Source organism: Niveibacterium sp. 24ML, assembly GCF_026586805.1.
Taxonomy (GTDB): Bacteria; Pseudomonadota; Gammaproteobacteria; order Burkholderiales; family Rhodocyclaceae; genus Niveibacterium.
This window is the reverse complement of sequence record NZ_JAPFHA010000004.1, coordinates 55,613-111,293: the sequence shown is the minus strand read 5'-3', so window position 1 is coordinate 111,293 and position 55,681 is coordinate 55,613. Positions and strand designations below refer to the sequence as shown.

Below are 55,681 nucleotides of genomic sequence, written 5' to 3'. Positions count from 1 at the left end.
CGAAGTCCCGGAACCGGTGCGCGCGCTCGAGCGCGCCGATGTGCGGGCTTTCTCGATCGACGACGCCACCACCACCGAGATCGACGATGCGTTTTCGGTGACGCCGCGCGACGGCGGCGGCTGGCGCGTCGGCATCCATATCGCCGCGCCGGGCATCGGCATGCCGCAGGGATCACCGCTCGACGCGGTGGCGCGCAAGCGTTTGTCCACGGTGTACATGCCCGGCGACAAGATCACGATGATGCCGGACGACGCGGTGAGCCGGTACACGCTGAGCGAGGGTCGCGACTGCCCGGCGGTTTCGCTGTACCTGGACGTCAATGCCGATCTTTCGATCGCCGGCCATTCAAGCCGCGTCGAGATCGTGCCGGTGGCCGCGAACCTGCGCCACCACGACATTGAACCGGTCTTCAACGAAGACACCCTGGCGGGCGAATTGCCCGACTTCCCCTGGCGCGACGAACTCAAGCTGCTGTGGGAACTGGCCACCGTGCTCGAAGCCGGCCGCGGCAAACCCTCGGCCAACCAGAACGCGTTCGACTTCAACTTCTACGTCGACTGGTCGGTTGAAACCGCCGACGGCCCCGGCCTGGTCGACATCCAGCGCCGCAAGCGCGGTTCGCCGCTCGACAAGCTGGTTGCCGAGTTGATGATCGCGGCCAACAGCACCTGGGGCCGCGTGCTCGCGGATGCCGGCATCCCGGCCATCTACCGTGCGCAAACCGGCGGCCGAGTCCGCATGACCACGGCCGCCGCGCCGCACGACGGCCTGGGGGTCGATTGCTACGCGTGGTCCAGCTCGCCGCTGCGCCGCTATGTCGACCTGGTCAACCAGCGCCAGTTGATCGCGCACCTGTGTGGTGAAACCGCCCCCTTCGCCAAAGGATCGGCCGAGTTGGCGGCGGCGATGAACGACTTCGAGCTGGCCTATGCCGCCTACGCCGACTATCAACGCCAGATGGAACGTTACTGGTGCCTGCGCTGGCTGCGTCAGCAAGGGCCCGACTTCCAGCCCGAAGGCCATGTCTGGCGCGAGAACCTGGTGCGGCTCGATGCAATCCCGCTGGTGATCAAGGTGCATTCGCTGCCGGATCTGCCGGCCGGCAGCCATGTGAGGTTGGCGATCGAGCGCTATGACGACCTCGCGCCCGATCTGGCAGTGCGGTACCTGGAGACCCTTGCGCCGGATGCCAATGTCCTGCCCGGCGACGAGGAAGACGCCGTTTGAGCCTCACATCACGCTAAACTCGCGCTCCGATGTCAAACGCACAAGTCCCTCGCAAGCCGGCCGCCACACCGCAGCCCGGCGCCACCGCCGCCAAAGGCCCTGAGAAGGCCGCGGGCACCGGGGCTCGCCCGGCCGCCAAAGCTGCGTCAGGCAAACCCGCGCCGCCCGCCAGGGCCGAGGCCAAGCCCGCCAGCGCTGACAAGGCGGCCGCGAAGCCCCCCACGAAACCGCCAGCAAAGCCCGCCGCCAACGCGACCAAAGCGGCCACGGCGCCGGCAGGCAAGCCCGCAGCCAGTCCCGCGGACGCAAGGCCGCAAGCCAGTGCCAAGACAGGCGCCCCGGCCAAGCGCCGCCGCTTGAAGCTGCCACCCGCCACCCGCCGCATCGGTAGCGAGAACATCTTCTGGGGCGCGGTCGCCGTGTCGATCGTGCTGCATGCGGCCCTGCTTGCGCTGCAGTTCAGCATGCCTGACGCAAAGCTCCAGCGGCAGCGCGACAAGGGGCTAGACATCGTGCTGGTGAACGCCAAGCACGCGCGCGCACCGAAAGACCCGCAGGCGCTGGCGCAAGCCAACCTGGATGGCGGCGGCAACAGCAAGCAGAAGGCCATGCCGACCACCCCGGTGCCGCCGCAGGACCAGAGCAAGGAAGGCGACACCCTGCTTGAAGCGCAACGCCGGGTCGAACAACTGGAAGAGCGCCAGCGCGAGTTGCTGGCCCGCAACAAGGGGCTGTCGCAGACGCAGGTCGCCCAGGCAAAGCCGAAAGAAAGCCCTAACGCGCCTCGCTCCAGCGGGCTTGACCTGGTGGAAAGCGCGCGCGCGATTGCCAAGCAAGAGGCCGCGATCGACAAACAACTGCAGGAGTATGCGCAGCGTCCGCGCAAGGCTTTTGTCGGTGCGCGAACCACCGAATATCGTTTTGCCCAGTATGTTGAAGACTGGCGCCAGAAGATCGAGCGTGTTGGCACGCTCAACTTCCCGCAGGATCGCAAGGGCAAGATCTACGGGAACTTGATGGTGGCCGTGGAGATCCGGTCTGACGGCACGATTGCGAGCGCCGAGGTCAAACGCTCGTCCGGCAATCGCACGCTGGACGATGCCGCAATGCGCATCCTGCAGCTTTCATCGCCGTTTGCACCCTTCCCGCCCAATCTGAAGAAAGACGTCGATGTGCTGGTGATTGCCCGCACCTGGAACTTCTCGAAAGAAGGCGACGCGCTCGAAGCGCGCGACAGCAAGTAAACCCGCCCCCGGAGCGCGCCATGGACCGTTACGCCGTTTTTGGCAACCCGATTGCCCACAGCAAATCGCCCTTCATCCACGCACGCTTCGCGGCACTGACCGGCCAGCCGCTCAGCTACGAAGCGCTGCTGGCGCCACGCGAAGGCTTCGCGGGCGCAGTGGCCGCCTTCCGCGCCGCCGGCGGGAGGGGCGCCAACGTGACCGTGCCGTTCAAGCTGGAAGCCTTCGCGCTGGCCGATCGGCGATCGGCGCGGGCCGCTGCCGCCGGAGCAGCAAACACCCTGATTTTTGATGCGCACGGCATCACCGCCGACAACACCGACGGCGTTGGCCTGGTGCGCGACCTGCAGCAGCTCGGCTGCCCGCTCGAAGGCCGCCGCGTGCTGTTGCTGGGCGCTGGCGGTGCGGCCCGCGGCGCTTTGCTGCCGCTGCTGGCCGAAGCGCCTTCGGCACTCACCATAGCCAACCGCACGCCCGAGAAAGCCGCGGCGCTGGCCACCGAGTTCCAGCCCGAAGGGCGCGCCTGCGCGCTCTTTGCGTGCGGCTTCGAGGCCCTGAGCGGCAGCACTTTCGACCTGGTGATCAACGCAACATCGTCTTCACTGTCAGACGACGCGCCGCCGCTTCCGGCCGGGGTGTATGCGCCCGGCGCGTGGGCCTACGACATGATGTACGGACGCGAGGAAACCCGCTTCATGCTCGCGGCCCGCGAACTGGGCGCCGAACACCTGGCCGACGGGCTGGGCATGCTGGTCGAGCAGGCGGCGGAATCCTTCTTCATCTGGCGCGGGGTGCGCCCCGACACCCGCACCGTGCGCGCCGAGTTGCGTGCGGCCTTGCAGCAAGCCTCATGAACGCCTGGAAGTGGTTCAAGCGTGGCCTGCTCACGCTGCTTTTGCTCTTGATTGCCTACCAGTTGTGGCTGTTCGGCCATGTGCTCTGGTGGACCCGCTTCAACCCCGGCGAAACGAGCTTCATGGCGCTGCGACTGAGCGAACTGCGCGAGAAAGACCCCGCAGCACAGCTCAAACACCAGTGGGTGCCGTACGAGCAGATCTCGACGAACCTCAAGCGCGCCGTGATCGCCGCCGAGGACGACGGTTTCGTTGACCACGACGGCTTTGACTGGGACGCAATTCAGAAAGCGCTGGAAAAGAACGAAAAGCTGGCCAAGCGCGGCAAGCCGATCCGCGGTGGATCGACCATCAGCCAGCAACTGGCGAAGAACCTTTTCCTGAGCCCGACCCGCAGCTACGTGCGCAAGGCGGAAGAAGCGGTGATCACCGTGATGATCGAAACGCTCTGGAGCAAGCGGCGGATTCTGGAGGTGTATCTGAACGTGGTCGAATGGGGCAACGGCATCTTTGGCGCCGAGGCCGCCGCGCGCCGCTACTACAAGGTTTCTGCCGCGCAACTGGGCGCAAGCCAGTCGGCGCGCCTTGCGGTGATGCTGCCCAACCCGCGCAAATACGAAAAGAGCTTCGGCCCGCGCCTCGCCAGCCACGCCGCACGCGTGGAAAGCCGCATGCGCTGGTCTGAAGTGCCCTGACCGGGGCGGCCAGCCCCCTGACGGCACGGCAGGGCTGCACGCAGCCAAGGTCACGCGGCGCCTTTGCCCGGGGCTCAGCCGAAGATCGGCAAGCTGCGGGTCGATTTGATTTCCTTGAGCGAGAAGCTGGAGTAGATCTCCTTCACGCCGGGCAAGGCGCGCAGCACGTCACGGGCAAACACGCCAAAGCTCTCCAGATCGCGCGCCACGACCTCGAGCAGGAAGTCGTAGCGGCCTGAGACATTGTGGCAGGCGATCACTTCCGGGATCTGCGCGATGCGCGCTTCGAAGTCGCGGCTGAGCGCCTGGGCATGGCTTTCGAGCATGATGCTGACAAAGGCGGTAACGCCGTAGCCGAGCTTGCGTGCATCCAGCACCGCCCGGTAGGTCTGGATGTAGGCCTCGTCCTCAAGCCGCCGCACACGCCGCCAGCACGGCGACTGACTCAGGTTCACCCGCTCGCCCAGTTCGGCGGTGGTCAGGCGTGCATCGTCCTGCAATTCGGCCAGGATGCGCCGATCGGTCGCATCAAGCCCGGCATCGTCTGATCTATTCATCCCCGTGCCCGCATAAGGTCAATCCATGCGCACTCTAGCCAAATACGCGCATGAATTGCAAAGAAACGCCGGCGGCTTGTGACTAGGATTCGCGTATCCAAAGATAGATCGAAAGTAAGGCGTCGCCATGGCCAAGCCCCCGCAACAGACCGGATTTGCAACCCGCGCGATCCACCACGGCTACGATCCGATGAGTCACCAAGGCGCGCTGGTGCCGCCGATTTACCACACCAGCACCTTCGCGTTTCCGAGCGTCGAACACGGCGCCGCCTGCTTTGCCGGCGAGGCGCAGGGCTACCTCTACACACGCATCGCGAATCCGACGCTCGCGCTGCTCGAAACGCGCATCGCCGCCCTTGAAGGCGGAGAGGCCGGCGTCGCCTTCGCCTCCGGCATGGGGGCCATCACGGCCACCTTATGGACGCTGCTCTCACCCGGCGACGAGATCCTCGTCGACACCACGCTCTACGGTTGCACCTTCTCCTTCCTGCATCACGGCCTCGCCAGGTTCGGCGTCGTCGTGCGCCATTGCGACATGACCAGCCCGGTGGCGGTGCAAGGCGCGCTGACCCCGCAGACCAAGGTGGTCTATTTCGAGACGCCCGCCAACCCGAACATGCGCTTGGTGGATATCCGCCAGGTTTCCATGCTGGCGCGCGCGAAGGGCGCAATCACCGTGGTCGACAACACCTACTGCACGCCCTACCTGCAACGCCCGCTGGAGTTGGGAGCGGATATCGTGCTGCACTCGGCAACCAAGTACCTCAGCGGACACGGGGATGTCACCGCCGGGCTGGTCGTCTGCGATGCGCCCACCGCCGAACGCATCCGCCTCGTCGGGCTCAAGGACATGACCGGTGCCGTGCTCTCGCCGCTGGACGCGAACCTCGTGCTGCGGGGGCTCAAGACCCTTGCGCTGCGGATGGAACGCCACTGCGACAACGCCAAGGCCATCGCGGCCCTGCTCGCCCACCATCCACTGGTCGAACGCCTGCACTACCCCGACCACCCGACGCACCCGCAGCGGGTGCTCGCGCTGCGTCAGATGAGGCGCGCCGGCGGCATGATCGCGTTTGAGCTCAAGGGCGGCATCGAGACCGGCCGACGCTTCATGAACGCGCTCAAGCTCGTCACCCGCGCAGTCAGCCTCGGCGACCCGGAAACCCTGGCACAGCACCCGGCCAGCATGACCCATTCCACCTACACGCCGGAAGAGCGCGCCGCCCACGGCATCCCGGAAGGGCTGGTGCGCGTCTCCGCCGGCCTTGAGGACCCCGAAGACCTGCTGGCGGATTTCGAGCAGGCCCTCACCACTGCCAGCGAAGCTTCAGCGCAAGCGGCCGCCTGAAGCTGGCCTGACGCTGAAATGAAAACGGGCACCCCAAGGGGTGCCCGTTTTCTTGCTGTCCATTCGCGGCGCGGGGGCGCCGCTGTGGATCAGTAGTGGTAAGCCGACTCGCCGTGCGAGGCGATGTCCAGACCTTCGCGCTCTTCGTCTTCAGCCACACGCAGGCCGATGAAGAGATCGACCAGTTTGTAGGCGATGACGGACACGACACCCGACCAGAGGATTGCGACCACGACGCCCCAGACCTGGCTGGTCACCTGGGCGGTCATCGAGAACTCGCCAACCTTGTTCGCAACGTAGTCATAGACACCCGCGCCGCCGAGTGCCGGGTCAGCAAACACACCGGTCAGGATCGCACCGAGGATGCCGCCGATACCATGCACGCCGAACACGTCGAGCGCGTCGTCTGCACCGAGCATCTTCTTGAGACCATTGACACCCCAGAGGCAGACCAGGCCGGCAGCGAGGCCGATGAAGATGGCGCCCATGATGCCGACGAAGCCACATGCCGGGGTGATCGCAACCAGACCCGCCACCGCGCCGGAAGCAGCACCGAGCATCGAGGGCTTGCCCTTGATCAGCCATTCGGCGACCAGCCAAGCCAGCGTTGCTGCAGCGGTTGCGACCATCGTGTTGGCGAATGCCATGCCAGCGATACCGTTGGCTTCAAGGTTGGAGCCAGCGTTGAAGCCGAACCAGCCCACCCACAGCAGCGACGCGCCGATCATCGTCATCGTCAGGCTGTGCGGTGCCATGGCTTCGCGGCCGTAACCGATCCGCTTGCCAACCATGAAGGCACCGACCAGGCCAGCGATACCGGCGTTGATGTGCACCACGGTGCCACCAGCGAAGTCCAGCGCACCCTTCTGGAACAGCCAACCAGCGGTTGCAGCGGCCTTTTCGCCTGCAGCAGCGTCGGTGTAGGCATCCGGACCCGCCCAGTACCACACCATGTGCGCCATCGGCAGGTAGGCAAAGGTGAACCAGAGGATGACGAACAACAGCACGGCCGAGAACTTCATGCGCTCTGCGAACGCACCGACGATCAGCGCCGGGGTGATGGCGGCGAAGGTAGCCTGGAACATCACATAGACGATCTCGGGGATATACACACCCTTGCTGAAGGTGGCGGCCACTGAGTCAGCTGTGATGCCCTTGAGGAAGAGCTTGTCGAAGCCACCAATGAACGCATTGCCTTCGGTGAAGGCGAGGCTGTAGCCATACACGGCCCACAGCACCACGCACAGCGCGAAGACGACGAACACCTGCATCAGCACCGAAAGCATGTTCTTCGAGCGGACCAGGCCACCGTAGAACAGCGCGAGACCAGGGATCACCATCAGCGTGACCAGCACGGTGGAGATGAGCATCCAGGAGGTATCGCCCTTGTTCGGTGCAGGCAGCGGTGCTGCGGCGGGTGCGGCTTCCGCTGCCGCCGGTGCCGCGGCAGCGGGGGCGTCGGCTGCTGCCGGCGCGGCATCGGCCGGCTTGGCTTCGGCGGCGGGCGCATCAGCGGCCGGCTTGGCCGTTTCGGTTGCAACCGGGCCGGTTGCTTCGTTGGTCTGGTCTGCAGACCAGGCCGGTGCAGCGACGCCAACGGCCAGCGCCGTCAGCAGCATCGCAAGCATCTTCTTCATTTTTGACTCTCCCTTTTCTGCTTTAGAGCGCTTCGCCACCGGTTTCACCGGTGCGGATGCGGATCGCCTGCTCGAGATCGAACACAAAGATCTTCCCGTCACCAATCTTGCCGGTGCTGGCAGCCTTCTCGACGGCCTCGATCACCTGGTCAAGCAATTCGTCGGCAATGGCGATTTCGATCTTCACCTTGGGCAGGAAGTCGACGACGTACTCTGCTCCACGGTACAACTCGGTATGACCCTTCTGACGGCCAAAGCCCTTGACTTCGGTGACGGTGATGCCTTGCACGCCAATGGCGCTGAGGGCCTCGCGCACCTCGTCAAGCTTGAAGGGCTTGATGATGGCGGTGACGAATTTCATGTTGGCTCCTTGGGTGGGATGCAGCGCCCCGACTAAGGGCGCTGCCTGCTAAACCGATTTCAGAGTGCCTTGCTGATCGTGAAGAGGACGCGGCCTTCGCCCAGATCCTTGTCGAACGGGTTGTGATAGAACTCGCCGACGTCGCCCTTGGCGTTGGTGCCGCTGTAGAACAGGCCGAAGGTCAGGCCCACTGCATCTGCCGTGCCACCGATCTTGTAGTCGGTGTAAGAGGCATCATCGAAGTCCTTGACGGCCTGGTAGCCGACGTGGCCGATCAGGTTGTAGCCCGGTGCAACCGGATAGGTTGCGGTCAGGTCAAGGTAGTAGCTACCGTTGGTCTTTTCGCCTTCCGGGGTCTTGGTGCCGAACAGGTTCGTAAAAGCGTAGGACGCCTTGAACGAGAGGAACGAATAGCTCGCGCCAACGTAGCCTTCGAAGGTGTTCGGGCTGGTGTAGCCGTCCGGGTAGGTGCCCGGGTAGTAGTAGTAGAGGCCGCCGATGTCGTAGCCGAAGTCACCCACCGTGCCCTTGTAGCCGCCGTAGAAATCGAGTTCAACCGGGGCGCTCACGCTGCCGGCGCCTGCGTCAGACAGCCAGCTGATGTTCGAACCCCAGGTGCCGAGGTAGACGCCGCTCTCGTGTGCGAAGTCAAAACCACCCTGGACGGCAGGCTTATGGTTGGTTTGCGAGATGCCGCGATAGATGTACTCGGAGGCGAGGGCAACGTTGCCGGTCAGCGTGTAAGGCGCCTTGGCCTCTTCAGCAATGGCGGAGCCGGAAGCGGCGAGACCAGCAAACAGTGCGGTGGCGATCAGGGTATTGCGCATTTCATTCTCCGTCTTGGGATGTGAATTCGGACGAGCACCCCAATGCAGAAACCGTGCCACCAAGTCGACACACGCTTGAAACAATGGCTTTGGACTGAAACCCGGTGCGGAAAAATACCGCGCCGCACTGTTTTGTTTCCGCTGCCGCACACGAACGCACCAAACATGTGCATCTGGCGCAGCGGGGCAGAATCGCACGTTTCCGGTGCATGAAAACGTGCGTGCTAAACTGGGCTGCTCCCTCTCAAACCCTTATGGAGTCAAGCCATGGAGCCGCCCAAGTTCGTCGACGAAATCCAGAAGAAGATGGCCGAGCTGCTCGAAAGCAGCCCCGCCAAAGATATTGAACGCAATGCCAAGGCGGCGTTTTCGTCGATGCTGGGAAAGATGGATCTGGTGACGCGCGAAGAATTCGACGTGCAGCGCGAAGTGCTGGCGCGCGCGCGCGAACAGTTGGCGCGCCTCGAAGCCCGCATCACTGAGCTGGAAACCGCGCTGGCGCAAAACAAGGGTGCCGGCAAGGATCAGTGAACGCTGTTCACCTGATTCACGAGAAACTTTCGCTGGAATGAGGGGGTCTGGGGCTCTAGCATGCAATCAAGCTGATTCGCATCCATCCTTAACGGCATTGCAGGCCCGGAACCCAGACGATGAACGAAACCCCCGCGCATTACACACGCACCGCGATCGCCCTGCACTGGGTGCTCGCCCTGATGATCTTCATCGCCTTTCCGGTGGGCTTGTACATGGTGGACCTCCGGCTATCGCCGGAGAAGCTGCAGCTGTATAGCTGGCACAAGTGGGCAGGCATCGCGATCCTGGTGCTCGCGCTGATCCGCTTGCTGTGGCGCGCAACCCATCGCCCGCCGGCCTTGCCAGCGTCGATGAAGCGCATTGAACAAATCGCAGCGCACGCCGCCCACCATCTGCTCTACGTCCTGATGATCGCCGTGCCACTGGTCGGCTGGATGATGAGTTCAGCCAAGGGCTTTCCGGTCGTGTGGTTCGGCCTTGTGCCCCTGCCCGATCTGGTCAGCAAGAACAAGGAACTCGGCGATCTGCTCGGCGAAGTCCACGAGTTGCTTGCCTGGGGGATGGCGCTGATCGTGATCGCACACGCCGCGGCGGCAATCAAGCATCACTTCCTCGCACGCGACGGCATTCTTGCCCGCATGCTGCCCTTCCTGAAATAAGACGCGGAGTTTCCATGAAACGCTTGATGACGGCCTTCGTCGCCGCAGCCCTTGCCATGCCTGCAACCGCAGTCGAGTACGGCACGGTCGATCACGCCAAAAGCAGCCTGAGCTTCACGTCCAAGCAGATGGGCGTACCGGTCGATGGCAAATTCAGCAAGTTCAAGGTGACGCTGTCGTTCGACCCGGCCAAGCCCCAGGCTGCCGTTGCAGGCTTCGATCTCGACGTGGCCAGCATCGACGCCGGCAGTCAGGAAGCCAACGACGAGGTGGTCGGCAAGCAGTGGTTCAACGTGAAGCAGTTTCCCACTGCATCGTTCAAGTCGAGCAGCGTGAAGGCGCTTGGCGGTAACCGCTTCGAGGTGAGTGGCCCGCTCACGATCAAGGGCAAGACGCTCAACATCAGCGCCCCGTTCACCTACAAGGCAGACGGCAAGAACGGGGTCTTCGATGGTGCCTTCGTCCTCAAGCGGCTGCCCTACGGCATCGGCGAAGGGCCCTGGGCCGATACCTCGACCGTCGCAGACGAAATCCAGATCAAATTTCACATCGTGGCGGCCGCCAAGTAAGCCGCCCGAACACAATCCGGCGCAGTTCGTCGCGCCACCCCAAGCAGAGACTGAAACGGAGAAAACCTCATGAAGAAACTGTTCCTTGCCGCCGCCGTCGCCGCGCTGTCGGGCACCGTTGTGGCTGCAGACACCTACACCTTCGACGTGCGCCACACCTTCCCGGTGTTCGAGATCAACCACCTGGGCTTTTCCACCCAGCGCGGCCGCTTCAACAAGACCAGCGGCAAAGTGGTGCTCGACACGGCCAAGAAAACGGGCAGCGTTGAAGCCACTATCGAGACCGCTTCAATCGACATGGGTCTCGAAGACTGGGACAAGCACATGAAGTCCGAAGACTTCTTCAACGTCGAGAAATTCCCGACCATGAGCTTCAAGTCGAACAAGATCAGCTTCGATGGCGACAAGCCGGTCGCTGCAGAAGGCGACTTCACGCTGCTCGGTGTGACGAAGCCGATCAAGCTGACGATCGCCAACTTCGTCTGCAAACCGCATCCGATGATGAAAAAGCCGGTCTGCGCTGCCGACATCAGCACCACGATCAAGCGTTCGGAATTCGGCATGAGCAAGTACGTGCCCGCTGTGGCCGACGAAGTGACGATCAAGATTCCGGTCGAAGCCGTCAAGGCAGAGTGAGCTGGCGCCTTGCGAGCAAACAGCCACCTTCGGGTGGCTGTTCTGTTTCGCGGGTCGACCACACCGCGCTGCCTCTGCGATGATGCGGCTCCACCCGGAGATGCCCCCGCATGAGAGCCTTCATCACCCCGCTTTGCCTGATTGCCGCCAGCCTGTTGGCATGTGCGCCGGTGCAGGCTGCCAAGACCCTGGTGTATTGCGCCGAAGGCAGCCCCGAATCGCTCACGCGGCTGTTCGCCAACGGCCAGAACACGTCGGACGCCGGCTCGCAGATCGCCGATACGCTGCTGGACTTCAAGTCGGGCACCGCCGAACTCCAGCCCGCGCTGGCCGAGTCCTGGGAGATCTCGCCCGACGGGCGGACCTACAGCTTCAAGCTGCGCCGCGGCGTGAAGTTCCATACCAGCAGCAGCTTCCAGCCAAGTCGCGATTTCAATGCCGACGACGTGCTGTTCACCTGGCAACGGCAGGCCAGCAAGTCACATCCCTACCACAAGCTCGCCGGCAATCTGGCTTATGTGCAGTTCAGCAACCTGCGCATGGACGAGAACGTTGAAAAGCTCGAAAAGCTGGACGACTACACGATCCGCTTTCAGCTCAAGAGACCGGAATCGCCCTTCCTCACCCGCATGAGTTTCGACATGCTCGGTATCCAGTCGGCCGAGTACGCGAACAAACTGGCGGCCGCAGGCACGCCCGAGAAGCTCGACCGCGAGCCGATCGGCACCGGCCCTTTTCAGTTCGTCAGCTACCAGAAGGACACGGTGATCCGCTTCAAGGCCTTCGCGCAGCACTGGCGCGGCAAGCCCAAGGCGGACGCGCTGATCATCAGCATCGTGCCGGACGCCACCGTTCAACTGGCCAAGCTCAAAACCGGCGAATGCCACATTTCGGTATCGGTGAAGCCGGCGGATGTTGCGCTGATAGAAAAAACACCCGGGCTGAGCCTGGTACAGCAGCCCGGGCTCAACACCGGCTACATCGGCCTGAATACCACCAAGAAACCCTTCGACGACAAGCGCGTGCGCCAGGCGCTCGATCTGGCGATCGACCGCAACGCGATCCTCGGCGCGGTCTATCAGGGCCGGGCCACCCTCGCGAAGAACCTGCTGCCGCCGGCTTACTGGGCCGCGAACGCCAAACTGCCCGCGATCGCCTACGAGCCTGCCAAGGCCAAGGCCCTGCTCGCCAGCGCGGGCTACCCCAATGGTTTCGACATGGAACTTTGGTATCTGCCGGTGCTGCGCCCACACAACCCGGACGGCAAACGAATGGGCGAGATGATCCAGGCTGATCTGGCAAAGATCGGGGTACGGGTGAAGCTCGCCACCTTCGAGTGGGGCGAGTACCTCAAACGGCAGCGCGCCGGCGAACACCAGGCCGTGATGTTCGGCTGGCTATCGGGCAACGGCGAGCCGGACAACTACTTCGAACCCCTGCTCTCCTGCGATGCGGCCAAGAGCGGCGGCAACCTCGCGCGCTGGTGCAACCCCGCCTTTGAAGACCTGCTGCAACGCGCCCGCCGCACGCCGGATCGCGCCGAGCGCACCACCCTGTACGCCAAGGCACAGGAAATCCTGCGCGAGGAAGTCCCGCAAGTACTGATCGCCCACGGCCACCGCTTCGGCGTCACCCGCAAGGAAGTTCAGGGCTTTGTTCTTGAGCCCACCTACCAGCTCGACCTGCGGAACGTCGAGCTCAATCGCTGAGGTCACATGAAAGCCATCATCGAAACCGAACGCCTGCGTTTGCGTGCCTGGACCGAAGCCGACCTCGACGTGTTCTACCTGCTTGGCACCGACCCGGACGCGATCCGCTACGCGCAGCGTGAGCCGTATGCCTCCCGTGCGCACGCGCTCGAAGTGCTGCACGCCGCCCCCTTGCGGGACTATGCCGAACACGGCTTCGGCCGCTTCGCCTGCGAGTGGAAGGCGAGCGGCGAAGTGATCGGCTTCTCGGGGCTCAAGTACCTGCCGGAATTCAACGAGGTCGAGCTTGGCTATCGCTTCCTGCCAGCCTGGTGGGGCAAGGGGCTGGCAACCGAAGCGGGCCAGGCAGGTATTGCGTTTGCGCGCGACACGCTTGAACTGCGCCGGATCATCTCAGTGATCCTGCCCGAAAACACGGCCTCGGCGAACGTTGTTCGCAAGCTCGGCCTCTCGTTTGAGCGCAGCGAATTGTATGCTCCGCTCGATAACGCCCGGGTCGACATCTGGGCGCGCTCGCTCGTTTGAGACAGCGTTGCCGCTCGCAGCACCGCGTGCAGCTCGGTGTTCGGGTGCCGAACTCGCCCGAACCCCGCGTCGCCGACTTCCGCGACACCAAGCCTTGCGGCGAGACCGCCGGGGAACAGCGGGCAAGCATGGATGCGCGCGCAAAACGTGAGCCGTGCGGCCCGCTTCGACCCGAACACGGCGCGCCAAACCGCTGCCGTGCTGTCATGGGCGCCGGGCGAAGGCCGCGCGAAGCATTGAAGCGAAACGTCCCGCGCGGCTATGATCGGGCTCGATCGGCCGAGCACCCCCCGGACGACCCCATCGCCCCCAGCACCGGCACCCCCGTCAGGAGAGAACGATGAAGACCTTGCGCCTCACCCTGGCCGCAATCGCGGCCACCCTCGCCTTGCCCGCCCTCGCCACAAAGACCCTGGTGTACTGCTCGGAAGGCAGCCCCGAGGGTTTCAACCCGCAGTTCTTCACCACCGGCACCACGCACGACGCTTCCAGCGCGCAAATCTTCAACCGTCTGGTGGAATTCGAAGTCGGCACCACCAACATCGTCCCGGGCCTCGCGCAGAGCTGGGAGATCTCACCCGACGGCCTCACCTACACCTTCAAGCTGCGCCGCGGCGTGAAATTCCAGAGCACCCCCAAGTTCAAGCCCACGCGCGACTTCAATGCCGACGACGTGATCTACACCTGGCACCGGATGGCCGACCCGAACCACCCCTTCCACAAGAACTCGCCGGCGCAAACCTATGCCTACTTCGCCGACATGGGCATGGCGCGCATCGTCAAGCGGCTTGAGAAGATCGACGAATCCACTGTGCGCTTCACGCTCAACGCACCGGAAGCGCCCTTCCTCGCCAACCTCGGCATGGACTTCATGTCCATCCTGTCAGCCGAACACGCTGAGAAAATGAAGGCAGCCGGCACGCCGGAAGCAATCGACCGCGAACCGGTCGGCACCGGCCCCTTCGCGCTGATGAGCTACCAGAAGGACGCGGTGATCCGTTACAAGGCCCACGAGGGCTACTGGGACGGGCGCCCCAAGGTGGACAACCTGATCTTCGCGATCACCCCGGATGCATCGGTGCGCTACGCCAAACTCAAGGCCGGCGAGTGCCACCTGATGGCCTACCCCAAGCCGGCCGATCTGGCCGCCATGAAGACGGACCCGAAGATCAATCTGCTGCAGAAAGAGGGCCTGAACGTCGGCTACATCGCGTTCAACACCGAAAAGAAACCCTTCGACAACAAGCAGGTACGCCAGGCCCTGAACATGGCCATCAACAAGCAGGCGATTCTTGACGCCATCTACCAGGGCGCCGGCCAGGTCGCGAAGAACCCGATCCCGCCCATCATGTGGGGCTACAACGACAAGGTGAAGGACTACGACTACGCCCCCGAAAAGGCACGTGACTTGCTTGCGAAAGCAGGATTCAAGGACGGCTTCGAGATGGATCTCTGGTACCTGCCGGTGCAACGCCCCTACAACCCCGATGGCCGTCGCATGGGCGAGCTGATCCAGGCCGACCTCGCCAAGATCGGCGTCAAGGTCAAGCTGCTGACTTTCGAGTGGGGCGAGTACCGCAAGCGCAGCAAGGCCGGCGAACACCAGGCCATGATGATCGGCTGGTCGGGCGACAACGGCGACCCGGACAACTTCTTCACCCCCCTGCTCTCCTGCGATGCCGTCAAGGGCGGCGGCAACAACGCGAAGTGGTGCAACAAGGAATTCGACGATCTGATCGCCCGCGCCACCCGCACCGCCGATCGCAAGGAACGCGCAAAGCTCTACGAACAGGCCCAGCTGATCGTCAAGGACGAAGCCCCTTGGGTCACGATCGCGCATTCCGTGCGTTTCGAGCCCGTCCGCAAGGAAGTCAGGAACTTCAAGATGGCCGCAGTGCCGACCAACCACTATTTCTCCAAGACAGAACTCGTCAAGTAAGGCCCGTGCAGCGACACCCGTCGCTGCAGCCGCACCACTCAAAGGAAACCGCAATGAGCAACCCCTACGCAAACACCGCCATCGTCGTTGGCAACGACGGCATGGGCCACGGCGACATCACCCTTCGCCGCAAGGTCGTCACCACCTACTTCCGCGCCCTGCTCGAAAGCGGCAACCTGCCCAAGATCATCCTGTTCTACACGCAAGGCGTGCAGCTGCTGGCCGGAAACTCACCCTGCCTGACGGAGCTTCGCGCCCTGGCCGACGCCGGCGTGCAACTGCTCGGCTGCCGCACCTGCGTCGAGTTCTTCAAGCTCGGTGACAGCGTGGCCGTGGGCGAGATCGGCAACATGCTCGACGTCATCGAAGCACAAGGCGCAGCCGAAAAGGTGATCACGCTCTAAGGCGCGCCGATGCTCGCCTTCCTGCTCAAGCGCCTTGCCGTCGTGATCCCGACCTTCATCGGGATCACGCTGCTGGTGTTCGCGCTGATCCGCATGATCCCGGGCGATCCGGTTGAAGCCATGTCGGGCGAGCGCGGCATGGACCCGGCGCGCTACCAGCAGTTGCTGCACGAATTCGGGCTCGACCGGCCACTGCCGGTGCAGTACTTCGAATTCCTTGCGCGCGCACTCAAGGGCGATCTGGGGGTATCCATCGTCAGCCATGAACCGGTGCTGCGCGAATTCATCGACCGCTTCCCCGCCACCTTCGAGCTCGCGTTGTGCGCGATACTGTTCGCAATGGCGCTCGGCATCCCGGCCGGCATGCTCGCAGCCGTCAAGCGCAACAGCCCGGTGGACTACGGCGTCATGGGGGTGTCGCTGGCAGGCTATTCGATGCCGATCTTCTGGTGGGCGCTGCTGCTGATCCTGTTTTTCTCGGTGCACCTGGGCTGGACACCGGTGTCCGGCCGGCTGGACATCCTGTACGACCCGCCGCGCGTCACCGGGCTGATGCTGATCGACACCTGGCTCTCGGGCGAAGAAGGGGCGTTCCGCTCGGCCGCTGCACACCTGATCCTGCCAGCCATCGCACTCGGCACCATCCCGCTGGCCACACTGGCGCGCATGACCCGCAGCGCCATGCTCGAAGTGCTGCGCGACGACTACATCCGCGCGGCCCGCGCGAAGGGGCTCTCGCCCTTGCGGGTGGTGGTCAAGCATGCGCTACGCAATGCGCTGATCCCGGTGGTGACGGTGCTGGGCCTGCAGGTGGGGGTGCTGATGGGCGGCGCGGTGCTCACCGAAACCATCTTCGCCTGGCCGGGCATCGGCAAGTGGCTGATCGAAGCCATCCATCGCCGCGACTACCCGGTCGTGCAAGGCGGCATCCTGCTCACGGCCACCCTGGTGATTGTGGTGAACCTGATCGTGGACCTGCTCTACGGCGTCATCAACCCGCGCATCCGGCATCCGCGATGACCCAATTCACCGCAGAAACGCCGAGACACGGAGGGCCGCAGAGAACGACCGAGCAAGGCAACGGCTGCCCGCCTCTGCGGCCCACCGCGCCTTCGCGTCTCTGCGGTAACACGAACCGAAAATGACCCATCAAGCTGTCGCTCCGCCGCACCCTGTCGCCGAACTCTGGCGCGATTTCGCGCGCAACCCCGGCGCCGTGGGCGGCCTCCTTGTCGTGCTCGGGCTGGTGTGCTGCGCCCTGTTCGCCGACTGGCTCGCGCCGCACTCGCCGATCGAGCAGTACCGCGATGCCATCCTCACGCCGCCGGCCTGGGTAGCGGGCGGGCGCGCCGAATTCCTGCTGGGCACCGACCCGGTCGGCCGCGATCTGCTCTCGCGCCTGATCCACGGCACCCGGCTCTCGCTGGGCATCGGGCTGGTTTCGGTCGCGCTCTCGCTGGGGTTCGGCATCCTGCTCGGGCTCGTCGCGGGCTTCTCCCGCGGCTGGGTGGGCACCGCAATCATGCGGCTGATGGACATCCTGCTCGCGCTGCCCTCACTGCTGCTGGCCGTGGCGGTGGTGGCCGTGCTCGGGCCGGGGCTGGCCAACGCGATGTACGCGATTGCGCTGGTGCTGCTGCCGCACTATGTGCGCCTGACCCACGCGGCGGTGGTCAGCGAACGCGACAAGGAGTACGTGCTGGCCTCGCGCATCGCCGGCGCAGGCACGGCGCGACTGATGTTCATCACCGTGCTGCCCAACTGCCTGGCGCCGCTGATCGTGCAGGCCACGCTTGGGTTTTCCACCGCCATCCTCGACGCCGCGGCGCTCGGCTTCCTTGGCCTGGGTGCGCAGCCGCCCTACCCGGAGTGGGGCGCGATGCTGGCCGGGGCAATGGAGTTCATCCAGTCGGCATGGTGGGTGGTTACCTTCCCCGGCATCGCCATCTTCATTGCGGTGCTGGCCTTCAACCTGATGGGAGATGGGTTGCGCGACGCGCTCGACCCGAAACTCAAGCGATGAGCGACGAACGTATCCGCCTGCGCCGCATGGCCATGCACGACGCAGCCGCGGTGGCCGCCCTTTCGGGCGAGCTGGGCTACCCAAGCGAAACCGCACGCATGGTCGCGCGCCTGAACATCGTGCTGGAGCGCGAAGACCACGCCGCCTTCGTGGCCACACGCGGTGAATTCATCCTCGGCTGGGCGCATGCCTTCGTGTGCCACTTCGTCGAGAGCGATGCCTTCGTTGAAATTGGCGGGCTGGTTGTCGGCGAATCGGCGCGCGGGCAGGGGGTCGGCACCAAACTGCTCGAAGCGATTGCCGGCTGGGCGCGTACCCAGGGGGTAGCCGAGCTGCGGGTGCGCTCAAACATCAAGCGGCCGCGCGCACACGCCTTCTATGAAGCGCGCGGTTTTGCCGAAACCAAGGCCCAGCTCGTGTTCGCGCGCAGCCTGCTCGCCCCCGCCGGGAACGAGGCCGACCATGGCGCTGCTTGAAGTCCGCCAACTGCGCGTTGAGTTCGGCGCCCCGGCGCATCCGCTGCATGCGGTCGATGGCCTGGATCTCGATCTGGATGCCGGCGAAGTCCTGGGCCTGGTCGGCGAGTCTGGCTCGGGCAAGAGCGTGGCATCGCTAGCGCTGATGGGCCTGGTCGACCCGCCCGGCCGCGTATCGGCGCAGCGCCTTTCCTTCGATGGCCGCGATCTGCTCAGCATGCGCCCCGCCGCGCGGCGCCAGTTGTTGGGGCGCGATATCGCCATGGTCTTCCAGGACCCGGCCACCAGCCTCAACCCCTGCTTTTCGATCGGCGACCAGATCATCGAAACCCTGGCCGTGCACGAGGGCGGCTCACGCCGCGCGCTGCGCGCACGCGCCCTCGAACTGCTCAAGCAAGTCGAGATTCCCGATGCCGCCGGGCGACTCGACAGCTATCCGCATCAGATCTCGGGCGGCATGAGCCAGCGCGTGATGATCGCCATGGCCATCGCATGCAACCCGCGCCTGCTGATCGCCGACGAACCGACCACCGCCCTCGATGTGACGGTGCAGGCGCAGGTCCTGCAACTCTTGCTGCGCCTGCAGCGCGAACGCGGCATGGCGCTGCTGCTGATCACGCACGATCTCGCCGTCGTCTCGGAGGTCGCGCACCGGGTGGTGGTGATGTACGCCGGCCAGGCCATGGAAACCGGCGCCGTGCCGCAGATCTTCAGCGCGCCGCAGCACCCCTACACCCGCGCCCTGCTCGACGCGCTGCCCGAACACAATCGCGGCCAGGCGCGCCTGCAAAGCCTCGGCGGCGTTGTGCCCGGCCAGTACGATCGCCCGCACGGCTGCCTGCTGGCGCCCCGCTGCCGCTTCGCGGAACCGCTATGCGCCCAGGCGCGGCCCGCCATGCAAGCGCGTGGCAATGGCGCCGTGCGCTGCCACTACCCGCTCGATGGCACCGGCGCATCGCCGGGTCACCCGGGCGTCACGGTCGAGGCCACGCAATGAGTGAAACCCTGTTCGAGGCACGCGATCTGACCCGCCATTACAGCGTGTCGCGTGGGCCGCTGCGCGCCAAGGCGGTGGTGCGCGCGCTCGATGGCGTGAGCTTCGGCGTAATGGCGGGCCGGACCCTCGCCGTGGTGGGGGAGTCGGGCTGCGGCAAGAGCACGCTGGCGCGCCAGATCACGATGCTCGAATCGCCCACCTCGGGCAGCCTCACGCTCGAAGGCATTGCGCTGGCCGACGCATCGAAAACGCAGTTGGCACAGTTGCGGCCCAAGGTGCAGATGGTGTTCCAGAACCCCTACGCCAGCCTCAACCCGCGCAAGCGCATCGGCAGCATGCTTGAAGAGCCGCTGAAGATTCACACCCGGCTCGATGCCACCGAACGCGCGAACAAGGCGCGCGAGATGATGGCGCGCGTCGGCCTGCGGCCCGAGCATTACGACCGCTACCCGCACATGTTCTCGGGTGGGCAGCGTCAGCGCATCGCCATCGCGCGAGCCCTGATGACCGGGCCGCGACTGGTGGTGGCCGACGAGCCGGTCTCAGCGCTGGATGTCTCGATTCAGGCGCAGGTGCTCAATCTCTTGATGGACTTGCAGCGCGACACCGGCGTGGCCTACGTGTTCATCTCGCACAACCTCGCGGTGGTCGAACATATCGCCGACGTCGTGATGGTGATGTACCTGGGGCGAGTGGTGGAGCATGGCCCCACCCGCGCGGTGTTCGAACAGCCGCGCCACCCCTATACCCAGGCCCTGCTTGCCGCCACGCCCAGGCTCGACCCCGCCGCAAGGCAGACACGCGCAATCGCGATTGGCGAGCCGCCCTCGCCGCTGGCACCGCCGCCCGGCTGCGCCTACGCCGGCCGCTGCCCGTTGGCGCAAAGCCTGTGCCACGAGCAGGTGCCCCTGTTGCGCGAGGTCGGCGGCCACCGCGTGGCCTGCCACTTCGCAAGCGATGCCGCCTGAAACGCGGCGGCGCCGGGCGGCGTGCGCGTCAGGCCAGAGTCGCGCCGAAGGCTTCCAGCTCGGCCGCGGTCAGCGGATCGAGCGCGAGGTTCGGCGCTTCTTCGCTGATCCGCGCGGCAAGCTCTTCACGGCTGCCGAACAACACGGTTTCGCCGGGTAGAACACACGCATACAGAACCGGATCCCCGACGCTGACCACGCGCCAGCGTTTGCCCACACGCTGAGGCGTCAGCTGGATCAGGTGGCCGTGCGGATCATCGATCTCGCGAAACGCGGAGATCTGCTCGCCATCGACGACCTGCACGTACAACCCGCCGAGCCCACCGAGCATGGGCTCAGCCATTCCATAGTGGCGACCTGTTGGAAGCAATACGCCGCTGACTGGCATGGTGGTGTCCATGATGACCTCCTTCACGCGCGCCGCAAGGCTTCCGCTGCCAGTTGGCACCGGCGAAGCCGCCCGCGCAAATCAAGTTTATGCGCTGCAACATCGAAGTCCTAGGGGGCAACACCCAAAAGCATGCGCAATATCGCACGCCGCTGTTGTTGCGGCGCAAAAAAAGGGCGGCCATCGGGCCGCCCTTTTGTTTGGGAGTGCGAACGCTTTACTTGCCGACCGCAGCGCGCAATGCCTCAGCCTTGTCGGTGGCTTCCCAGGTGAAGTCCGGTTCGTCGCGGCCGAAGTGGCCGTAGGCGGCGGTCTTGCGATAAATCGGGCGCAGCAGATCAAGCATCTGGATGATGCCTTTCGGGCGCAGGTCGAAATGCTCCTGCACCAGCTTGGCAAGCTGCTCGTCCGGCACCACGCCAGTGCCTTCGGTATAGACAGTCACGTTGATCGGGCGGGCAACCCCGATCGCGTAAGACACCTGCACCTGACACTGGCGCGCCAGGCCTGCCGCAACGATGTTCTTCGCCACATAACGCGCGGCGTAGGCGGCGGAGCGGTCAACCTTGGTCGGATCCTTGCCCGAGAACGCACCGCCCCCATGCGGGCAAGCGCCGCCGTAGGTATCCACGATGATCTTGCGGCCGGTAAGGCCACAGTCGCCCTGCGGGCCACCGATGACGAAACGGCCGGTCGGGTTGACCAGATACTTGGTGTTCTGCAGCAACTCGGCCGGAATCACCGCCTTGATGATGTCCTCGACCACCGCCTCCTTGATCATCTCCAGCGAGATGTCCGGCGAGTGCTGGGTCGACAGCACCACGGTGTCGATCGAGTGCGGCTTGCCGTCAACATAGCGGAAGGTGACCTGGCTCTTGGCGTCCGGACGCAGCCAGGGCAAGCGGCCATCCTTGCGCAGCTCACTCTGGCGCTGCACCAGACGATGCGCGTAGAAGATCGGCGCCGGCATCAGCTGCGGCGTTTCGTCGCAGGCGTAGCCGAACATCAAGCCCTGGTCGCCAGCGCCGGTGTTCAGGTGGTCGTCCGAGGCGTGATCAACACCCTGCGCGATGTCCGGGCTCTGCTTGTCGTAGGCGACCAGCACCGCGCAGCCCTTGTAGTCGATACCGTAATCGGTGTTGTCGTAACCGATGCGCTTGATCGTGTCGCGCGCGACCTGGATGTAATCGACGTTCGCGTGCGTGGTGATCTCACCTGCCAACACCACCAGGCCGGTGTTGCACAGCGTTTCGGCTGCGACGCGCGCGTACTTGTCCTGCTCGAAGATCGCGTCGAGGATCGCGTCGGAGATCTGGTCGGAAACCTTGTCCGGGTGGCCTTCCGAGACAGACTCGGAGGTAAAGAGGAAATCGCTGCTCATGGATTGCTCCAAATGAAAAAACCCCATTGCTGCCGTCGCGGCCGGCTCCGGGGTTTAACGAGCGGGCGACGCTTTAGCAGTATTTTTGATGCCTTGTTCAGACACCGGCCCGCCCTGCAAGTTGTCGGTTTAACTCGGCGGATCGGCTATTATCCCCCCTCCCCAGAAGTCCGGTCAAACCCAGGCCGGGCACCCTCGCCCTGCAATGAACACGCTCTTCCGCCTCTTCGGTCACCTGCCGCTGATCGTGCTGCACTTCATTGGCGCCTGTGTCGGGCTGCTGGTTTGGGCGGTCTCGGCCCGCTACCGTCGCACCCTTGCCGGCAATCTGTCGCAGGCGCTGGGTCGCAACGCGCTGCTGCGCGAATGCCTGGCGAATGCAATCGAGGCCGGAAAAGGCGCCTTCGAAACGGCATGGGTATGGACCCAACCGCAGACCCGGCTGGTGAAAGCCGTGCGTTCCACCAGCGGCTGGGAAGCGATGCTGGCCGCCCATGCCAAGGGCCGTGGCACGCTGTTCGTGACGCCGCATCTGGGCTGCTTCGAGATCTCCGCCCAGTACTTCGCCGCGCAGACCGGGCCGATCACGGTGCTGTTCCGGCCACCACGCAAGAACATCCTCGCGCCGTTGATGCAAGCTGGCCGCAACCGCGGCGCCATGCGTGCGGTGCCCGCCGACGCGGCAGGGGTGCGCCAGTTGCTCAAGGCGCTCAAGTCAGGCGAAGCGATCGGCATCCTGCCCGACCAGGTGCCGCGCGAGGGCGAAGGGCTGTGGGCGCCCTTCTTCGGCCGCCCCGCCTACAGCATGACACTCGCGGCACGCCTCGCCGGCAATGGCGGGTCGAGCGCGTGGATCGCCTTCGCCCGCCGACTCCGCTGGGGCCGGGGCTTCCACCTTCACCTTGAGCCGCTGACGCTGCCCGAAGGCGCGCCAGCCGCCCGCGTTGCGGCGCTGAACAGCGCGCTCGAACGCCAGATCCGGTCCTGCCCCGCGCAGTACATGTGGGGCTACAACCGCTACAAGTGCCCGCCCGGCGTCACCCCACCACCGGCTGACTGAGCCCCGCCAGCACAACCGGCACGGACAGCGGCGCAGCGCCTGCCGCGATGCATTTGCCCGCTGCAACCCGGTCAGCAGACCCCACCGCCTTGCGGCATCAGCCTTTGCGCACTACGGCAGCGCCTGCTACCCTGCTTGGTTCCGCCACCCCCCGGCGGTGATTGCCTGAACGAAGCGACCATGCAGACCGACTACCTTGAACGCATCCTGAACGCCAACGTCTATGACGTGGCCATCGAAACCCCGCTTGAACTGGCACCCAATATTTCGGCGCGCGCGCACAACCGCGTGCTGCTCAAGCGCGAAGACATGCAGCCAGTTTTTTCGTTCAAGTTGCGCGGCGCCTACAACAAGCTCTCTAAGCTCTCGCCCAAGGCGCGCGAGCGTGGCGTGATCTGCGCCTCGGCCGGCAACCACGCGCAGGGCTTGGCGCTGGCGGCCAAGGTGATGGGCGTGCGCGCAGTGATCGTGATGCCGGCCACCACCCCGGCGATCAAAGTGGACGGTGTGCGCTCGCGTGGCGGTGAAGTCGTGCTGCATGGCACTTCCTACGATGAGGCCTACGCCCATGCGCGCGAACTGGAAAAGATGGAGAAGCTCACCTTCGTCCACCCCTTCGACGACCCCGACGTGATCGCCGGCCAGGGCACGATCGGCATGGAGATCCTGCGCCAGCACCCGAAGCCGATCCACGCGGTGTTCTGCTGTGTCGGCGGTGGCGGCCTGATCGCCGGCGTGGCCGCCTACATCAAGCGCCTGCGGCCCGAGACCAAGATCATCGGCGTCGAAGCCGCCGACGCAGACGCGATGACGCAATCGCTCGCCAAGGGCGAACGGGTTCAGCTCGACAGCGTCGGCCTCTTCGCCGACGGGGCCGCAGTGAAACTGGTGGGCGAGGAAACCTTCCGCCTCGCCAAGGAATACGTCGACGAGATGGTGCTGGTCGATACCGATGCGATCTGCGCCGCGATCAAGGACGTTTTCGAAGACACCCGCTCGATCCTGGAGCCAGCAGGCGCCCTGGCGGTGGCGGGTGCAAAAGCCTATGCCGCCAAGCACAAGCTGCACGACAAGACCCTGGTTGCGATCGCATCCGGCGCCAACATGAACTTCGACCGGCTGCGCTTCGTTGCCGAACGCGCCGAAATCGGCGAGCAGCGCGAAGCGGTGCTGGCGGTGACGATCCCCGAAAAGGCCGGCAGCTTCCGCAAATTCTGCAGCCTGCTTGGCAACCGCAACATCACCGAGTTCAACTACCGCTACGGCGACAGCAGCACGGCACATGTGTTCGTTGGCGTGCAGGTGCATTCACGCGCCGAATCCCTGAAGCTCGTCGAGACCCTGCGCCGCCATGAACTGGACACGCTGGACCTGACCGACGACGAGATGGCCAAGCTGCATGTGCGCCACATGGTCGGCGGCCACGCGCCGGCGGCCGACCACGAACGCGTGTTGCGCTTCATCTTCCCCGAGCGGCCTGGCGCGCTGATGACCTTTCTGAACAGCATGCGCTCGGACTGGAACATCTCGCTCTTCCACTACCGCAATCACGGCGCCGACTACGGCCGGGTGCTGGTCGGCATCCAGGTGCCACCGGCCGACGACGCCGAGTTTTCCGCCTTCCTCGCCAAACTCGGCTACGAATACGTCGACGAAACCAACAACCCCGCCTACAAGATGTTCCTCGGATAAGCGCCGTGCTCAAACTCCTGCTGGTGGCCGGCGGCGGCTTTGTCACGAACTTCGCGATCCAGATCGCCGCAGGGGTGCTGATCGTCCGCATGGTCAACGGCCCCGGCGTCCGCTGGCTGGCGCGCAATCGCCTGGCCGGCGCGGTACAGACACTCTCTGCGGTGAGCTTCGCGCTGCTGCTGACCTTCTTCATCCAGATCGCGATCTGGGCCGGCATCTTCCGCGCGCTGCATCAGTTCGACGACATGGAAACCGCGGTCTATCACTCGGCGGTCAACTTCGCCACACTCGGATATGGCGACATTGTCATGGCCGCACCTTGGCGCATCCTCGGCCCGCTTGAAGCGATCTGCGGCAACCTCACGCTGGGCATTGCCGTTGGCGTGCTGGTCAGCGCATTGCGGGTGATACAGGGCAGCGAGCGTTGATGCGAATCAGCCGCGCGAGGGAGTGAGCCACGGATACTCACGCTTCCGCGGCCCCCCCCCCCGCCAGCAAAGACTCACACCATGCAGACCCGCCCGATCGCCCCCGCTGACATCCCCCTGCTGGCGCCCATTTTTGTCGACGTGTTCAACGCAGCGCCCTGGCACGATGGCTGGACGCTCGAGGTCGCCATCGAGCGGCTGGACGTACTCGCCGCCAACCCCAACTTTCGCGGCTTCGCAATCTGGGAAGAATCCACCCCGCTGGGCTTCGTGATGGGCGCGCGCGAACGCTGGAGCGACGGCTGGTTCTTCTTCCTGCGCGAAATGTGCGTGGCCCGCAGCCGCCAGGGCGAAGGCATCGGCCGCCGCCTGATGGAAGCCACCTGCGACGAGCTGCGCGAAGAAGGCATCAGCTCGATCAACCTGCAAACCGGCGCCGCCGCCCCCGCCCACCAGTTCTACGCCAAGCTCGGCTTCAGCGAAATGCCGCTGATCACCATGGGCCGCCTGCTCAATCCCTGACTGAAGCGCCGCGTCCTGCCTCAGAAAGTCAGCCTGAAGCAGGCGCCTTCCCCGGGTCTGCGCGTGTAGCGGACGGTGCCCCCCATGCCGTGGACGATGCAGCGAACCAGCGCGAGGCCGACACCAAGCCCCTTGGGCTTGGTGGTGAAGAACGGGGTAAAGATCGCCCCTTCGAGCCCGGCCTCGACACCGGGGCCGTTGTCCATCACCTCGATCGCAAGGCGCCCGCCCCGAAGCAGACGGGCGCTCACCTCCAGCACCGGTGAAGGCAACTGCGCGGTGGCATCGGCGGCATTGCGGATCAGGTTCAGCAATGCTTGCTCAAGCTGGCCGGCGTCTGCCATCAACTCGACCGAATCGTTTGCGGTGGCAAAGCGCACCACGCCACCACGCGCGCGCCACTCCGGCGCCACCAGTTGCTCGACACGCGTCAACAAGACCGCAACCCGAACCGGCGCCAGAGAGGGTGGCGGCAAGCGGCTCAGGCTCCGATAGCTCGACACGAAATCCACCAGATGTGCCGCCCGCCGCGCGATGGCTTCGAGCGCGGTATCCAGCTCGCGCAGCGCATCGCTGCCGGACTCGGCCAACATCTCCTGCGCGGTGCGCGAGAGCGACGCGATCGGCGTGAGCGAATTCATGATCTCGTGCGTCAGCACATGCACCAGCTGTCGCCAGGCTTCGAGCATCTCGGCTTCGAGTTCCGACTCGATCGGCATCAGCGCCAGCAGTTGCTGCGCGCGCCCCGCGATCACCAACTCGCTGCGCGCCATCACCGCGCGCTCGACCCCGCGTTCGCTCTCGAAACTGAGCAGGCTGCGCGAGGCCCCCGTCGCCTTGCGCAAGGCCTTCTCCAGAGCCGGATCGGATGCCGCGCGGCCCGGCGCCATCAGCCTGCGCGCTGCCGCATTGATCGGGTTGAGCGTATCGCCCTCGCGCTGCCATAGCGCCACCGGCGCGTATTCAAGCCAGCTCTCGAAGGCCAGCAACTGTTGTTGCATCGCGGCGGCGTCGCCGATCGGCGGAGATTCCTGCGGGCGTGTCCACTCGAAGCGCAAGCGCGCAAGCGCCCGGCCCCCCAGCCCAAGGGCCGCCAGCGCGGCCAGCGCGCACAACACCAGCACCCGCGGTGCCCCAAGCTGATGACTCGCGAGCACCGCGCTCGCCACCAACACCAGCGTCGCAAACACCACCCTCACGCGCAGCCAGCGCGTGGCACGGCAGGCATCCCGCGCGTGCCGCTCAGAGGCCATATTTTTCGAGCTTCCGGTACAGCGCCGGCCGGCTCACACCGAGCAGGCGCGCCGCCTCGCTGATGTTGCCGTCGGCCTGGCGCATCGCACTTGCGATGGCATCGCGCTCCCGGTCGGCAAGCTGCAGCGGCGCATCGCTGCGCAGCGCCTGAACAGGCGCCGCCACGCCGATCGAAAAGTCGGCAGCCTCGTACTGCATGCCGCAAGCGAGGATCACTGCCCGCTCGCAGCTATGGCGCAGGTCGCGCACATTGCCGGGCCAGGAAGAGGCCTGCAGCGCCTGCTGCGCATCGGGCGAGATCGCGCGCAAGTCCTTGCCGTACTTCCGTGCATAGTGCGCCAGGTAGTGCTGCGCAAGCGGCAGGATGTCTTCGCGACGCTCACGCAGTGGCGGTACGCGCAGCACGATGGTGTTGATGCGGTAGAGCAGGTCGGCACGGAACACCTGCGGATCGAACAAGCGCGCTTCGTCCAGGTTGGTGGCGCTGACGATGCGCACATCCACCGGCTCGGCGCGGTCGGCCCCCAGCGGCGTCACTTCACGCCGCTCCAGCACCGTCAGCAACTTCGCCTGGCTGGCGAGCGAGAGATTGCCGATCTCGTCAAGGAAGAGCGTGCCGCTGCGTGCACTCTGGAAACGGCCCGGGCGATCCTGCCGCGCGTCGGTGAAGCTGCCGCGGCGGTGGCCGAACAGTTCGCTCTCGAAAGTCGATTCCGGCAAGGCGCCCATGTCCACCGGCAGGAAGGGGCCATCGCTGCGACGCGATGCGGCGTGGATCGCGCGGGCGACGAGTTCCTTGCCGACGCCGTTCTCGCCGAGGATCAGCACGTTCGCTTCGGTCGGCGCGACGCTTGCGATCATCGCGCGCAGCGACTGCATCGCTGGCGCGCTGCCGAGCAACATGTCGGCCGGCGCCGCCGCGTCGGATGGCCGCTGGGCCAGCGCTGCGGCAACCGTCGCGCACAGCTTGGCGTTGTCCCAGGGCTTGGGGATGAAGTCAAAGGCGCCGCGCTTGACCGCATCCACCGCGAGCGAAACTTCTGCGTAAGCGGTCAGCACGATCACCGGCGGCGCATCGGAACGCGAAACGATCTGGCTCAAAAGGCGCAGGCCCTCCTCGCCATTGGTACGCCCCGGCGTGAAATTCATGTCCAGCAGCACCACGGCCGGCCGCGTGCGATCGAGTTCAGCAAGCAGGCGGCGCAGATCCGTCAGCACGATCACTTCGCCGAACTTGCGCTGCAGCATCAGCCGCGCGGCAAAGCCGACATCGGGGTCGTCGTCGAGGATCAGGATGGGCGCGTTGCGCATGGCCGGTCGCGTGGGGGATCAGGCCCCGACACTAGCAGCAGCGCTCGGCGCGGCGCAAACACCTGTCCGCTTCCGTACACCGGCAGGTGTCCGCGCGCGGACAGCGGACACCCGCGGCAACGCCACCGACCCCCGCGCAAGCCTTGTACGGCCTTGTTCTCATGCCTTGGCACAGGGTTTGCGGTACGGAGCATGACAAGGCCCACCGCACAGCATGAACGCACCCGATCCGATCCGCACTGAAGAGAATCCCCACACCGGCGCCAGCATGGACCGCGTGCTGCCGCGCTCGCGCAGCCGGCGCTGGATCAAGCCCGCCCTCGCCACGCTTGCCGCACTCTTGCTGGTGACGATTGGCTGGCAGGCTATTCCGCGCGGGCTCGCGGTGAGGGCGAGCGAGCTCGACATCGCACCGGTCACCGCGGGCCAGTTCCGCGATGAGCTCTTGCTGCGCGCCACCGCCGCCCCCTACGAATCGGTGATGCTGGATGCCGCCGAAGGTGGCCGCGTCGAGGCGGTGGAGGTGCGCGACGGCGCGATGCTGAAAAAGGGCGAGCTGATGTTCCAGCTCTCCAACCCGCAGCGGCAGCAGGAGGTGCTGGCGCGCGCATCGGACGTTGCGCAGCAGGTCGCCAACGTATCGACCTTGCGTGCCGCGCTGGCGATGGGCCGCTCCGAACACCGCCGCCGCATCGCCGATCTCGAATACCAGACCGAACGCACCCGCCGCACTCACGCGCGCAACGCGCAGCTTGCGCAGCAAGGCTTCCTCTCGCCGGCCGCGTTTGAAGAGTCGCGCGACACGCTCGCGCTGCAGCAACGCCTGCTCGACGAAGCGCGCGCCGACGCCGCCACCGAAGACGCCACACGCCTCACCGCAATCGCCGAAATGGATCGCGCCGTTGGCGGCCTGAATGCGGGCCTCAAACTGGTTCGTGCCACCGCCGATGCCCTGGCGGTGCGGGCACCGAGCGACGGCCGCCTGACCGACTTCCACCTGATCGTCGGCACCTCGGTGAAGCCCGGCGAGCGCCTCGGCCGCATCGACACGCCAGACCGCTTCAAACTGCTCGCGCAGGTCGACGAGTACTACCTCGCGCGCTGCGCACCCGGCATCGCCGGCACAGCCGAAATCGGCGGCCAGCCGGTCGAGGTGAAGCTCACGCGCGTGAACCCGCAGATCAAGGAGCGCCGCTTCGACATCGAGATCGAGTTCAAGACCGCCGCATCACCCAAGGGCCTGCAGCCGGGCCTGACGGTGGACACCCGGCTGGTACTCGGCCAGCCCGCTGCCGCCCTGCTGCTGCCGGACGGCAGCTACTACGCCGACAGCGGCGGCGCCTGGGTCTTCGTCGTCACCCCGGATGGCCGCGCTGCCGAGCGCCGCACCGTGCGGCTTGGCCGTCGCGCAGCCGGGCAGGTGGAGGTGCTCGGCGGCCTCGCACGCGGCGAGCGCGTGATTGTTTCCAGCTACCAGGGCTTCGGTGATTCACGCCGGCTGCGCCTGGATTCATGATTCCCCCCGATAACACCAACGCAAGGGCTCACCCGCCATGCTCAAACTCTCAGGCGTCAGCAAACTGCATCGCACCGGCGACATCGAAACGACCGCGCTCGACACCATCGATCTGGAAATCGAAAGCGGCGAATACCTCGCGGTGACCGGGCCTTCGGGCTGCGGCAAATCCACGCTGCTGGGCATCCTCGGCCTGCTTGATGTGCCCAGCGCCGGGCAGTACCTGTTCGACGGCACCGATGTCAGCGGCTGGAGCGAGAGCCGGCTCGCCCAGATGCGGCGCGGCCGCATCGGCTTCATCTTCCAGAGCTTCAACCTGCTGGACGACCTGACCGTGGCGGAGAACGTCGCCCTCGCACTCGAATACGGCGACGTGCCGGCACGCCAGCGCAAACCGCGCGCCGAAGAAGCGATGAGCAAGCTCGGCATCGCCCACCGCGCCGGGCACCGCCCCTCGCAACTCTCGGGCGGGCAGCAGCAACGCGTGGCGATTGCCCGCGCGCTGGTCAGCCGGCCGCGCGTGCTGCTCGCCGACGAACCGACCGGCAACCTTGACAGCGCACACGGCAACGAGGTGATGCGCATCCTGCGCGAGATCAACCGCGAAGGCACCACGCTGGTCATGGTCACCCACTCGCCGAGTCACGCCGCGCAAGCCTCGCGCACGCTGCGCCTGCTCGACGGCCGCATCCTCGTCGACGCCATCGCCGCGTAAGGAGAGCGCCGTGCACTTCAAGGATCTGCGCATCGGGCTGCGCCAACTGGCGGCCGACCCCGGCTACACCGCGGTGGTCGTGTTCGGGCTGGCGCTCGCAGCGGCGACGACGCTGTTGCTGCTGGCTTACCTGGACACCGTGTTGTTGAGTGACCGCGACGTGCCGGGTGCACAACGCGTGCTGCGGCTGGAATCGAAGACCAACACGCCTGGCGCTGACAAGGGCTGGATCGATGGCGGCGCGATGGCCTTTCACGATCACTGGAAGGAAAGCGGCGCGCGGGTTGAGGCATCGAGCCGCTACTTCACGCGCGAGATGTCGTTGCGTGTGGGGCAACGCATGGCCTTCGAGCGGATCAGTTTTGTCGACGCGGGGCTGGTAGATGTGTTCGGGCTCAAGCCGCTCGCGGGCGATCTGCGCGCGACACTCGAAAAGCCCGACGCCCTGGCGCTCAGCGCCCGCACTGCCGAACGCCTGTTCGGCCGCACGCCGGCGCTGGGCAAGACGATCACGCTCGCCGGCCGCAGCTTCACAGTGGGTGCGATCGTGCGCGACCGCGGCGCCGGCAGCGCACTGAAGACTGCGGTGCTGGTGAGCATTCTTTCGCCCGCAATGCCTGAACCCTTTCGGCTCAAGGAATGGGCTTCCTTGCGTGGCACGATCTTCGTGCGGCTCCAACGCAGCGCCACGTTCAGCGGCTTCAACGAGCAGGTGAACCGCTACTTCGAGCAAACACCGTTCTACCGCGAAGCCTTCCCGAGCTACGGCAAGATCGGTGAGTACCGCGGCACGCCGCTGCCCGACCTGCCGCTGGCCGGTGCCGAAACCGACTCGACGCGGCGCCTGGTGGCCGGGCTGTCTTTGTCCTGCCTCGTCATCTCACTGCTCGCCGCGATCAACTTCCTCAATCTTTCGGTCGTCCGCACGATCGGCCGGCAGCGCGAAATTGGTATCCGCAAGGCGCTAGGCGCCAGCCCCGCGCACATCGCGCTGCAATTCATCGGCGAAGCCATGCTGGTGGCCTTGCTCGCATGCGGCACGGGTTTCCTGCTTGCGTGGCTCGCGGCACCGATGGTGGGCGACTGGGTCGGTCTGCCAATTGCCGATTCGCTGTGGTCGCCCGCGCGCTGCGGCCTCGCCCTTGCGTTCGGGCTCGCGCTGGGCGCCTTGGCGGGTGCGTACCCGGCCTGGGTGGCGCTGCGCGTGGACTGCGCGCAATCGCTCGCGGGGCGCGGCCACACCGAAACCCTCGCTGGCCAGTGGCTGCGCCGCGGCCTGAGCTTGCTGCAGTTCGGCACCGCGATTGCGATGATCGGTTTTACCGTGACGGTGCTGTGGCAAACGCGTCACGCGCAGGGCGCGCACCCCGGTTACGAAACGGCGCCACTGCTGATTATCGACGCGCCGGCAGACATGCGAGATGAGCGCCTGCTCGCGCTGCGTGAGGCCATCAGTCATCTTCCTGGTGTCGATGCTGCGGGGCTCGCTTGGGATGTGCCCGGCCGCTTCAATCGCAACACCACGGCCGATCTGCAGGGGCAGAAAGGTGAAACCGTCTTGCAGGCATTCAGCTACGTCGGCCCGGACTTCTTCCAGTCTTACGGCGTGCGCCCGATCGCCGGCCGCGTGTTCGACGCGAAGGACGACCCGCAGGATTACGATGACCGCATCGTCATCAACGCCAGCTCAAGCCGCCAGCTCGGTTTCGCCACCCCCGCCGCTGCCGCGGGGCAGTTCGTGCGCATGGGCCGGCACAGCGTCGAGATCATCGGCGTGATCCCCGACATCCGCCAGCGCAGCCTGCGCGATGCCGCGAGCGGCGTGGTGTACTCGGTTGCTTCGGCAAGGATGGTGTCGGTGATGTCCATTCGCACGCGGGATCCTGCCGCAACACGGTTGGCGATCCAGCAGATGTGGCCACGTTACTTCCCGGATGACGTGCTGCGCATAGAGCCGGTGCGCACCCACCTCGCGCGCCTTTACGACAGCGACCTGCGCCTGGGCAAGCTGATCGGCGCCGGCGGCATCATCGCGCTGGCGCTCGCCGGCTTCGGGCTCTACGCGCTATCGGCCTACACGGTGCGGCGACGCACGGCGGAAATCGTGCTGCGCAAGCTGCACGGCGCGCGCCGTCGAGACATCGCCCGCCTGCTCGCGCGCGAACTGGGCGCAGCGCTGTTCGCCGGCGCAGTGCTTGGCTTGCCGGTGGCCGCATGGCTGGGTGAGCAGTACCTCGCCGAGTTCGTTGATCGGGCGCCGATCGGATTCTGGGCGCTGGCGATTTCCCTGCTGGTGACGACATTGATGGCGCTTCTCGCGGCGACGCGGCACACGGCGCGCGCAATGGCGATCTCGCCGGCGCACGCGCTACGCGCCTAGCGATACGTGCGAACCTGCCGTGCATGACGCCGCGATGTTCTGTATTGCGCCCGCAATGATGACAAAGCCATACTATCGGCCCATCCAATCGCGCAGGCCAACGCAGCGACTGCGCACCCCGCACAGGAGTCGTCATGAAGCATGCATCCGGTTTGCTCGCTCTTACGTTTGCGCTCGGCGCGCTGGCCTCGTCGCCAGCGATGTCGGCGCCGGCCTCCAGTTTCGATACCAGCGCCGAAGGCTGGCAGGTGGTCGACTTCTCGTGTTGCAACAGCTACGTGGCGCCGGCAAGCGTGTTTGCGCCGGTGTGGCAGGCGGGCGGTTTCATCGAGTTCAACGATCCGAGCGAAGGTTCGTTCTACTTCTCGGCGCCGACGAGCTTTCTTGGCAACCTTGGTGCGTACTCGGGCGGTTCGCTGCGCTTTACGCAGCAGGTCACCGCACCGGCCGGTTTCGGTGCGTGGCGCGACGACCCGGATGTGGTGATGGTTTCGGGCGGCCGTGCGCTGGTGTGGCGCGGCGACGCGAACCCCGGTTCAAGCTGGACGCCGCAACAGGTAACGTTCTCTGCCACCGGCTGGCACTTCGATTCGCTCGGCGGTGCCGCGGTCAGCGACAGCGGCTTTGCGAGCGCACTGGGTTCGGTGTCGGCGCTGTACATCCGTGGCGAGTACGTCAGTGGCGTGGTGGAGAAGACCGGGCTCGACGCGGTACAAATTTCTGCCGTGCCGGAGCCGGCGACTGCGCTGATGATGCTGGCCGGGCTGGGTGTGATCGCCGCGCGCCGGCGCCGCTAGCCCCCTGCAGGGGCGCCGCGCAGGGCACGCAAGCTGCGTCAACTGCGTGCCGCGCGGTCGCCACTAGAATCGTCACGCAAGCGCACTCGACAGACGATTCTAGGGGCGGATGATGGGCATGGTGGTGGGAAGGGAAGTCCGCTGGCGCAAGCGCGCCGCGCATGTGTTGATCTGGCTGACGCTTGCGCTGATTCTCTATCCCTTCGCGAACATGGTGTGGCAAGCGCTCACTGCCTACACCCGCGCCGACCAAGCGGCGACTTGGTGGCCACGTTTCACAGCCGACCATTTGATTCTGGTGCTGGGCTTGGGCGACACGACCGACGCGTCCACCTGGCGGCTGGCGGCGCGCGTCGACTTCTGGCTGTGGATGTGGAACTCGGTCAAGGTCGCGGCTATCACGACCGCGCTGGCCACCTCGCTGGCGCTGAGCACCGCCTATGCATTCGCGCGGCTGCGCTTCGGCGGCCGCGCCTCGCTCGACAACCTGCTCTACATGAGCCACTTCTTCCCCGGCATGCTGCTGGCGGTGGCGTACTGGAGCATCTTCAACCGCATCGGCAATACCTTCCCGTTGATCGGGACCGATACGCACGGCGGCCTGGTGCTGGCGCTTGCCGGGCAGGCCACCTTGGGCATGGTATGGGCCTTCAAGGGCTACTTCGAGCAGTTGCCGCTGGAGATCGAAGAGGCCGCGCGAATTGACGGCGCCACCGACTGGCAGACCTTCCGCATGATCGCGCTACCGCTCGCACGGCCGATGATCGTGGTGATGGTGCTGTTAACGGCGACTCAGACCATGTACGAGCCGGTGCTGAGCAGAGCGCTGCTCAATGCGTCCGACAACGCGACGCTGCCGCTGGGGCTGACCCGCTTCACGGTGGAAGCGGGCAGCGCTGGCGGTGGCACGTCGGTGGCGCTGCACGAGTTCGCCGCTGCGGCGCTGCTGGCCTCGCTGCCCGGGGTCCTGGTGTTCCTGTTTGCGCAGCGCTGGATGGATCACTCGCTGAGCGGCGCGGTGAAGGGATAGGCCATGCCGCACAAGCTCATCGCGGCGCAGCGCGTACGCCCCGCCCTGCCCATCATCCCCGCCAGCCTGCACACCGCACTGGCACTGTGGGGCCCGCGTGTGCTTGGCGCTGCAGTGAGCCTGATCGGCCTGCTAGTGACGATGCAACTCTACCTTGCCGGGCAGTGGTTGTTTGCCCTGGTCGCGTTGCTCGTGGTGTGTGCCGGGCTGTTCGTCTACATGCAGGCTCGCAGCAGCGCGTGGCGTTTCCTCTTCCCCGGCTTGCTTGCGAGTGTGCTGTTCGTGTTGCTGCCAATCGCGTACACCGTGTCGCTGAGCGGCTCGAATTACTCGTCGCAGAACCTGCTGACCTTCGGGCGCGCCACCGACTACCTGCTCAGCACGCGATACATGCCGGAAGGCGCACAGCGCTACAACTTCACCCTGATCACCGACGGCAAAGCCTACCGCGCAGTGCTTGAAAGCGAAGCAGGCGAAGCCTTCATGAGCGAGCGCTTCACGCTGGGGGGCTTGCGAAAGCCTGTGCCAATGAAGGCGATCAGCGGACCCATCGCCGACCATGCGGTGGATACGGCAAGGCTGATCCAGCACCTGAACACACTGCGCGCACTGGTACTGCAACTGCCCGACGGCAGCACGGCGCAGATGTCCAGCTTGCAGCGCTTCGACGCCAGCCGCCCGCTCTACCGCCAGAACGCCGACGGATCGCTGAGCAACCAGCAGGATGGCAGCGTGATCCGGCCCAATCACCAGAGCGGCTACTACGAGACGTCGGCCGGCGAGCGGGTGCCACCGGGCTTCACCGCATCGGCCGGCCTCCGCCAATACACCACCCTGCTGACCGACCAGGGCCTGCGCGAGCCTTTCCTGAAGGTGTTCGCCTGGACGCTTGCCTACAGCCTGCTGACAGTGGCCTTGTCGTTCGGCGCCGGCTTGCTGCTGGCTTCGCTGCTGAGCTGGCAGGAACTTGAGTTCCGCGAAACCTACAAGCTGCTCTACTACCTGCCCAGCGCAGTGCCGGGCATGATCGCGATCCTGATCGTAAAGATGATGTTCTTCACCAACACCGGTGAGGTGAACACGGTGCTCGACGCGGTGTTCGGCATCCGCCCCGAGTGGTTTGCCACCCCCGCCCTGGCGCGCACGATGGTGGTTGCGGTCAGCGTGTGGCTCTACTTTCCTTACATGATGATGCTGTGCCTCGGCCTGATCCGCGCGATCCCTGCCGACCTTTACGAAGCCTCGGCGCTGGCAGGGGCGGGGCCGCTGGCGAACTTCATCCACATCACGCTGCCGCTGATTGCGCGGCCGGTGTTGCCGGTGCTGATCGCCTCGTTTGCCAGCACCTTCAACAACGCCTCACTGATCATGTACCTCACTGAGGGGGGGCCTAGCTACCTCGATACCCGCGAACCGATCGGCATGACCGACCTGATAGCCTCAGCCACCTACAACATTGCTTTCTTCAGCGGCAGCAACTTCGGGCTTGCGGCTGCGATCAGTGTGTTGCTGTTCGCGATCGTTGCCGTGCTCGCGTTCGCGAGCCTGCGGCTGAGCAGATCCAGGGGCTTCATGGACTGAGCTGGCGCCGGGCGAGATTCGCGCCGCCCGGCCGCATTTCACCCCCCTTTGCTGTCGATTCGTCTTACCTGCGCTGACGAGCACGCGCGGCAATTCCAGACTGGCGTCATTCCCTCACACCGCAGGAGTCACGCCATGAAACCCACGCTCCGTTCCGCCCTGTTCGTCCTCGCACTGGGCAGTGCCTTCATCGTTCCCGCCGCCTTCGCCTATGACAGCAACGCCTGGCAGTCCGCGCAGGCGGACTTCCAGCGTGCCCGCGCGGGCGAGGCGGGCGCAGCGACTGACGCTGCCGAGAAGTTCAGCAAATTGGTGGCGACCGAGCCGACCAACCCACTGTTGCTGGCCTACCTGGGTTCGGCGCAGTCGATGCAGGGGCGCGATGCTTGGGCGCCTTGGAAGAAGATGAAGTTTGTCGAAGCCGGCCTCGCCGACATCGACCGCGCGCTCGCGCTGCTCAAGCCCGAGCACGCCCAGGCACCGGCCGGCGGCGTTTCGGTGAGCAACGAAGTCAAACTCACCGCAGCCAGCACCTACCTCGGCCTGCCGGGCTTCTTCAACCGCGCCGATGCCGGCGCAAAGCTGGCCAAGGAGCTCGCCGCGCAGCCGGGCTTCGCCACCACGCCCGAACGCTATCGCAGCGCCGTGCTCAAACTCACCGCAAAGGCAAAATCATGAACACCGCACTGCGCGACAACGCTCCCGTGGTGGCCATGCGCGGCGTCAGCAAGTCCTACCGGCTGGGCGCCGTGCTGGTCAGTGCCCTGCACGCGGCGGATGTAGCCGTGAGCCGTGGCGAGATGGTCGCCCTCACCGGCCCTTCGGGCAGCGGCAAGAGCACGCTGCTGCACATCGCCGGGCTGATCGACACCGCCGACAGCGGCAACTACCTGCTGGCCGGCACCGCGACCACGCAGCTTGACGAAGCGCGCCGCACGCAACTGCGCCGCAACGCGATCGGCTTCATCTTCCAGAGCTTCAACCTGGTGCCGGTGATGACGGTGGCCGAGAACGTCGAATACCCGCTGTTTCTCGACGGCATCTCAAGCAGCGAGGCACGCGAACGCGTCGCCGCGATGCTGGCCCGCGTTGGCCTTGCCGACCGCGCGAAACACCGCCCGGACGAACTCTCCGGCGGCCAGCGCCAGCGTGTCGCGATTGCCCGCGCGTTGGTCAAGCAACCGCGCCTGCTGATCGCCGACGAGCCCACCGCCAATCTGGATTCACACACCGCGGACGAAGTGATCGCGGTGATCCGCGAGCTGTGCCACGAAGCCGGCACCGCCTGCCTGATCGCCACCCACGACGCCCGCCTCACCGCGCACTGCGACCGCGTGCTCGCGCTGCGCGACGGGGTGCTGCAATGAGCACCTTAAAAAGCTCACCGCAGAGGCGCAGAGACACAGAGGGCCGCAGAGGGATGCCGGTGTGCATGCCGCACAACCACTTGAACCCGTCAAACAAGCTCGGCGGCCCTCTGCGCCTCCGCGCCTCTGCGGTCAATGCCGTCACCACACCGACAGGATCACTGACATGAACGCCCTGAAATGGATTGGCTTCGCGCTGCGCAACACGCTACGCAACCGGCGCCGCTCACTCGCCACCGTCACGCTCACCGCCTTGGGCAGCGCGGCGATTCTGATTGGCGGCGGTTTCGCGCTCTACACCTACGAATCGCTGCAGCAGGCCGCGGCGCGCGATACCGGCCACCTGATCGTGGCGACCAAAGATTTCTTCGACCGCGAGGAAGACACGCCGATGCAGTTCGGCATCGAGCACTTCGACAAACTGCGCGACACGCTTCTGGCAAACCGCGAAGTGCGCTACGTGCTGCCGCGCCTGAATTTCTCGGGCCTCATCAGCAACGGCGACAAATCGGTGGTGATGATCGGCAGCGGTGTCGATCCGCAGGCCGAGTTCTCGGTACGGGGGCCTTTCCTCACGCTCAAGTCCGGCCAACTGCTCAACGAAGATTCGGCGAAGGGCCCGGATGTACTGATTGGCGCCGAGCTGGCCAAGAGCCTCAAGGTGGAACCCGGCAGCGCACTCACGCTGCTGGGCTCCACCACCGCCGGCGCGCTCAACGCGATCGACGTGAAGGTGCGCGGCATTGTCAGCAGTGGCGTGCCGGATATCGACAAGCGCCTGGTGCTCACCAGCCTCGCCACCGCACAGGGGCTACTGGTGACCGACAAGGTCAGCAGCGTCGGCGTGTACCTCGCAGACATGGAACTGACCGCCGCCACGCGCGCGAAACTCGCGCCGCAGCTCGGTGCACTCGCCACGCGCACCTGGGAGGAGGAAGCGTTTTTCTACAAAGCCGTGCGGGGGCTCTACGACCGCATTTTCGGCGGACTCGGCTTGGTGATCGGCCTGATCGTGGTGGGTGTGGTGGCCGGCGCCATGGCGATGGCGATCGTCGAACGCACACGAGAGATCGGCACCCTGCGGGCGATGGGCACCTCACCGGGCCAGCTGGTGCGCGCCTTCGCGATTGAAGGCGCGGCGCTGGGCGCTTCCGGCGGCTTGCTCGGCGCCTTGGTCGCCGGCGGCGTATCAATCGCACTGGTGTTCGCGAATCTGCAGATGCCACCGCCGCCGGGGCGCTCGGTCGGCTACCCGCTGTATGTGAGTTTTTCGCCCGAACTGGCGCTGATCACCCTGGCGGCCGTGAGCCTGCTGGCAATGATCTCGGCCGCCGTCGTCGCGCGCATCGCTGTCAAGAAACCAATTGTGGAGGCACTGGGCCATGTTTGACTTCAGCTACGTTCACCGCGGCCTGCTGCTGGCCGCACTCGCCTTCGGCGCAAGCACTGCGCACGCCGAATCCCCCGAAGCCCTGCTCAAGCGCGCCGACACCTGGCGCCTGTCGGCCGAGCACATGAAAGCCGAGACACGGATCGAGGTGATGAGGAACGGCGCGCTGGAGAAGGAGCGCGACTATCTCGTCTTCCTGCGCCCCGGCCGCGAATCGCTGGTGCTGATGCAATCGCCCGCCGAGAAGGGCCAGAAGGTGCTGATGAAGGGCGACGACTTCTGGATGTTCCTGCCCGGCAGTCAGCGCCCGATCCGCATCACGCCCACGCAGAAGCTGATCGGCGACGCCGCAGCCGGCGACGTGGCAACGCTGTCGTGGTCGGAGGACTACTCGCCCTCGCAAGCCGTGGCCGAGAAGTGCGAAACCGTTGCCTGCACTCACCTGACCCTCATTGCCAAGCAGGCTTCAGTCACCTACGCACGCATCGAACTGTGGGTGGATACGAAGAGCGCACAACCGCTGAAGGCGGATCTCTATGTGGTGTCGGAAAAGCTCGCCAAACGCGCCCGCTTCGAGGTCGGTACCGTTTCGGGCAAGCCGCAGGTGACCAGCATGATCATCGACGACGAGATCCTCACCACGCGCCGCACCGTACTGCATTACCGCAGCCGCACCGCCTACGAGGCGCCGGAAGCGTGGTTCAACCCGATGTACCTCACCCGCAACGCGGTCACGCCATGAAGCCCTTGCTCGCCCTTGCGACGGGCTTGCTCGCCAGCACGGTGAGCGCCGCCGATTGGCCCGAGACCACGCTGGACTGGACGCTGCGCGCACAGGCCGAAGCGCGCAGCGCCAACCCGGATTCGGCGCTCGCACCCGCCGCGCAGATCCTCGGCGCCGGGCGCGACTGCGGCGCCGGCGAAGTGCGGCTGCGCGGCCGCGTCGGGCAGGTCGGCTTCGCCGGGCAAGCCTGGGCGGCAAGCTGCGACCCAAGCGGTGTTGACCGCGATGGCCGCGTCGACGAACTGTTCTGGGAGGGCGAAGCCGGCCCGCAGCACTTCACACTCGGCAAGAAAGTGGTGAGCTGGGATGTCGGCTTTGCCTTCCGCCCGCTCGACGTAGTGCAACGCGAAAACCGCCGCGCACTGATCGACCAGCAGCTCGAAGGTGTGCCGGTGGTGATGCTGGAACACTTCAGCTCGCGCCTGGCCTCGACGCTGGTATTCGCCAACCCCGGCCAGAGCGACCAAGCGCTGCGGCGCGACGAGCAGGCGCTCGCCTGGCGCGGCTTTGCGCAGACCACTGCGGCCGACTTGCACCTGCTCGCCCGCTGGGGCGCGCAGGAACGCGCGAGTCTCGGCGCGGGCTTCTCCGCCGTGCCGCTCGATTCACTGGAACTGCATGGCTCAACCCGCTGGGGTCAGCGCGCCACACGCCTTGTCGGCACCTGGCCATCGAACCAACCGCTCGCCACCGCATCGCCGTGGCAAGACGAAGTCGGCGGCGCGTTCTGGCAAGCCCTGATCGGCGCGCAGTGGACCGGCGAGAACAAGGTGTCGGTACTCGCCGAAGCCTGGTACGACGGCACTGCGCCGAGCGAATCCGAATGGGACGCCTGGCACGCACGCAACGCCACCATCAGCGCCTTCGCCTATGCGCCGGACATCGCGCGCGCCGGCAACCTCGCGTGGAACGCGCAGGCGCTCGGCCAGGTTAACCTGCACCGTGCCAACCTGCTGCTACGCGCCGCCTACGGCGGCGACACCTGGCAACCGGAAGTCGACTGGCTCTACACCCCCGCCGACGGCGGCAGCGTGCTCAGCGCGGCGCTGGCCTGGCAAGGCGACCGCCTGCGCATCGAAGCCGGCGCCCGCAGCTACCTCGGCCCGACTGGCTCGCTGTATCGCCAACTGCCGGATCGCGGCAATGCCTATCTGATGATGACACTGCCGTTCTGATACGAAGACATTCGCGTTGACTGTCCTCCAAAGCACCAATCGCTCACAAGGCTTGCGCTATCTGACCAACAATGCAGGATGGGTTTTTCAGGCCGATTTCGCCCGAAGCCAGTGCCGGCGCCAATCCAAACCATCACCGACTACTCGAACCGATTGGTTACATCCCTCCGGCGGAAGCTGAGGCAAACTACTATCGGAAACTTGCCAATCAGGCCGCTGTGACGGCCTGACTTAAACCAACAGCCTCCACGAACGCCGGGGCGATTCACGTGAGGTGTAGCAGATGATCGACGGAATCACCCGGAAGAGGTATCGATGAGCAGTTACTACATGCTTGAGTGCATTGCACCGGAAGACTGGGATGATCCCGCGCTGGTCGAAGGCATCGCGCCGCCGCCCGGCGAAGATTCATGGCGGCTTGGACGACGATTTCTCAAGCCGCCAACCCAGCCGATTGAAGTTAGTCTTCATTCCGACTATGGCGTCCAACTCAAAGAGTTACGTAATGTGGACGCCCTACTCATGACGAGGCGCCTGCACAAAGCTCTTCTGGACTCAGGAGTCAGCAACCTTGATGCGTACCCCACAATCATCCGGCACCGCAGCCGTCAATTTGAAACTGACGAGTATCTCGCCTGCAACCTGATCGGCCTGGTTTCGGCTGTCGATGCAGCAAAGTCGAAAATCACCGGATCAAGCGCTAACGGGCTGATCGACACCGATTTCGAATCTGTGGCGCTGGACGGCCAAAAAGCGCACGGAGCGCTCATGTTCCGTCTAGCGGAGAACACCAGCGCAGTTGTCGTGCATGAGTCGGTGAAAGTCCATCTTCAAGCCAAAGGGTTCGAGATGCTAACTTTCGTTGCGCCGAGCGAATGGGTCGGATGATCATCATGTCCCGCCGGTTCGTGGCGCCTCCATTCGGAATGATAGCGATGCCACGACTATTCCCTCTCCCTATGTAATGAACCCGCCCTGGACTGCCAGTGCGGTTGGGCTGGATGCAGTGAAGCCCAGCGCTCCTGAAGGAATGGCGTGGTTTTTGTGCTGCGCCTGGCTGGCCGAAAGTTGCACTTGCGCGGTGAGCGGCGTTCCATCGTGAATCCACCATTCACAGTTCAGGTGCTGTGGGCAGCCTCTCGCACTCAGCTCACACACAACACCCGCCCGAAACTGCCGCCCGACACCGGCGCGGTATCCCGCCGCCCGATATCGAGGTTATAGCCCCAAGCGTGGGTTTCGCCGCTGGGTTCGCTGCTCCAGAACCAGCCGCCGCTGAGCACGAAGTTGGACGATGCGTGGCAGAAGTTGGCGCCGCAGGCGACGGACTCGGCGGGGTCGTAGAGCGCTTCGAGTTCGTCGAGCGTGGGCAGGCGCCATCCGGGGCCGCGGCGGGCGCAGTAATCGCGGGCGTCTTGCCAGCCGATCTCGCTGCCGTTGTCTTCCTGCGCCCAAACGAGGCCGCTGCGGGCATCGCGAATCGCGCCGTCGGCCACTTCGTAGCGTGTTGCGGAAGCCTGCGCAGCGGCGGCGCAGGCGAACAAGGCCAGCAACAGGGCGCTGCGCGGACTCATGCGCCGCGCGGGTTCAGAAGTGCGCCGACACGCCGAGCATCACCTCGCCCTGCGTGAAGAGATCGCCCTGAATGCTGAGCAGACAGCCGCCGGAACAGAACAGCCCGCCTGTGCTGTTGATCAGCGTGGCGTAAACGCGCCCTTCCGCGCGCAGCGAAAGGTTCTTGCCAAGCATGTACTGGTAGCCCAGTCCAAGGTTCAGCGAGGGGAAGAGCTCCGCGTCGTAGCCCTCGCCGTCGATCGTCAGCACCGAAGCGCCGAGGCCACCCACCACATAGCCGCCGGTGCCCAGCGTGCCATCGAAGAAATTGGTGCCGCCCACATGGAGGTAAGTCACCGAAAACGGCAATGTCTCATTGCTTGGCGCCTTGGGCGCGGCGACCAATGTGTATTTGAGATCGGTGCTCTGGTACGAGGCAAAGAACTGCAGTTGCCGGCCACCATCGTAGGGCAGATCGAGCGCGATCGACCCGGCGCCGGAGCTCCCCGCGTCGATACCCTCGCCCGTACTTGAATCGGTAAAGCCGCCGCCGTTGCGAAACCCGCCGTAGACAGTGATGGCGCTACCCTCGGCAAACGCCGTTGCACTTGCGCAGGCAAGCAGGATTGCGGTGATGGTGCGCTTGAACATGGCTTTGCCTCGCGTGCGAGAACTATTCGAGATTGCAGGATTCTGCTGCACGCAGGATTGGCATGTCGACCCGCCCTTGCCACCTGCGCATCGCGACACGGGAACGAAACCCTTGTCCCGCAAGGTGTGCGCACTAGAATAGACAAGGGGGATCAATGCGCAGAGAAAGCACCATGCCGCACGCACTTCGCACTGCCTTGCCGCTGGTGGCGATGATGCTGGGACTGGCTGCGTGCAGCCCAACACCGGATGCCGACCTGTGGGACTGCCAGTTGAGCGTGCAGAAGGACAACGCCGGGCGATCGGAGGCCGATGTGGCCGAACGCGGGCACAGCATCACCGCCTGCATGAGCGCGCGCGGCTACCACCTGAAAAGCGGCGATCCGAAGTGCCTGCCCGGCGCCGTCACCCCGCATTGCTACGTCAAGTAAAGTGCGTGGATCGCGGGGCGTGGACATTGCCCTGCGGCGCAAGCGCCCCTACCCGGCCCCCATTCAACCGAGCCCCATGAAGGCAAGCCCATGATTACCGTTCATCACCTTGAAATGTCGCGCTCGCAGCGCATCCTCTGGCTCCTGGAAGAACTCGGGGTGCCTTACGAGATCGTGCACTACAAGCGCGATCCGAAAACCCGCCTCGCGCCGCCCGCGCTCAAGGCGGTGCATCCGCTCGGCAAGTCACCGGTCATCACCGACGGCGATCTGACGATTGCCGAATCCGGCGCGATCATCGAATACCTGGTCGAGCGCTACGGCCAGAACCTCACTGGCGAGCTTGCCGCGCTGGAGCCCCCGCGCGGCAGCGAAGCGCACCGCCAGAACCGGTTCTGGATGCACTACGCCGAGGGTTCGCTGATGAACTGGCTGGTGATGAAGCTGGTGTTCATGAAGATCCCCACCCAGCCGATGCCCTTCTTCGTGCGCCCCATCGCCCGCGTGCTGTGCACGACGGTGCTGCAGAAACTGATCGACCCGAACGTGCTCACCTCGCTCAAGTTCATGGAGGGCCATCTCGCCAAACACACCTGGTTCGCCGGTGAACAGCTCAGCATGGCCGACTTCCAGATGAGCTTCCCGGTGGACGCGGCCCTGGCACGCGGCGGCGACGCCGAGCGTTACCCGAAGCTGTGCGCCTTCAAGGCGCGTATCGAAGCGCGGCCGGCGTACCAGCGTGTGCTCAAGAAAGGCGGCCCGGTGCTGCTCACCGACTGATTGCCGTACAAGGCACCACCGCACGGCCACCCGAACCGGAGTCCGCCCCATGCCCGAACGCACGCTCAAACTCGGCAGTCGCCTGATCCTGCTTGATGCCCGGCCGGATCGGCTGGATCTGCGCGATCTGCCCTACCGCCCGCCGGTGACCAGCCTGCCGCAGCGCTGGCCGGACGACGCCACGGTGGCCCGGCTGCTGCCGGCGTATCGCAAGGCAGGGCTGGTGCTCGATCAGAAGAAGGACGGCGCCTGCACCGGCTTTGGCCTTGCTGCGGTGGTGAACTTCCTGCGCTGGCGGGCCAGTGGCTACACCCTCGACGCCACGCAACGCGTGAGCCCCTGGATGTTCTACCAACTCGCCCGCTTCTACGACGAGTGGCCCGGTGAGCGCTACGAGGGCTCATCGGCGCGCGGAGCGCTCAAAGGCTGGCACCGCCACGGCGTATGCCTCGAAACGCTTTGGGGCGCGCGCGGCCGCCGGCCCGATTCGAAGTGGGCCGAGGATGCGGTCACCCGCCCGCTGGGGGTGTACTACCGGGTCGAACGCCAGTCGGTGGTCGACCTGCAGGCCGCCATCGCACAGGCCGGTGCGGTGTACGTGGCGGCGAACGTCCACGCCGGGTGGCAGATCAAGCCGCGCAAGGGCGCGGCGAAGGTGTCGCACGCGAACCTGCCGGCAATCACGCGGCAGCCCGGCATGGGGGGTCACGCCTTCGCGCTGGTGGGCTACAACGAGAACGGCTTCGTCGTGCAGAACTCCTGGGGTGAGGACTGGGGCGCCGACGGATTCGCGCTGCTGCCTTACGAGGACTGGGCCGACAACGGGCTGGATGCCTGGGTGGCCGGGCTTGGCGTGCCGCTTGCGATTGGTGGCGCAAGCGGGCGCAGTACGGCGCCCGCGCAAAGCCGGCAGTATTTCGTGCAGTCGCGCAGCGGCGGCAGCGGCCTGCTCGCGGCATCGCAAGACCTTCTAGCCAGGCACCCGCATGTGTGGGACGAACAGACCGCCTACTGGCATACGCTGGTGACCGGCAACGACGGCACCGTGCTGCGGCGCCTGCCGCAAGTGGCGGACGGCGCCGACAACGCCCGTTTCGTGGCGAACGAACAGCCGCTTGCACGCTTCAAGGCGCAGGCCAAGGGCAGCCCGCGGCGCCTGGTGGTGTACGCGCACGGCGGCCTCAACAGCGAGGCCGATTCGATCAAGCGCATCCGCAGCCTTGGGCCCGCCTTCGCTGGCAACGGCCTGCACCCGCTCTTCGTCACCTGGAAGAGCGGCTGGTCAGAGGTGATCGGGCAGATGCTGGCCGACGGCTTCCGCGCGAGCTTTCCGGGCGAAGCCGCACCCGCCCGTGGGCAGGGCGACCGCGTGGTCGACGCGACCGATCGAGCCCTTGAAGCACTTTGTCGCCAACTGCTGGTGCGGGCGATGTGGAGCGAGATGAAGGAAAACGTCGCCCGCGGCGAGCAGGACGGCCAGGGCCTCGACGCGCTGGCCGAACAGATCACCGCGCTGGCCCGAAGCGCCGGCAAGGGCTTCGAACTGCACCTCATCGGCCACTCAGCCGGTGCCTTCGTTTGCGGCCGCCTGCTCACCGAACTGGCGGCGCACGGTATCGGTGCCGCCAGTTGCACGCTGTTCGCGCCGGCCTGCGATCTGGACTTCGCGCTGACGCACTTCAAAGCCGCAGTGGACGCCGGCCGCCTGCCGCACGAGGGCCTGCAGATCCACGCGCTGACTGATCGCCGCGAGTTGGAGGACTGTGTGGGCCCCTACCGCAAATCGCTGCTCTACCTGGTCAGCCGAGCCCTCGAACGCTGGCACAAGACGCCCCTGCTGGGCATGGCTAGCACCTTCGATCCGGCCTGCAACAGCGGCGAGTTCTGGCACCGCGACGCCCTGCCCGCGCTGGCGAGCTGGCAATCGTTCTGGTGGGGCGATCAGGCGCCATCCGGCTTCGCCGACGATGCGGCAATGCTGCCCGCCGGACGCCTGCGCTTGCTGGATGCCGCCCAGGTGAGTAACGGCAGCAAGCAGATCGCCACCGCGCACGGCTGCTTTGACAACAGCGTGGACATCGTTCGCGCAACCATCGAACGCATCACCGGCGGCCCGGCGCAGGGGCCGGTGGGCCCGCTGGGCGATTGATCCGGCGCTACATGTTTTCGATGTCGCGATAGCGCTGCAGGCGGGGGTCGGCCGCCTCACGCGGCAAAGCGGCATCGCGCAGCATCGGGCCCTCGCGGGGCACGATGCCCTCGCGCGGCAGGGCGCCATCACGCACCGGTGATCCGGCAGCGCTGCGCACCGCATCACTGAAGCTGACGCGGAAGGACTCTTCAATCTCGGGCTGGTCGGTCCGCTCGCCCAGCGGAATGCGGTCGCGCCGCACCGCCAGATCGCGCAGCCAGGGGGAGCGCGCGATACCCGGCGCTGACACCCCCGGCGGTCGATCCGGCGCGATCATTACGGCGCCTCATCCGGCTCAGTACGCCGCGCCGGGCATTACCAGCGGCGCACCTTCCATGCGGCGCAGCCGGGCACCGTTGGCCACGTCGTACAGGTCAAGATCCCATCGCTGCATCGCATGGCTTACCAGCACCGCCTCACCATCGGCCAGGCGCCCGTCCGCGTTCACGATGTCGAGCACCGCGCGCAACATGCGCTTGCGGGTCAGCGGGTCGCGGATATCGTCCAGCAAGGCATCGATGGTGGCTTCGTCCAGTTCGACCTGCCCCGACGGCAGGCGGTTGGCAGACACGAGCATGTCTTCGCAGAACTCGCGCACGACGCGATCGAATTCGGGGTGGGCAAGCCCCAGGCGTGCCACGACTTCGTGGCGTTCAAGCGCGGCGATCTCGTTCAGATCAATCGCACCGTCGGCGAGCAATGCCAGCGCGACGACGCGCGCCTTGGCTTCGGGGCTGTCTGAGGGGTAATGGCGCATGGTCTCTCTCCGTTTCAGGGGTCTTCGTTTGCCGCGGCGCCCTTGCGCTGCGGGTACGGCCACAGATTGCCCAAACGGCGCCATTAACTCCAATTAAACTCCACGATCACTCGCATTAACGAAAGCTAATTCATGCCACGTCGCCGGATCACCTTTCGCCAGCTTGAAACCTTTACCGCCGTTGCGCGCCTGCAGAGCTTCACCCGCGCGGCCGACGCGCTGCATCTGACGCAGCCGGCGGTATCGATCCAGGTGCGGCAGATCGCCGACACGATCGGCCTGCCGCTTTTCGAGCAGAACAGCCGCGAGGTTCAGCTCACCGCCGCCGGCGAAGAATTGCTGAACACCGTGCGCAGCCTGGACGATGTGTGGAACCGATTCGAATCGGCGATCGACGACCTCAAGGGCTTGCGCCGCGGCAAGCTGCGGGTGGCGCTGGTGAGCACCGCCAAGTACTTCCTGCCGCGCATGCTGGGCGCCTTCTGCAAGCGCTATCCGGACATCGACATCGAACTGGAGATCGCCAGTCGCGACAAGATCGTCGAGCGCATGCGCAACAATCAGGACGATCTGTATGTGATGTCGCACCCGCCGGCGGATCTGGAGATCGTCTCCTACCCCTTCCTCGACAACCGCTACGTGGTCATCGCGGCGCCCACACACTGGGCCGTGGGGCATCGGGTGCGCCTGAACGAGTTGGCGAGCGAATCCTTCCTGCTGCGCGAAGCAGGCTCGGGCTCGCGCATGGCGGTCGACCAGCATCTGCGCGAAACCGGGCTGAGCTTGAAGGTGCGGCTCTCGCTCGCCAGCAATGAAGCGATTCGCGAACTGGTCGCCAGCGGCATGGGGCTGGCGATCCTCTCGCGTCATGCCCTGGGGGAGCAGCCCGAAAGCCACGGCATCGCGGTGCTCGATGTCACCGACTTCGAGCTCAAGCGGCCGTGGACGGTGGTGCACCTGCGCAGCAAGCTGCTTTCACTGCCGGCCCAGGCGTTTCTTGATGCCCTGCTGCACACCGGGCTCGGCTAAGGAAGGTCTGAATAAGTGAGCGAGAGGGATGCAGCGCAAGGCGCGGGAGCGCGCACGCCGCAACGCGGCGATGCGCCGTCGCAGCCACTTATTCAGGCCTTCCTTAAGGCATACCCGCCCGGTGCGCCGTGGCTGTGTTTGTAACAATCACGCTCGACAATCGCAGCGGCCACGCCGCATGCCACCCCGGCGAAGATTTTTCCTGCACACCGGGGCACTTCTGCGGCCTTTTCCGGCCAAAGAGGCTGATGGCTTCATGGTTCAGCGCCCCCGCATTCAAACGCTCGACTCACCCGCCCCGGCATCTGGCAAAACCGGCGCCGTTTTCGGTGCTTAAACGCGTTTCGCGAAGTCACTGCCGAAGCCGTTTTCACAAAGCCATTAAACTAGCGCCCTTTGGTCGATCTCTGCTCTGCTTCAACCCGGCTTACGGGCGCACGCTTCGACGAGATTCACACCGCAACAATCAAGGATGGCAATGAAACGCGTCGATGACTTCCGCCTGAAACTGGGTAATAGCGAGCTGGTGCCGATCATGACCGGCGGCATGGGCGTCGACATCTCGACCGCCGATCTGGCGCTGGAAGCGGCCCGCCTGGGCGGCGTCGGCCATATTTCGGATGCGATGATCGAAACCGTGTCCGATCGCCGCTACGACACCAAGTTCGTGCGCGACAAGCTTTCGCTCTACAAATTCAACGTCGCCAACGAAGACAAGACGGCCGTCAAGTTCCACCTCGGCAAGCTCGCCGAAGCCACCCGCCTGCATGTTGAAGGCACCATGAACCGCAAGCGCGGCAGTGGCATGGTGTTCATCAACTGCATGGAAAAACTGACCATGAACGCGCCGAAGGAAACCCTTCGCACGCGCATGGTTGGCGCCATGGATGCCGGGATCGACGGCATTACGCTGGCCGCTGGCCTGCACCTGGGCTCCTTCGCGCTGATCGAAGATCACCCGCGCTTCCGCGATGTGAAGCTGGGCATCATCGTCTCGTCGGTCCGCGCGCTGCAGCTGTTCCTGAAAAAGAGCGCGCGCACCAATCGCCTGCCGGACTACATCGTCGTCGAAGGCCCGCTCGCCGGTGGCCACCTTGGCTTCGGCATGGACTGGGCCGAGTACGACCTGGCCACCATCGTCGCCGAGATCCTGCAGTACCTCAAAAACGAACAGATCGAGATCCCGGTGATCCCGGCCGGCGGCATTTTCACCGGCACCGACGCGGTGAACTTCCTCGAAGCCGGCGCGGCCGCCGTGCAGGTGGCCACCCGCTTTACCGTCACCGAAGAATGCGGTCTGCCGGCCAAAGTGCAGCAGGAATACTTCAAGGCGAGCGAGGAAGACATCGAGGTCAACACGATCTCGCCCACCGGCTACCCGATGCGCATGCTCAAGAGCAGCCCGGCCATCGGCGACGGCATCCGCCCCAACTGCGAGGCCTACGGCTATCTGCTCGACGCCAACGGCAAGTGCTCGTACATCGCGGCCTACAACCGCGAAGTGGCGGCCAACCCCGAGGCGCGCAAGGTCAAGGTCTTCGACAAGACCTGCCTGTGCACGCAGATGCGCAACTTCGAGCTGTGGACCTGCGGCCAGCTGACCTACCGGCTCAAGGACACCACCAACAAGCTGCCCGACGGCAGCTACCAGCGCCTGAGCGCCGAACATGTGTTCAAGGACTACCTCTACAGCGTGGACAACAAGGTCGCGCTGCCGCCGATGCCAAAGGAACTGACGACCTGATTGACGGCGCGGTCGGCCGGGCGCTCTGCTCAGCCGACCCGCACGAACAGCGGCAGCACATCCAGCGCCGCCGGCCAGGCGGTAAGCCAGCCGCCCGGATACACCGCGCCACCCCAGTAGTCGCGCCACTGGCCCGGCGGCAGCCAGATGTCGCGCGCGCGCAGCCCTTCGGCGAGCACCGGGGCCACCAGCAGATCCTCCCCCAGCAGGTACTGGTCGGCGATGCCGGCGGCTTCAGCGCGCTCCGGTGCCGCCCAGATCATCGGGCGGATTGGCGGCGTGCCGTCCACCGTGGCCTGCCGCGCTGCGGCGATGCGGCGCGGCGCCAGCGCCACATGCAGCTCGGTGTAACGCCGGCAGATCGCATCCACCTCGGCGCCCAGTTCCCAGGGCGGGATCGAGAACTGGATCGCCAGCATCGGCGCGCAGGCCTGCGTCCAGCGGATCATCAGCTCGGGCGACACGGTGTTGCCGTAGGCGTTGCCGCCCACCATGTCGGGCAGCACGAAGGGGTAGCCGACCAGGCCCAACGCCAGCGCCTGCGTAACAACTGACGCGAGCCCGTTGTCCTCGCCCCAGGTGCTGAACTTGTCCCACTGCCGGTAGAGGATGGCGTTGCGCTGGCCGCGCCAGCCGCAGCGCGCCTCGCCATAGGGGAAGTGCTCGGCGGCGAACTCCGCCCACAGCCGGCTGTATTCGCTGCGCTCGATTGGCGTGTGGGTGACCGCGTCGGCCGGCAGGAAGTTGGCCTCGCCGGCGTCGAACTTGTAGCCGGCGATGCCGGTAGCATGCTGCAGGGAACGGAGTTTGTCGGCCCACCAGTCGCGCGCCGCGGGGTTTGTCAGATCAAGCAGGGCGGCTTCGCCCTGCCACCAGCGCACGCGGTAGGGCGTGCCGTCGGGGTGGCGCACGAGATGGCCCAGTGCCTGCGCCTCGGCGGTGTTCGCCGCGCCATCGGCAAGGAAAGGCGTTATCCACAGCGTCGTCGCAAAGCCCAGCTCGCGCAGCGTCGCAACCAGCGCGGCGGGGTCGGGGAAGCGCTGCGGGTCGAAATCGGTCGCGCCGTAGGCCGACTGCCAGCGGTCATCAATTTCCAGCGTGGCGCCGGGGTAACCGTGGGCGCGGACCGCGCGGGCGAATTCGAGCACCCGCGAGGCGTCGATATCGGCCTTGTACTTGGCCCAGGTGGTCCAGATCGGCGCGGCGAGCAGCGGCTCCGGCGGTATCGCCACGGGGTGGCCGATCACGCTCAGCGCGGCGCGGTAGGCTGCTGGCAGATCGGCTGCGCAGATCAGCCGCAGGCTGGTGTCCCGGCTGGCGCGCAGCACCAGCCGGCGTGCCTGGGGCTCGGCCGCCAGCGGCGGTTGCGCGCCCTTGGCCTCGAACACGGAGACCCACGCACCAGCGCTGCTACGGCCGCTGGGGTTGATGCCGGCGCTGAGCGTTTCGCTCAGCCGCTCTGTGACCAGCGCGATGCCGTTCGACCCCAGCCACAGCGCTTCCTGGATGCAGCCATGCCCGGCAGGGCCGTTGTCCCAGCTCATCAAGGGCGCTGGATCAAGGCTCAGGCAGTCGAGCGGAAAGGCCTGCCGCACGAAGCTGCCCTGGCCGTACCAGCGCGCAGCGGGCGGCAAGTCGATCCAGCAGCCGGCGCCGGCCGGCATGTGCAATTGCCAGCCTTCGGCGCAGCGCGTGGCGGCGATCGGGCGATGCGCGGTCGGCAGCGCGAAGCCGCCTTCGGCATCGAACGTCACGGCGGCGCGCGAACCCTCGCCGCCGAGCCGCAGCAAAACACTGCCGTAGCGCAGGATCTGGCAGGCCGCACCCGCCGCGATGGCATGCAGCGGGGGCGGATTGTCGTGGCTCATGCAGGCAGTCTAGCCCCTGCCGCCCGCCGCATCGAGCCCGCCGCCGCATACCGCCTGCCGCACGATGCTGCAGCTCAACCCTGCCGGGCTGCAGTTCATCGCAGGCCGGCTGCAGCCCGCCCCTTACCCCCCTAGAGTCCGCCTCAACGGCCACCACCCCCGGTCGTTCCAAACCAAGAGGCTCCCCATGAACGGCTCAACCCTCGTTGCCCTGCTCACTTTCGCGGCGGTCCTGCTGCTGGTCGGATTGGCCAGCGGCGCCACGCTCCCGCCCTTCCCCGGCATGCGCTCGGGTATCGTCTCGGTCTCGGTGGCACCCACCGTGGCCCACAAGGCCTGCTGAATCTGGAATTCAAATGACTCAAAACTCCAACACTCCCGCTTCCGATACCAAGGCCCGGCTCACCGCCTGGGTCATCCGCACCGATTGGGCCAGCCTGCTGCTGATCAGTTTTGGCGTGCTGGTCGTGCATCGCGTGCTCGGCGTCATGCTCGGCATGCCGGGCTGGATTTCCGGCGCGAGCGCGCTGTCGGTCTTCATTTCCCTGGTCGGCTGGAAGCTGTGGGAGGTCGGCCACGACAGCCTGCGCGCCGAGTTCCGCGTGCGCTGGCAGCATCTGTCGGACTGGCTCGCCATCGTCGGCTGGCGGCGCCTGGCGGGTGTGAGCTTCTTCGCGCTGATCGCCGCCGGCATCGGATCGGACGCGCTCTCGGAAAACGGCGATGTGATGGCGCTCGTCGTCGCTGCCGTGTGCGTGATGATCGCCATCAAGATTGCGCGCGGCGCCACGCCGCGCAAGGCCGAAGCCGCTGCGAGCGCCAACGTCGCGATCCCCGCCACGGCGCCGCTCGCCAGCACCGATGCCAGCCTGGAGGGCCGCAGCTGGCTGCAACGCCTGACCTGGCCGCGCCTGCTGCTGCTCGGGCTGCTGATACTGCTCGCGGCAGGCCTTGCCAATCACATGATCGCGCCGGAAGCGCATCCGGTTGTGAAGATCGTCAAATCAGAGCGCGCCGCCGAAGCTGGCCGCAAGCCGCGCACCGAATCCCCCGCCCGCCCGGCGGCACCCGCCGAGCCCGAGTTGCCGGCCGGCGACGCCGCCCCGCTCGAAGCACCGATCCCGCCCGAGCCGGGCGATGCTGCGGCCGACCCATCCGCCACCCCATCGAAGCGACAGCACCAGCCGGAAGTCATCGTCGAGCCGCGCGGCATCGAAGTGATCGAGCGCGACAAGGACGGCAAGGTCACGCAGCATGTAAAGATCGGTCTCGACGGCATCCGCGTCAGCGACGGCACGGACAACACCGACCTCGACATCAAGCTGCCCGAGGCACTCAAGGGCCTGCCCGGCATGTCGCCGGAAAAGGCCATGGAGATCGAAGCGCAGATCCGCGAAGAGATCGAGCGTGAAACCGAGCGGGCGCAGGAACAACAGCGCAACTTCAACTTCGCGCCGCTCGCCTTCCTGGTCGTCGTCAGCCTCGCGATCATGAAGCTGCTGGCCGGCGGCAAGCGCCGCGCCGAGCTCGACGCCGGCTCGGCCCGCGTCGCCGCCGACATCGCCCGGCTCGAACGCGAAGCCGCCGACGCCAAGCTGCACGCGATGCAGGCACAGATCGAACCGCACTTCCTCTTCAACACGCTTGCCTCGGTCGATCAGTTGATCCGCACCGATCCGCAGCGCGCCTCGCAGGTGCAGAAAACGCTGATCCAGTACCTGCGCGCCGCGATCCCGCAAATGCGCGACGACGCCCAGCGCAGCACGCTGGGGCGGCAGGTGAAGATGTCGCAGGCCTATCTGGAGATCATGCAGGTGCGCATGGAAGAGCGGCTCGCCTTCTCGTTCAACACCCCGGAAGGGCTCAGCTGCGCCGAGTTCCCGTCGATGATGCTGCAGACGATGATCGAAAACTGCATCAAGCACGGCCTCGAACCCAAGCCCGAAGGCGGCCGCATCGACGTAGAAGCCGACGTGGCGCGCGGCAAGCTGCGGGTGAAGGTGAGCGACACCGGCGTCGGTTTCACCGCCGATGCGAAGGACGGCGTGGGCCTCGCCAACATCCGCGAACGCCTGCGCCTGCTCTACGGCACAGCCGCCAGCCTGACGCTCTCGCCCAAACCCGGCGGCGGCACCATCGCGATGATCGAACTGCCCTACCGCGACGACGAGGGGCAGCAGAACAAGGCTTGCTGACAATTGCGGGCGCGGGAGTAGCGAGTGGGGAGTTGGGAGTAAAGTCCCACCACGCCCTACTCCCTACTCCCTACTCCCCACTCCCCACCCCACACAGACCATGCCCACCGCCCTGATTGCCGACGACGAGCGCCTGATGCGCGACCAGATCCGCCTTGCACTGGCCGAGGCCTGGCCCGAACTGCAGATCATCGGTGAGGCCAAGAACGGCGACGAGGCGGTGCAGATGGCCGAAGCCCTGAAACCGGATATCGCCTTCCTCGATATCCGCATGCCCGGCCGTACCGGGCTGGAAGCGGCGCGCGAGGTGTGCCAGCACGCGCACGTGGTCTTTGTTACCGCCTACGACCAGTACGCGGTGGAAGCCTTCGAGCGCGGCGCGGTCGACTACCTGATGAAGCCGGTCGAGGCCGATCGCCTGGCGCGCACCGTCGAACGCCTGAAAGCGCGACTGGTGGAACCGCCGCCCGATCTGAACCAGATGCTGATGAAGCTCGCCGGCAACATGGGCGGCGCGCAGAAGAGCTACCTGAAGTGGATTCAGGCGAGCGTCGGCAACGCGATCCGCATGATCGCCACGCGCGAGATCCTCTTCTTCACCGCCGACGAGAAATACACCCGCGTGCAGACCAGCGAGTTCGAGGCACTGATCCGCAAACCGATCCGCGAACTGGTCGCCGAGTTGGACCCCGACGAGTTCTGGCAAATCCACCGCGCAACGCTGGTGAAAGTGGATGCGATCGCCGCGGTAACGCGCGACGAGCGTGGCCACCTGATGGTTTCGGTGCGCGGCAACCCCGAGAAGCTCGAAGTCAGCCGCAGCTTCGGCCACCTGTTCAAGCAGATGTAGGACAAGCGCGTATTGCGGTGCCGTGCGCGCCGCCGCATGATCGTGCCCCCGGCCGCCAATGCGGCCCGACTCTGCGGAGGCCCGTGCCATGATCCCGAAGCCGCTTGCATCCCCATCGCCCACCCGCCCGCTTTCACGACTCGGGCTGGCGCTGCTGGTCAGCAGCGCCGCCGTCATGGTCGCCTGCTGCGGCGGTGGAGGCAGCGATCCGGCGCCCGCTCCCGCCCCGGTCGCCCCCGCGCCGGAACCCTTGCCGCCCACCCCGACACCGCCGGTCGCGGCCGATCCGGTCGCCAAGACCCTGAACACCACGCTCGCCTCACCCTGGGGCCTCGCCTTCCTGCCGGACGGCCGCATGCTGATCACCCAGAAGGCCGGCACCATGGTGATCCTCAGCGCCGACGGCAGCAGCACGCTCGCCACACTGAACAACCTGCCGACGGTAGCGGCAAGCGGCCAGGGCGGCCTGCTCGATGTGGCGCTCGACCCCGATTTCGCCACCACGCCCTGGGTCTACTGGACCTACGCCGAACCGGGCAGCGGCAGCGAAGCCGGGCTTGCCGGCACTGCGGTTGCGCGCGGCAAGCTGGTCGGCGATACGCTGCAGGAAATCAGCGTGATCTACCGCCAGACGCCCAAGGTCAGCGGCGCCGGCCACTTCGGATCGCGC

At 65.8% G+C, this 55,681-nt stretch carries 56 protein-coding genes (2 of these 56 cut by a window edge); 43 read left to right on the top strand and 13 right to left on the bottom strand.

Annotation, left to right across the window (positions count from 1 at the left end):
- The 4 genes in view from OPU71_RS04925 to mtgA are tightly spaced (at most 29 nt apart) and all read left to right on the top strand, a layout consistent with a single transcriptional unit that may run on beyond the window.
- A protein-coding gene (locus OPU71_RS04925; protein WP_267725617.1) for a ribonuclease catalytic domain-containing protein crosses the window boundary here: on the top strand, positions 1-1,228 show its 3' portion. Its footprint begins 680 nt before the window's first position; only the last 1,228 of its 1,908 coding nucleotides appear in the window; its start codon lies beyond the left edge, outside the window; the stop codon is at positions 1,226-1,228.
- A 29-nt stretch (positions 1,229-1,257) separates the two neighbouring features.
- A complete protein-coding gene (locus OPU71_RS04920; RefSeq protein WP_267725613.1) occupies positions 1,258-2,472 on the top strand; it encodes an energy transducer TonB in 1,215 nt (404 codons plus the stop codon).
- A gap of 20 nt (positions 2,473-2,492) precedes the next feature.
- Positions 2,493-3,326 carry a shikimate dehydrogenase gene (gene aroE, locus OPU71_RS04915; protein WP_267725611.1) on the top strand — a complete coding sequence of 278 codons (834 nt, stop codon included), beginning with the start codon at positions 2,493-2,495 and terminating at the stop codon, positions 3,324-3,326.
- The gene (gene mtgA / locus OPU71_RS04910) at positions 3,323-4,021 is read left to right on the top strand and encodes a monofunctional biosynthetic peptidoglycan transglycosylase (RefSeq protein WP_267725609.1); all 699 of its coding nucleotides are present in this window, start codon (positions 3,323-3,325) and stop codon (positions 4,019-4,021) included. The genes aroE and mtgA overlap by 4 nt, the downstream gene beginning before the upstream one ends.
- Before the next feature lie 74 nt (positions 4,022-4,095).
- On the opposite strand, the gene OPU71_RS04905 is transcribed toward mtgA, so the two are convergent.
- Complete coding sequence (locus OPU71_RS04905) at positions 4,096-4,578, bottom strand: Lrp/AsnC family transcriptional regulator (RefSeq protein ID WP_267725607.1); 483 nt, start codon at positions 4,576-4,578, stop codon at positions 4,096-4,098.
- 127 nt (positions 4,579-4,705) lie between these two features.
- Here OPU71_RS04905 and OPU71_RS04900 point away from each other — a divergent pair, with 127 nt between their 5' ends.
- Positions 4,706-5,926 (top strand): methionine gamma-lyase, encoded by a 1,221-nt coding sequence (locus tag OPU71_RS04900; RefSeq protein WP_267725605.1) that lies wholly within the window; start codon positions 4,706-4,708, stop codon positions 5,924-5,926.
- 89 nt (positions 5,927-6,015) lie between these two features.
- Here the strand turns inward: OPU71_RS04900 and OPU71_RS04895 are convergent, their stop codons facing one another.
- From OPU71_RS04895 to OPU71_RS04885, 3 genes are read right to left on the bottom strand one after another with little or no spacing between them, the layout of a single operon-like run.
- Positions 6,016-7,563 (bottom strand): ammonium transporter, encoded by a 1,548-nt coding sequence (locus OPU71_RS04895; RefSeq protein ID WP_324256033.1) that lies wholly within the window; start codon positions 7,561-7,563, stop codon positions 6,016-6,018.
- 22 nt (positions 7,564-7,585) lie between these two features.
- Positions 7,586-7,924 (bottom strand): P-II family nitrogen regulator, encoded by a 339-nt coding sequence (gene glnK / locus OPU71_RS04890; protein WP_267725603.1) that lies wholly within the window; start codon positions 7,922-7,924, stop codon positions 7,586-7,588.
- Between the two features lie 59 nt (positions 7,925-7,983).
- Positions 7,984-8,751 (bottom strand): TorF family putative porin, encoded by a 768-nt coding sequence (locus OPU71_RS04885; protein WP_267725601.1) that lies wholly within the window; start codon positions 8,749-8,751, stop codon positions 7,984-7,986.
- Between the two features lie 267 nt (positions 8,752-9,018).
- On the opposite strand from OPU71_RS04885, the gene OPU71_RS04880 reads away from it, so the two are divergent.
- From OPU71_RS04880 to OPU71_RS04820, 13 genes are all read left to right on the top strand, one after another.
- A complete protein-coding gene (locus OPU71_RS04880) occupies positions 9,019-9,282 on the top strand; it encodes an accessory factor UbiK family protein (protein WP_267725598.1) in 264 nt (87 codons plus the stop codon).
- A 119-nt stretch (positions 9,283-9,401) separates the two neighbouring features.
- Positions 9,402-9,944 carry a cytochrome b gene (locus OPU71_RS04875; protein ID WP_267725596.1) on the top strand — a complete coding sequence of 181 codons (543 nt, stop codon included), beginning with the start codon at positions 9,402-9,404 and terminating at the stop codon, positions 9,942-9,944.
- 14 nt (positions 9,945-9,958) lie between these two features.
- A complete protein-coding gene (locus OPU71_RS04870) occupies positions 9,959-10,513 on the top strand; it encodes a YceI family protein (protein ID WP_267725593.1) in 555 nt (184 codons plus the stop codon).
- A gap of 69 nt (positions 10,514-10,582) precedes the next feature.
- The gene (locus OPU71_RS04865) at positions 10,583-11,149 is read left to right on the top strand and encodes a YceI family protein (RefSeq protein ID WP_267725591.1); all 567 of its coding nucleotides are present in this window, start codon (positions 10,583-10,585) and stop codon (positions 11,147-11,149) included.
- 110 nt (positions 11,150-11,259) lie between these two features.
- On the top strand, positions 11,260-12,858 hold the full coding sequence (locus tag OPU71_RS04860) for an ABC transporter substrate-binding protein (protein ID WP_267725589.1): 1,599 nt from the start codon (positions 11,260-11,262) through the stop codon (positions 12,856-12,858).
- A gap of 6 nt (positions 12,859-12,864) precedes the next feature.
- Positions 12,865-13,383 (top strand): GNAT family N-acetyltransferase, encoded by a 519-nt coding sequence (locus OPU71_RS04855; RefSeq protein WP_267725586.1) that lies wholly within the window; start codon positions 12,865-12,867, stop codon positions 13,381-13,383.
- Positions 13,384-13,723: 340 nt separating this feature from the next.
- Complete coding sequence (locus OPU71_RS04850; protein WP_267725583.1) at positions 13,724-15,322, top strand: ABC transporter substrate-binding protein; 1,599 nt, start codon at positions 13,724-13,726, stop codon at positions 15,320-15,322.
- Positions 15,323-15,375: 53 nt separating this feature from the next.
- Positions 15,376-15,726 carry a hypothetical protein gene (locus OPU71_RS04845; RefSeq protein ID WP_267725580.1) on the top strand — a complete coding sequence of 117 codons (351 nt, stop codon included), beginning with the start codon at positions 15,376-15,378 and terminating at the stop codon, positions 15,724-15,726.
- Between the two features lie 9 nt (positions 15,727-15,735).
- Positions 15,736-16,746 carry an ABC transporter permease subunit gene (locus tag OPU71_RS04840; protein ID WP_267725578.1) on the top strand — a complete coding sequence of 337 codons (1,011 nt, stop codon included), beginning with the start codon at positions 15,736-15,738 and terminating at the stop codon, positions 16,744-16,746.
- A 121-nt stretch (positions 16,747-16,867) separates the two neighbouring features.
- Positions 16,868-17,749, top strand: coding sequence for an ABC transporter permease subunit (locus tag OPU71_RS04835; RefSeq protein ID WP_267725575.1), 882 nt, complete (start codon positions 16,868-16,870; stop codon positions 17,747-17,749).
- Positions 17,746-18,225 carry a GNAT family N-acetyltransferase gene (locus OPU71_RS04830; protein ID WP_267725572.1) on the top strand — a complete coding sequence of 160 codons (480 nt, stop codon included), beginning with the start codon at positions 17,746-17,748 and terminating at the stop codon, positions 18,223-18,225. Before OPU71_RS04835 ends, OPU71_RS04830 begins: the two co-directional genes overlap by 4 nt.
- Positions 18,212-19,222, top strand: coding sequence for an oligopeptide/dipeptide ABC transporter ATP-binding protein (locus OPU71_RS04825; RefSeq protein ID WP_267725569.1), 1,011 nt, complete (start codon positions 18,212-18,214; stop codon positions 19,220-19,222). Before OPU71_RS04830 ends, OPU71_RS04825 begins: the two co-directional genes overlap by 14 nt.
- On the top strand, positions 19,219-20,190 hold the full coding sequence (locus OPU71_RS04820; RefSeq protein ID WP_267725567.1) for a dipeptide ABC transporter ATP-binding protein: 972 nt from the start codon (positions 19,219-19,221) through the stop codon (positions 20,188-20,190). Before OPU71_RS04825 ends, OPU71_RS04820 begins: the two co-directional genes overlap by 4 nt.
- Positions 20,191-20,218: 28 nt before the next feature.
- Here OPU71_RS04820 and OPU71_RS04815 read toward each other — a convergent pair whose 3' ends face one another.
- Together OPU71_RS04815 and metK are read right to left on the bottom strand one after the other, a co-directional pair.
- Positions 20,219-20,590 carry a hypothetical protein gene (locus tag OPU71_RS04815; protein WP_267725564.1) on the bottom strand — a complete coding sequence of 124 codons (372 nt, stop codon included), beginning with the start codon at positions 20,588-20,590 and terminating at the stop codon, positions 20,219-20,221.
- 205 nt (positions 20,591-20,795) lie between these two features.
- On the bottom strand, positions 20,796-21,959 hold the full coding sequence (gene metK, locus OPU71_RS04810; protein WP_267725561.1) for a methionine adenosyltransferase: 1,164 nt from the start codon (positions 21,957-21,959) through the stop codon (positions 20,796-20,798).
- A gap of 205 nt (positions 21,960-22,164) precedes the next feature.
- Between metK and OPU71_RS04805 the strand changes: the two genes are divergently transcribed.
- From OPU71_RS04805 to OPU71_RS04790, 4 genes are all read left to right on the top strand, one after another.
- Entirely contained in the window at positions 22,165-23,019 is an 855-nt protein-coding gene (locus OPU71_RS04805) for a lysophospholipid acyltransferase family protein (RefSeq protein ID WP_267725558.1), read from the top strand.
- Between the two features lie 180 nt (positions 23,020-23,199).
- Positions 23,200-24,711, top strand: coding sequence for a threonine ammonia-lyase, biosynthetic (gene ilvA / locus OPU71_RS04800; RefSeq protein ID WP_267725555.1), 1,512 nt, complete (start codon positions 23,200-23,202; stop codon positions 24,709-24,711).
- Between the two features lie 5 nt (positions 24,712-24,716).
- Complete coding sequence (locus OPU71_RS04795; RefSeq protein WP_267725551.1) at positions 24,717-25,139, top strand: ion channel; 423 nt, start codon at positions 24,717-24,719, stop codon at positions 25,137-25,139.
- 81 nt (positions 25,140-25,220) lie between these two features.
- Positions 25,221-25,661 carry a GNAT family N-acetyltransferase gene (locus tag OPU71_RS04790; RefSeq protein ID WP_267725548.1) on the top strand — a complete coding sequence of 147 codons (441 nt, stop codon included), beginning with the start codon at positions 25,221-25,223 and terminating at the stop codon, positions 25,659-25,661.
- 20 nt (positions 25,662-25,681) lie between these two features.
- Here the strand turns inward: OPU71_RS04790 and OPU71_RS04785 are convergent, their stop codons facing one another.
- Positions 25,682-26,914, bottom strand: coding sequence for a sensor histidine kinase (locus OPU71_RS04785; protein ID WP_267725544.1), 1,233 nt, complete (start codon positions 26,912-26,914; stop codon positions 25,682-25,684).
- The gene (locus OPU71_RS04780; protein WP_267725541.1) at positions 26,904-28,226 is read right to left on the bottom strand and encodes a sigma-54-dependent transcriptional regulator; all 1,323 of its coding nucleotides are present in this window, start codon (positions 28,224-28,226) and stop codon (positions 26,904-26,906) included. The genes OPU71_RS04785 and OPU71_RS04780 overlap by 11 nt, the downstream gene beginning before the upstream one ends.
- A gap of 214 nt (positions 28,227-28,440) precedes the next feature.
- Here OPU71_RS04780 and OPU71_RS04775 point away from each other — a divergent pair, with 214 nt between their 5' ends.
- From OPU71_RS04775 to OPU71_RS04720, 12 genes are all read left to right on the top strand, one after another.
- On the top strand, positions 28,441-29,742 hold the full coding sequence (locus OPU71_RS04775; RefSeq protein WP_267725539.1) for an efflux RND transporter periplasmic adaptor subunit: 1,302 nt from the start codon (positions 28,441-28,443) through the stop codon (positions 29,740-29,742).
- 37 nt (positions 29,743-29,779) lie between these two features.
- Positions 29,780-30,457 carry an ABC transporter ATP-binding protein gene (locus OPU71_RS04770; protein ID WP_267725537.1) on the top strand — a complete coding sequence of 226 codons (678 nt, stop codon included), beginning with the start codon at positions 29,780-29,782 and terminating at the stop codon, positions 30,455-30,457.
- 10 nt (positions 30,458-30,467) lie between these two features.
- Complete coding sequence (locus OPU71_RS04765) at positions 30,468-32,837, top strand: ABC transporter permease (RefSeq protein ID WP_267725535.1); 2,370 nt, start codon at positions 30,468-30,470, stop codon at positions 32,835-32,837.
- 134 nt (positions 32,838-32,971) lie between these two features.
- Entirely contained in the window at positions 32,972-33,634 is a 663-nt protein-coding gene (locus OPU71_RS04760; RefSeq protein ID WP_267725533.1) for a laminin B domain-containing protein, read from the top strand.
- A gap of 118 nt (positions 33,635-33,752) precedes the next feature.
- Positions 33,753-34,664, top strand: a complete 912-nt coding sequence (locus OPU71_RS04755) for an ABC transporter permease subunit (RefSeq protein WP_267725531.1) — start codon at positions 33,753-33,755, stop codon at positions 34,662-34,664.
- 3 nt (positions 34,665-34,667) lie between these two features.
- The gene (gene malF / locus OPU71_RS04750; protein WP_267725529.1) at positions 34,668-36,245 is read left to right on the top strand and encodes a maltose ABC transporter permease MalF; all 1,578 of its coding nucleotides are present in this window, start codon (positions 34,668-34,670) and stop codon (positions 36,243-36,245) included.
- A 135-nt stretch (positions 36,246-36,380) separates the two neighbouring features.
- Positions 36,381-36,923, top strand: a complete 543-nt coding sequence (locus OPU71_RS04745; protein WP_267725527.1) for a hypothetical protein — start codon at positions 36,381-36,383, stop codon at positions 36,921-36,923.
- Positions 36,920-37,612: an ABC transporter ATP-binding protein gene (locus OPU71_RS04740; protein WP_267725525.1), complete on the top strand. Its 693-nt coding sequence runs from the start codon at positions 36,920-36,922 to the stop codon at positions 37,610-37,612. The genes OPU71_RS04745 and OPU71_RS04740 overlap by 4 nt, the downstream gene beginning before the upstream one ends.
- Positions 37,613-37,778: 166 nt before the next feature.
- Positions 37,779-39,002, top strand: coding sequence for an ABC transporter permease (locus OPU71_RS04735; RefSeq protein ID WP_267725521.1), 1,224 nt, complete (start codon positions 37,779-37,781; stop codon positions 39,000-39,002).
- Entirely contained in the window at positions 38,995-39,744 is a 750-nt protein-coding gene (locus OPU71_RS04730; protein ID WP_267725519.1) for an outer membrane lipoprotein-sorting protein, read from the top strand. Before OPU71_RS04735 ends, OPU71_RS04730 begins: the two co-directional genes overlap by 8 nt.
- The gene (locus OPU71_RS04725; RefSeq protein ID WP_267725517.1) at positions 39,741-40,961 is read left to right on the top strand and encodes a hypothetical protein; all 1,221 of its coding nucleotides are present in this window, start codon (positions 39,741-39,743) and stop codon (positions 40,959-40,961) included. Before OPU71_RS04730 ends, OPU71_RS04725 begins: the two co-directional genes overlap by 4 nt.
- A gap of 315 nt (positions 40,962-41,276) precedes the next feature.
- Positions 41,277-41,849, top strand: coding sequence for an imm11 family protein (locus tag OPU71_RS04720; protein WP_267725515.1), 573 nt, complete (start codon positions 41,277-41,279; stop codon positions 41,847-41,849).
- A 257-nt stretch (positions 41,850-42,106) separates the two neighbouring features.
- Here the strand turns inward: OPU71_RS04720 and OPU71_RS04715 are convergent, their stop codons facing one another.
- Positions 42,107-42,535 (bottom strand): DUF1566 domain-containing protein, encoded by a 429-nt coding sequence (locus tag OPU71_RS04715; protein WP_267725513.1) that lies wholly within the window; start codon positions 42,533-42,535, stop codon positions 42,107-42,109.
- A 13-nt stretch (positions 42,536-42,548) separates the two neighbouring features.
- Positions 42,549-43,166: a hypothetical protein gene (locus OPU71_RS04710; protein WP_267725511.1), complete on the bottom strand. Its 618-nt coding sequence runs from the start codon at positions 43,164-43,166 to the stop codon at positions 42,549-42,551.
- A 173-nt stretch (positions 43,167-43,339) separates the two neighbouring features.
- Here OPU71_RS04710 and OPU71_RS04705 point away from each other — a divergent pair, with 173 nt between their 5' ends.
- The 3 genes from OPU71_RS04705 to OPU71_RS04695 all read left to right on the top strand — a co-directional run bounded on the left by OPU71_RS04705 (position 43,340) and on the right by OPU71_RS04695 (position 46,526).
- Complete coding sequence (locus OPU71_RS04705) at positions 43,340-43,597, top strand: hypothetical protein (protein WP_267725509.1); 258 nt, start codon at positions 43,340-43,342, stop codon at positions 43,595-43,597.
- 90 nt (positions 43,598-43,687) lie between these two features.
- Entirely contained in the window at positions 43,688-44,377 is a 690-nt protein-coding gene (locus OPU71_RS04700; protein WP_267725506.1) for a glutathione S-transferase family protein, read from the top strand.
- A 49-nt stretch (positions 44,378-44,426) separates the two neighbouring features.
- Positions 44,427-46,526, top strand: coding sequence for a C1 family peptidase (locus OPU71_RS04695; RefSeq protein WP_267725504.1), 2,100 nt, complete (start codon positions 44,427-44,429; stop codon positions 46,524-46,526).
- Between the two features lie 7 nt (positions 46,527-46,533).
- Here the strand turns inward: OPU71_RS04695 and OPU71_RS04690 are convergent, their stop codons facing one another.
- Together OPU71_RS04690 and OPU71_RS04685 are read right to left on the bottom strand one after the other, a co-directional pair.
- Positions 46,534-46,845 (bottom strand): hypothetical protein, encoded by a 312-nt coding sequence (locus OPU71_RS04690; protein ID WP_267725502.1) that lies wholly within the window; start codon positions 46,843-46,845, stop codon positions 46,534-46,536.
- Between the two features lie 18 nt (positions 46,846-46,863).
- On the bottom strand, positions 46,864-47,325 hold the full coding sequence (locus OPU71_RS04685; RefSeq protein WP_267725500.1) for a TerB family tellurite resistance protein: 462 nt from the start codon (positions 47,323-47,325) through the stop codon (positions 46,864-46,866).
- 132 nt (positions 47,326-47,457) lie between these two features.
- Between OPU71_RS04685 and OPU71_RS04680 the strand changes: the two genes are divergently transcribed.
- The gene (locus tag OPU71_RS04680; RefSeq protein WP_267725498.1) at positions 47,458-48,354 is read left to right on the top strand and encodes a LysR family transcriptional regulator; all 897 of its coding nucleotides are present in this window, start codon (positions 47,458-47,460) and stop codon (positions 48,352-48,354) included.
- 478 nt (positions 48,355-48,832) lie between these two features.
- The gene (locus tag OPU71_RS04675) at positions 48,833-50,098 is read left to right on the top strand and encodes a nitronate monooxygenase (protein WP_267725495.1); all 1,266 of its coding nucleotides are present in this window, start codon (positions 48,833-48,835) and stop codon (positions 50,096-50,098) included.
- A gap of 29 nt (positions 50,099-50,127) precedes the next feature.
- Here the strand turns inward: OPU71_RS04675 and OPU71_RS04670 are convergent, their stop codons facing one another.
- Positions 50,128-51,966, bottom strand: a complete 1,839-nt coding sequence (locus tag OPU71_RS04670; RefSeq protein WP_267725492.1) for a glycoside hydrolase family 31 protein — start codon at positions 51,964-51,966, stop codon at positions 50,128-50,130.
- A gap of 187 nt (positions 51,967-52,153) precedes the next feature.
- Here OPU71_RS04670 and OPU71_RS04665 point away from each other — a divergent pair, with 187 nt between their 5' ends.
- The 4 genes from OPU71_RS04665 to OPU71_RS04650 all read left to right on the top strand — a co-directional run.
- Positions 52,154-52,309 (top strand): hypothetical protein, encoded by a 156-nt coding sequence (locus OPU71_RS04665; RefSeq protein ID WP_267725490.1) that lies wholly within the window; start codon positions 52,154-52,156, stop codon positions 52,307-52,309.
- Positions 52,310-52,322: 13 nt separating this feature from the next.
- Positions 52,323-54,161 (top strand): sensor histidine kinase, encoded by a 1,839-nt coding sequence (locus OPU71_RS04660; RefSeq protein WP_267725488.1) that lies wholly within the window; start codon positions 52,323-52,325, stop codon positions 54,159-54,161.
- Positions 54,162-54,261: 100 nt separating this feature from the next.
- Positions 54,262-55,011, top strand: coding sequence for a LytR/AlgR family response regulator transcription factor (locus OPU71_RS04655; protein WP_267725485.1), 750 nt, complete (start codon positions 54,262-54,264; stop codon positions 55,009-55,011).
- 88 nt (positions 55,012-55,099) lie between these two features.
- Positions 55,100-55,681, top strand: the 5' end (the start) of a protein-coding gene (locus OPU71_RS04650; protein ID WP_267725483.1) for a PQQ-dependent sugar dehydrogenase. 663 nt of this gene lie beyond the right edge of the window; the window shows 582 of its 1,245 coding nt (coding positions 1-582); the start codon lies at positions 55,100-55,102; its stop codon lies beyond the right edge, outside the window.

Excerpts from the sequence above, each read along its gene's own strand:
- OPU71_RS04920 (WP_267725613.1), top strand. The coding sequence starts at position 1,258 with ATGTCAAACGCACAAGTCCCTCGCAAGCCGGCCGCCACACCGCAGCCC.
- aroE (WP_267725611.1), top strand. The coding sequence starts at position 2,493 with ATGGACCGTTACGCCGTTTTTGGCAACCCGATTGCCCACAGCAAATCG.
- mtgA (WP_267725609.1), top strand. The coding sequence starts at position 3,323 with ATGAACGCCTGGAAGTGGTTCAAGCGTGGCCTGCTCACGCTGCTTTTG.
- OPU71_RS04905 (WP_267725607.1), bottom strand. The coding sequence starts at position 4,578 with ATGAATAGATCAGACGATGCCGGGCTTGATGCGACCGATCGGCGCATC.
- OPU71_RS04900 (WP_267725605.1), top strand. The coding sequence starts at position 4,706 with ATGGCCAAGCCCCCGCAACAGACCGGATTTGCAACCCGCGCGATCCAC.
- OPU71_RS04895 (WP_324256033.1), bottom strand. The coding sequence starts at position 7,563 with ATGAAGAAGATGCTTGCGATGCTGCTGACGGCGCTGGCCGTTGGCGTC.
- glnK (WP_267725603.1), bottom strand. The coding sequence starts at position 7,924 with ATGAAATTCGTCACCGCCATCATCAAGCCCTTCAAGCTTGACGAGGTG.
- OPU71_RS04885 (WP_267725601.1), bottom strand. The coding sequence starts at position 8,751 with ATGCGCAATACCCTGATCGCCACCGCACTGTTTGCTGGTCTCGCCGCT.
- OPU71_RS04880 (WP_267725598.1), top strand. The coding sequence starts at position 9,019 with ATGGAGCCGCCCAAGTTCGTCGACGAAATCCAGAAGAAGATGGCCGAG.
- OPU71_RS04875 (WP_267725596.1), top strand. The coding sequence starts at position 9,402 with ATGAACGAAACCCCCGCGCATTACACACGCACCGCGATCGCCCTGCAC.
- OPU71_RS04870 (WP_267725593.1), top strand. The coding sequence starts at position 9,959 with ATGAAACGCTTGATGACGGCCTTCGTCGCCGCAGCCCTTGCCATGCCT.
- OPU71_RS04865 (WP_267725591.1), top strand. The coding sequence starts at position 10,583 with ATGAAGAAACTGTTCCTTGCCGCCGCCGTCGCCGCGCTGTCGGGCACC.
- OPU71_RS04860 (WP_267725589.1), top strand. The coding sequence starts at position 11,260 with ATGAGAGCCTTCATCACCCCGCTTTGCCTGATTGCCGCCAGCCTGTTG.
- OPU71_RS04855 (WP_267725586.1), top strand. The coding sequence starts at position 12,865 with ATGAAAGCCATCATCGAAACCGAACGCCTGCGTTTGCGTGCCTGGACC.
- OPU71_RS04850 (WP_267725583.1), top strand. The coding sequence starts at position 13,724 with ATGAAGACCTTGCGCCTCACCCTGGCCGCAATCGCGGCCACCCTCGCC.
- OPU71_RS04845 (WP_267725580.1), top strand. The coding sequence starts at position 15,376 with ATGAGCAACCCCTACGCAAACACCGCCATCGTCGTTGGCAACGACGGC.
- OPU71_RS04840 (WP_267725578.1), top strand. The coding sequence starts at position 15,736 with ATGCTCGCCTTCCTGCTCAAGCGCCTTGCCGTCGTGATCCCGACCTTC.
- OPU71_RS04835 (WP_267725575.1), top strand. The coding sequence starts at position 16,868 with ATGACCCATCAAGCTGTCGCTCCGCCGCACCCTGTCGCCGAACTCTGG.
- OPU71_RS04830 (WP_267725572.1), top strand. The coding sequence starts at position 17,746 with ATGAGCGACGAACGTATCCGCCTGCGCCGCATGGCCATGCACGACGCA.
- OPU71_RS04825 (WP_267725569.1), top strand. The coding sequence starts at position 18,212 with ATGGCGCTGCTTGAAGTCCGCCAACTGCGCGTTGAGTTCGGCGCCCCG.
- OPU71_RS04820 (WP_267725567.1), top strand. The coding sequence starts at position 19,219 with ATGAGTGAAACCCTGTTCGAGGCACGCGATCTGACCCGCCATTACAGC.
- OPU71_RS04815 (WP_267725564.1), bottom strand. The coding sequence starts at position 20,590 with ATGGACACCACCATGCCAGTCAGCGGCGTATTGCTTCCAACAGGTCGC.
- metK (WP_267725561.1), bottom strand. The coding sequence starts at position 21,959 with ATGAGCAGCGATTTCCTCTTTACCTCCGAGTCTGTCTCGGAAGGCCAC.
- OPU71_RS04805 (WP_267725558.1), top strand. The coding sequence starts at position 22,165 with ATGAACACGCTCTTCCGCCTCTTCGGTCACCTGCCGCTGATCGTGCTG.
- ilvA (WP_267725555.1), top strand. The coding sequence starts at position 23,200 with ATGCAGACCGACTACCTTGAACGCATCCTGAACGCCAACGTCTATGAC.
- OPU71_RS04790 (WP_267725548.1), top strand. The coding sequence starts at position 25,221 with ATGCAGACCCGCCCGATCGCCCCCGCTGACATCCCCCTGCTGGCGCCC.
- OPU71_RS04785 (WP_267725544.1), bottom strand. The coding sequence starts at position 26,914 with ATGGCCTCTGAGCGGCACGCGCGGGATGCCTGCCGTGCCACGCGCTGG.
- OPU71_RS04780 (WP_267725541.1), bottom strand. The coding sequence starts at position 28,226 with ATGCGCAACGCGCCCATCCTGATCCTCGACGACGACCCCGATGTCGGC.
- OPU71_RS04775 (WP_267725539.1), top strand. The coding sequence starts at position 28,441 with ATGAACGCACCCGATCCGATCCGCACTGAAGAGAATCCCCACACCGGC.
- OPU71_RS04770 (WP_267725537.1), top strand. The coding sequence starts at position 29,780 with ATGCTCAAACTCTCAGGCGTCAGCAAACTGCATCGCACCGGCGACATC.
- OPU71_RS04760 (WP_267725533.1), top strand. The coding sequence starts at position 32,972 with ATGAAGCATGCATCCGGTTTGCTCGCTCTTACGTTTGCGCTCGGCGCG.
- OPU71_RS04755 (WP_267725531.1), top strand. The coding sequence starts at position 33,753 with ATGGTGGTGGGAAGGGAAGTCCGCTGGCGCAAGCGCGCCGCGCATGTG.
- malF (WP_267725529.1), top strand. The coding sequence starts at position 34,668 with ATGCCGCACAAGCTCATCGCGGCGCAGCGCGTACGCCCCGCCCTGCCC.
- OPU71_RS04745 (WP_267725527.1), top strand. The coding sequence starts at position 36,381 with ATGAAACCCACGCTCCGTTCCGCCCTGTTCGTCCTCGCACTGGGCAGT.
- OPU71_RS04740 (WP_267725525.1), top strand. The coding sequence starts at position 36,920 with ATGAACACCGCACTGCGCGACAACGCTCCCGTGGTGGCCATGCGCGGC.
- OPU71_RS04735 (WP_267725521.1), top strand. The coding sequence starts at position 37,779 with ATGAACGCCCTGAAATGGATTGGCTTCGCGCTGCGCAACACGCTACGC.
- OPU71_RS04730 (WP_267725519.1), top strand. The coding sequence starts at position 38,995 with ATGTTTGACTTCAGCTACGTTCACCGCGGCCTGCTGCTGGCCGCACTC.
- OPU71_RS04725 (WP_267725517.1), top strand. The coding sequence starts at position 39,741 with ATGAAGCCCTTGCTCGCCCTTGCGACGGGCTTGCTCGCCAGCACGGTG.
- OPU71_RS04720 (WP_267725515.1), top strand. The coding sequence starts at position 41,277 with ATGAGCAGTTACTACATGCTTGAGTGCATTGCACCGGAAGACTGGGAT.
- OPU71_RS04715 (WP_267725513.1), bottom strand. The coding sequence starts at position 42,535 with ATGAGTCCGCGCAGCGCCCTGTTGCTGGCCTTGTTCGCCTGCGCCGCC.
- OPU71_RS04710 (WP_267725511.1), bottom strand. The coding sequence starts at position 43,166 with ATGTTCAAGCGCACCATCACCGCAATCCTGCTTGCCTGCGCAAGTGCA.
- OPU71_RS04705 (WP_267725509.1), top strand. The coding sequence starts at position 43,340 with ATGCCGCACGCACTTCGCACTGCCTTGCCGCTGGTGGCGATGATGCTG.
- OPU71_RS04700 (WP_267725506.1), top strand. The coding sequence starts at position 43,688 with ATGATTACCGTTCATCACCTTGAAATGTCGCGCTCGCAGCGCATCCTC.
- OPU71_RS04695 (WP_267725504.1), top strand. The coding sequence starts at position 44,427 with ATGCCCGAACGCACGCTCAAACTCGGCAGTCGCCTGATCCTGCTTGAT.
- OPU71_RS04690 (WP_267725502.1), bottom strand. The coding sequence starts at position 46,845 with ATGATCGCGCCGGATCGACCGCCGGGGGTGTCAGCGCCGGGTATCGCG.
- OPU71_RS04685 (WP_267725500.1), bottom strand. The coding sequence starts at position 47,325 with ATGCGCCATTACCCCTCAGACAGCCCCGAAGCCAAGGCGCGCGTCGTC.
- OPU71_RS04680 (WP_267725498.1), top strand. The coding sequence starts at position 47,458 with ATGCCACGTCGCCGGATCACCTTTCGCCAGCTTGAAACCTTTACCGCC.
- OPU71_RS04675 (WP_267725495.1), top strand. The coding sequence starts at position 48,833 with ATGAAACGCGTCGATGACTTCCGCCTGAAACTGGGTAATAGCGAGCTG.
- OPU71_RS04670 (WP_267725492.1), bottom strand. The coding sequence starts at position 51,966 with ATGAGCCACGACAATCCGCCCCCGCTGCATGCCATCGCGGCGGGTGCG.
- OPU71_RS04665 (WP_267725490.1), top strand. The coding sequence starts at position 52,154 with ATGAACGGCTCAACCCTCGTTGCCCTGCTCACTTTCGCGGCGGTCCTG.
- OPU71_RS04660 (WP_267725488.1), top strand. The coding sequence starts at position 52,323 with ATGACTCAAAACTCCAACACTCCCGCTTCCGATACCAAGGCCCGGCTC.
- OPU71_RS04655 (WP_267725485.1), top strand. The coding sequence starts at position 54,262 with ATGCCCACCGCCCTGATTGCCGACGACGAGCGCCTGATGCGCGACCAG.